This is a genomic window from Acinetobacter sp. PC34, from assembly GCF_051789135.1.
In the GTDB taxonomy this organism is placed as follows: Bacteria; Pseudomonadota; Gammaproteobacteria; order Pseudomonadales; family Moraxellaceae; genus Acinetobacter; species Acinetobacter johnsonii.
Genome location: NZ_CP196664.1, coordinates 2361089 through 2418759 on the forward strand (window position 1 = coordinate 2361089; position 57671 = coordinate 2418759).

57 protein-coding genes and 2 tRNA genes (2 of these 59 running past the window's edge) are annotated in these 57671 nt (G+C 40.5%); 24 read left to right on the forward strand and 35 right to left on the reverse strand.

From position 1 onward, the window contains the following. The 6 genes from ACSC9N_RS11530 to ACSC9N_RS11555 form a co-directional block, all read right to left on the reverse strand. Nucleotides 1-208 carry the 5' end (the start) of a DUF6088 family protein gene (locus tag ACSC9N_RS11530; protein WP_228260981.1) on the reverse strand. 443 nt of this gene lie to the left of the window's left edge, so the window shows 208 of its 651 coding nt (coding positions 1-208); the start codon lies at nucleotides 206-208; the stop codon falls past the left edge of the window. Between the two features lie 26 nt (nucleotides 209-234). After that, complete coding sequence (locus ACSC9N_RS11535; RefSeq protein WP_094149079.1) at nucleotides 235-516, reverse strand: hypothetical protein; 282 nt, start codon at nucleotides 514-516, stop codon at nucleotides 235-237. 32 nt (nucleotides 517-548) lie between these two features. Beyond that, entirely contained in the window at nucleotides 549-794 is a 246-nt protein-coding gene (locus ACSC9N_RS11540; RefSeq protein ID WP_094149077.1) for a type II toxin-antitoxin system HicB family antitoxin, read from the reverse strand. Between the two features lie 95 nt (nucleotides 795-889). Then, nucleotides 890-1273, reverse strand: a complete 384-nt coding sequence (locus ACSC9N_RS11545; RefSeq protein ID WP_094149075.1) for a hypothetical protein — start codon at nucleotides 1271-1273, stop codon at nucleotides 890-892. Between the two features lie 33 nt (nucleotides 1274-1306). Then, nucleotides 1307-2071, reverse strand: a complete 765-nt coding sequence (locus tag ACSC9N_RS11550; RefSeq protein WP_094149073.1) for a hypothetical protein — start codon at nucleotides 2069-2071, stop codon at nucleotides 1307-1309. Further along, nucleotides 2061-3059, reverse strand: coding sequence for a CAP domain-containing protein (locus tag ACSC9N_RS11555; protein WP_439036038.1), 999 nt, complete (start codon nucleotides 3057-3059; stop codon nucleotides 2061-2063). The genes ACSC9N_RS11550 and ACSC9N_RS11555 overlap by 11 nt, the downstream gene beginning before the upstream one ends. A 72-nt stretch (nucleotides 3060-3131) precedes the next feature. Between ACSC9N_RS11555 and ACSC9N_RS11560 the strand changes: the two genes are divergently transcribed. After that, nucleotides 3132-3833, forward strand: coding sequence for an IS1 family transposase (locus tag ACSC9N_RS11560; RefSeq protein ID WP_005005861.1), 702 nt, complete (start codon nucleotides 3132-3134; stop codon nucleotides 3831-3833). On the opposite strand, the gene ACSC9N_RS11565 is transcribed toward ACSC9N_RS11560, so the two are convergent. Then, the gene (locus ACSC9N_RS11565) at nucleotides 3826-4230 is read right to left on the reverse strand and encodes a hypothetical protein (protein ID WP_439036039.1); all 405 of its coding nucleotides are present in this window, start codon (nucleotides 4228-4230) and stop codon (nucleotides 3826-3828) included. The genes ACSC9N_RS11560 and ACSC9N_RS11565 overlap by 8 nt on opposite strands. 26 nt (nucleotides 4231-4256) lie before the next feature. Beyond that, nucleotides 4257-4865: a hypothetical protein gene (locus tag ACSC9N_RS11570; protein ID WP_094149083.1), complete on the reverse strand. Its 609-nt coding sequence runs from the start codon at nucleotides 4863-4865 to the stop codon at nucleotides 4257-4259. Nucleotides 4866-5965: 1100 nt separating this feature from the next. Between ACSC9N_RS11570 and ACSC9N_RS11575 the strand changes: the two genes are divergently transcribed. Together ACSC9N_RS11575 and ACSC9N_RS11580 are read left to right on the forward strand one after the other, a co-directional pair. Beyond that, nucleotides 5966-6307 (forward strand): hypothetical protein, encoded by a 342-nt coding sequence (locus ACSC9N_RS11575; protein ID WP_094148771.1) that lies wholly within the window; start codon nucleotides 5966-5968, stop codon nucleotides 6305-6307. Next, entirely contained in the window at nucleotides 6294-7142 is an 849-nt protein-coding gene (locus ACSC9N_RS11580; RefSeq protein ID WP_094148770.1) for a hypothetical protein, read from the forward strand. Before ACSC9N_RS11575 ends, ACSC9N_RS11580 begins: the two co-directional genes overlap by 14 nt. Before the next feature lie 59 nt (nucleotides 7143-7201). On the opposite strand, the gene ACSC9N_RS11585 is transcribed toward ACSC9N_RS11580, so the two are convergent. Further along, nucleotides 7202-8152 (reverse strand): MobA/MobL family protein, encoded by a 951-nt coding sequence (locus tag ACSC9N_RS11585; RefSeq protein WP_151836865.1) that lies wholly within the window; start codon nucleotides 8150-8152, stop codon nucleotides 7202-7204. A 629-nt stretch (nucleotides 8153-8781) separates the two neighbouring features. On the opposite strand from ACSC9N_RS11585, the gene ACSC9N_RS11590 reads away from it, so the two are divergent. Both ACSC9N_RS11590 and ACSC9N_RS11595 read left to right on the forward strand, forming a co-directional pair. After that, nucleotides 8782-9480, forward strand: coding sequence for a hypothetical protein (locus ACSC9N_RS11590; RefSeq protein ID WP_131230054.1), 699 nt, complete (start codon nucleotides 8782-8784; stop codon nucleotides 9478-9480). 323 nt (nucleotides 9481-9803) lie between these two features. Next, nucleotides 9804-10019: a hypothetical protein gene (locus tag ACSC9N_RS11595; RefSeq protein ID WP_094148767.1), complete on the forward strand. Its 216-nt coding sequence runs from the start codon at nucleotides 9804-9806 to the stop codon at nucleotides 10017-10019. Between the two features lie 253 nt (nucleotides 10020-10272). Here ACSC9N_RS11595 and groL read toward each other — a convergent pair whose 3' ends face one another. The 4 genes from groL to ACSC9N_RS11615 form a co-directional block, all read right to left on the reverse strand. After that, nucleotides 10273-11907 (reverse strand): chaperonin GroEL, encoded by a 1635-nt coding sequence (groL, locus tag ACSC9N_RS11600; protein ID WP_004694331.1) that lies wholly within the window; start codon nucleotides 11905-11907, stop codon nucleotides 10273-10275. A gap of 67 nt (nucleotides 11908-11974) precedes the next feature. Beyond that, nucleotides 11975-12265 carry a co-chaperone GroES gene (locus ACSC9N_RS11605; RefSeq protein WP_010326285.1) on the reverse strand — a complete coding sequence of 97 codons (291 nt, stop codon included), beginning with the start codon at nucleotides 12263-12265 and terminating at the stop codon, nucleotides 11975-11977. Between the two features lie 212 nt (nucleotides 12266-12477). Next, nucleotides 12478-13236 carry a metallophosphoesterase family protein gene (locus tag ACSC9N_RS11610; protein WP_010326284.1) on the reverse strand — a complete coding sequence of 253 codons (759 nt, stop codon included), beginning with the start codon at nucleotides 13234-13236 and terminating at the stop codon, nucleotides 12478-12480. After that, entirely contained in the window at nucleotides 13233-14156 is a 924-nt protein-coding gene (locus tag ACSC9N_RS11615) for a diacylglycerol/lipid kinase family protein (RefSeq protein ID WP_010326283.1), read from the reverse strand. The genes ACSC9N_RS11610 and ACSC9N_RS11615 overlap by 4 nt, the downstream gene beginning before the upstream one ends. A 415-nt stretch (nucleotides 14157-14571) precedes the next feature. On the opposite strand from ACSC9N_RS11615, the gene ACSC9N_RS11620 reads away from it, so the two are divergent. Beyond that, nucleotides 14572-16404 (forward strand): phosphoenolpyruvate carboxykinase (GTP), encoded by a 1833-nt coding sequence (locus ACSC9N_RS11620; protein ID WP_010326282.1) that lies wholly within the window; start codon nucleotides 14572-14574, stop codon nucleotides 16402-16404. Between the two features lie 468 nt (nucleotides 16405-16872). Here the strand turns inward: ACSC9N_RS11620 and glpD are convergent, their stop codons facing one another. Further along, nucleotides 16873-18390, reverse strand: a complete 1518-nt coding sequence (glpD, locus tag ACSC9N_RS11625) for a glycerol-3-phosphate dehydrogenase (protein ID WP_010326281.1) — start codon at nucleotides 18388-18390, stop codon at nucleotides 16873-16875. A gap of 537 nt (nucleotides 18391-18927) precedes the next feature. Between glpD and ACSC9N_RS11630 the strand changes: the two genes are divergently transcribed. Together ACSC9N_RS11630 and ACSC9N_RS11635 are read left to right on the forward strand one after the other, a co-directional pair. Continuing rightward, a complete protein-coding gene (locus tag ACSC9N_RS11630) occupies nucleotides 18928-20247 on the forward strand; it encodes an MFS transporter (RefSeq protein ID WP_058952087.1) in 1320 nt (439 codons plus the stop codon). A 172-nt stretch (nucleotides 20248-20419) separates the two neighbouring features. Beyond that, on the forward strand, nucleotides 20420-20848 hold the full coding sequence (locus ACSC9N_RS11635) for a hypothetical protein (RefSeq protein WP_058869220.1): 429 nt from the start codon (nucleotides 20420-20422) through the stop codon (nucleotides 20846-20848). A gap of 25 nt (nucleotides 20849-20873) precedes the next feature. Here ACSC9N_RS11635 and ACSC9N_RS11640 read toward each other — a convergent pair whose 3' ends face one another. Both ACSC9N_RS11640 and folD read right to left on the reverse strand, forming a co-directional pair. Continuing rightward, entirely contained in the window at nucleotides 20874-21560 is a 687-nt protein-coding gene (locus ACSC9N_RS11640; protein WP_058952088.1) for a class I SAM-dependent methyltransferase, read from the reverse strand. A gap of 272 nt (nucleotides 21561-21832) precedes the next feature. Further along, nucleotides 21833-22681: a bifunctional methylenetetrahydrofolate dehydrogenase/methenyltetrahydrofolate cyclohydrolase FolD gene (gene folD, locus ACSC9N_RS11645; RefSeq protein ID WP_058952089.1), complete on the reverse strand. Its 849-nt coding sequence runs from the start codon at nucleotides 22679-22681 to the stop codon at nucleotides 21833-21835. A 152-nt stretch (nucleotides 22682-22833) separates the two neighbouring features. Between folD and ACSC9N_RS11650 the strand changes: the two genes are divergently transcribed. Together ACSC9N_RS11650 and ACSC9N_RS11655 are read left to right on the forward strand one after the other, a co-directional pair. Continuing rightward, nucleotides 22834-22907, forward strand: a tRNA-Cys gene (locus ACSC9N_RS11650). A 10-nt stretch (nucleotides 22908-22917) separates the two neighbouring features. Continuing rightward, a tRNA-Leu gene (locus ACSC9N_RS11655) sits at nucleotides 22918-23003 on the forward strand. 138 nt (nucleotides 23004-23141) lie between these two features. On the opposite strand, the gene ACSC9N_RS11660 is transcribed toward ACSC9N_RS11655, so the two are convergent. From ACSC9N_RS11660 to ACSC9N_RS11685, 6 genes are all read right to left on the reverse strand, one after another. After that, complete coding sequence (locus ACSC9N_RS11660; RefSeq protein WP_058952090.1) at nucleotides 23142-24047, reverse strand: helix-turn-helix transcriptional regulator; 906 nt, start codon at nucleotides 24045-24047, stop codon at nucleotides 23142-23144. Nucleotides 24048-24193: 146 nt separating this feature from the next. After that, nucleotides 24194-24424, reverse strand: coding sequence for a hypothetical protein (locus ACSC9N_RS11665; protein WP_371746419.1), 231 nt, complete (start codon nucleotides 24422-24424; stop codon nucleotides 24194-24196). 202 nt (nucleotides 24425-24626) lie between these two features. Continuing rightward, nucleotides 24627-25619 (reverse strand): NAD(P)H-quinone oxidoreductase, encoded by a 993-nt coding sequence (locus ACSC9N_RS11670; RefSeq protein ID WP_058952091.1) that lies wholly within the window; start codon nucleotides 25617-25619, stop codon nucleotides 24627-24629. 220 nt (nucleotides 25620-25839) lie between these two features. Then, nucleotides 25840-26100 (reverse strand): DUF2798 domain-containing protein, encoded by a 261-nt coding sequence (locus ACSC9N_RS11675; RefSeq protein WP_004694355.1) that lies wholly within the window; start codon nucleotides 26098-26100, stop codon nucleotides 25840-25842. 22 nt (nucleotides 26101-26122) lie between these two features. Further along, nucleotides 26123-26431, reverse strand: coding sequence for a DUF3861 domain-containing protein (locus ACSC9N_RS11680; RefSeq protein WP_010326274.1), 309 nt, complete (start codon nucleotides 26429-26431; stop codon nucleotides 26123-26125). A 9-nt stretch (nucleotides 26432-26440) separates the two neighbouring features. After that, nucleotides 26441-26962, reverse strand: coding sequence for a PadR family transcriptional regulator (locus ACSC9N_RS11685; protein ID WP_010326273.1), 522 nt, complete (start codon nucleotides 26960-26962; stop codon nucleotides 26441-26443). A gap of 239 nt (nucleotides 26963-27201) precedes the next feature. Here ACSC9N_RS11685 and ACSC9N_RS11690 point away from each other — a divergent pair, with 239 nt between their 5' ends. Beyond that, a complete protein-coding gene (locus ACSC9N_RS11690; protein WP_010326272.1) occupies nucleotides 27202-28365 on the forward strand; it encodes a sterol desaturase family protein in 1164 nt (387 codons plus the stop codon). A 119-nt stretch (nucleotides 28366-28484) separates the two neighbouring features. On the opposite strand, the gene ACSC9N_RS11695 is transcribed toward ACSC9N_RS11690, so the two are convergent. The 3 genes from ACSC9N_RS11695 to cysD all read right to left on the reverse strand — a co-directional run bounded on the left by ACSC9N_RS11695 (nucleotide 28485) and on the right by cysD (nucleotide 31571). Continuing rightward, nucleotides 28485-28757: a hypothetical protein gene (locus tag ACSC9N_RS11695; protein ID WP_010326271.1), complete on the reverse strand. Its 273-nt coding sequence runs from the start codon at nucleotides 28755-28757 to the stop codon at nucleotides 28485-28487. Between the two features lie 142 nt (nucleotides 28758-28899). Continuing rightward, nucleotides 28900-30516: a sulfate adenylyltransferase subunit CysN gene (gene cysN, locus ACSC9N_RS11700; RefSeq protein WP_058952092.1), complete on the reverse strand. Its 1617-nt coding sequence runs from the start codon at nucleotides 30514-30516 to the stop codon at nucleotides 28900-28902. Between the two features lie 140 nt (nucleotides 30517-30656). After that, on the reverse strand, nucleotides 30657-31571 hold the full coding sequence (cysD, locus tag ACSC9N_RS11705) for a sulfate adenylyltransferase subunit CysD (protein ID WP_004694369.1): 915 nt from the start codon (nucleotides 31569-31571) through the stop codon (nucleotides 30657-30659). A gap of 335 nt (nucleotides 31572-31906) precedes the next feature. On the opposite strand from cysD, the gene ACSC9N_RS11710 reads away from it, so the two are divergent. After that, on the forward strand, nucleotides 31907-32839 hold the full coding sequence (locus ACSC9N_RS11710) for an IS5-like element ISAha1 family transposase (protein WP_004637176.1): 933 nt from the start codon (nucleotides 31907-31909) through the stop codon (nucleotides 32837-32839). A 264-nt stretch (nucleotides 32840-33103) separates the two neighbouring features. On the opposite strand, the gene ACSC9N_RS11715 is transcribed toward ACSC9N_RS11710, so the two are convergent. Both ACSC9N_RS11715 and lysS read right to left on the reverse strand, forming a co-directional pair. Then, nucleotides 33104-34549, reverse strand: a complete 1446-nt coding sequence (locus ACSC9N_RS11715; protein ID WP_010326268.1) for a capsule assembly Wzi family protein — start codon at nucleotides 34547-34549, stop codon at nucleotides 33104-33106. 139 nt (nucleotides 34550-34688) lie between these two features. Next, a complete protein-coding gene (gene lysS, locus ACSC9N_RS11720; RefSeq protein ID WP_010326267.1) occupies nucleotides 34689-36215 on the reverse strand; it encodes a lysine--tRNA ligase in 1527 nt (508 codons plus the stop codon). Nucleotides 36216-36492: 277 nt separating this feature from the next. Here lysS and ACSC9N_RS11725 point away from each other — a divergent pair, with 277 nt between their 5' ends. Then, nucleotides 36493-36999, forward strand: coding sequence for a YqiA/YcfP family alpha/beta fold hydrolase (locus ACSC9N_RS11725; RefSeq protein ID WP_010326266.1), 507 nt, complete (start codon nucleotides 36493-36495; stop codon nucleotides 36997-36999). Between the two features lie 36 nt (nucleotides 37000-37035). Here ACSC9N_RS11725 and ACSC9N_RS11730 read toward each other — a convergent pair whose 3' ends face one another. Further along, nucleotides 37036-37578 carry an adenine phosphoribosyltransferase gene (locus ACSC9N_RS11730; protein WP_010326265.1) on the reverse strand — a complete coding sequence of 181 codons (543 nt, stop codon included), beginning with the start codon at nucleotides 37576-37578 and terminating at the stop codon, nucleotides 37036-37038. A gap of 514 nt (nucleotides 37579-38092) precedes the next feature. Between ACSC9N_RS11730 and rubA the strand changes: the two genes are divergently transcribed. The 4 genes from rubA (at nucleotide 38093) to oxyR (ending at nucleotide 41416) form a co-directional block, all read left to right on the forward strand. After that, the gene (rubA, locus tag ACSC9N_RS11735) at nucleotides 38093-38257 is read left to right on the forward strand and encodes a rubredoxin RubA (protein ID WP_004694381.1); all 165 of its coding nucleotides are present in this window, start codon (nucleotides 38093-38095) and stop codon (nucleotides 38255-38257) included. A gap of 68 nt (nucleotides 38258-38325) precedes the next feature. Continuing rightward, on the forward strand, nucleotides 38326-39504 hold the full coding sequence (locus ACSC9N_RS11740; protein WP_010326264.1) for an NAD(P)/FAD-dependent oxidoreductase: 1179 nt from the start codon (nucleotides 38326-38328) through the stop codon (nucleotides 39502-39504). A gap of 57 nt (nucleotides 39505-39561) precedes the next feature. Then, nucleotides 39562-40500 carry an alpha/beta fold hydrolase gene (locus ACSC9N_RS11745; RefSeq protein WP_010326263.1) on the forward strand — a complete coding sequence of 313 codons (939 nt, stop codon included), beginning with the start codon at nucleotides 39562-39564 and terminating at the stop codon, nucleotides 40498-40500. Nucleotides 40501-40513: 13 nt separating this feature from the next. After that, nucleotides 40514-41416 (forward strand): LysR family transcriptional regulator OxyR, encoded by a 903-nt coding sequence (gene oxyR / locus ACSC9N_RS11750; protein WP_004981021.1) that lies wholly within the window; start codon nucleotides 40514-40516, stop codon nucleotides 41414-41416. Between the two features lie 86 nt (nucleotides 41417-41502). On the opposite strand, the gene ppk1 is transcribed toward oxyR, so the two are convergent. Both ppk1 and mtgA read right to left on the reverse strand, forming a co-directional pair. Beyond that, nucleotides 41503-43587 (reverse strand): polyphosphate kinase 1, encoded by a 2085-nt coding sequence (ppk1, locus tag ACSC9N_RS11755; protein ID WP_058952093.1) that lies wholly within the window; start codon nucleotides 43585-43587, stop codon nucleotides 41503-41505. A gap of 110 nt (nucleotides 43588-43697) precedes the next feature. Further along, nucleotides 43698-44372, reverse strand: coding sequence for a monofunctional biosynthetic peptidoglycan transglycosylase (gene mtgA, locus ACSC9N_RS11760; RefSeq protein ID WP_058952094.1), 675 nt, complete (start codon nucleotides 44370-44372; stop codon nucleotides 43698-43700). Between the two features lie 77 nt (nucleotides 44373-44449). On the opposite strand from mtgA, the gene ACSC9N_RS11765 reads away from it, so the two are divergent. Then, entirely contained in the window at nucleotides 44450-45265 is an 816-nt protein-coding gene (locus ACSC9N_RS11765) for a rhomboid family intramembrane serine protease (protein WP_058952095.1), read from the forward strand. 30 nt (nucleotides 45266-45295) lie between these two features. Here the strand turns inward: ACSC9N_RS11765 and ACSC9N_RS11770 are convergent, their stop codons facing one another. Continuing rightward, nucleotides 45296-47785: an ABC transporter permease gene (locus tag ACSC9N_RS11770; protein ID WP_439036040.1), complete on the reverse strand. Its 2490-nt coding sequence runs from the start codon at nucleotides 47783-47785 to the stop codon at nucleotides 45296-45298. A gap of 2 nt (nucleotides 47786-47787) precedes the next feature. Continuing rightward, nucleotides 47788-48516 (reverse strand): ABC transporter ATP-binding protein, encoded by a 729-nt coding sequence (locus ACSC9N_RS11775; RefSeq protein ID WP_058952097.1) that lies wholly within the window; start codon nucleotides 48514-48516, stop codon nucleotides 47788-47790. 11 nt (nucleotides 48517-48527) lie between these two features. Between ACSC9N_RS11775 and ACSC9N_RS11780 the strand changes: the two genes are divergently transcribed. Beyond that, complete coding sequence (locus ACSC9N_RS11780) at nucleotides 48528-49169, forward strand: arylesterase (protein ID WP_439036041.1); 642 nt, start codon at nucleotides 48528-48530, stop codon at nucleotides 49167-49169. Nucleotides 49170-49199: 30 nt separating this feature from the next. Here the strand turns inward: ACSC9N_RS11780 and ACSC9N_RS11785 are convergent, their stop codons facing one another. Next, entirely contained in the window at nucleotides 49200-49814 is a 615-nt protein-coding gene (locus tag ACSC9N_RS11785) for a carbonic anhydrase (RefSeq protein WP_004981036.1), read from the reverse strand. Nucleotides 49815-50124: 310 nt separating this feature from the next. Here ACSC9N_RS11785 and ACSC9N_RS11790 point away from each other — a divergent pair, with 310 nt between their 5' ends. Both ACSC9N_RS11790 and ACSC9N_RS11795 read left to right on the forward strand, forming a co-directional pair. Beyond that, the gene (locus tag ACSC9N_RS11790; RefSeq protein WP_058952099.1) at nucleotides 50125-51156 is read left to right on the forward strand and encodes an alpha/beta fold hydrolase; all 1032 of its coding nucleotides are present in this window, start codon (nucleotides 50125-50127) and stop codon (nucleotides 51154-51156) included. Nucleotides 51157-51171: 15 nt separating this feature from the next. Then, entirely contained in the window at nucleotides 51172-52173 is a 1002-nt protein-coding gene (locus ACSC9N_RS11795) for a hypothetical protein (protein ID WP_058952100.1), read from the forward strand. A gap of 49 nt (nucleotides 52174-52222) precedes the next feature. On the opposite strand, the gene ACSC9N_RS11800 is transcribed toward ACSC9N_RS11795, so the two are convergent. Together ACSC9N_RS11800 and nfuA are read right to left on the reverse strand one after the other, a co-directional pair. Further along, on the reverse strand, nucleotides 52223-54283 hold the full coding sequence (locus tag ACSC9N_RS11800; protein ID WP_058952101.1) for a TonB-dependent receptor domain-containing protein: 2061 nt from the start codon (nucleotides 54281-54283) through the stop codon (nucleotides 52223-52225). Nucleotides 54284-54456: 173 nt separating this feature from the next. Further along, nucleotides 54457-55095, reverse strand: coding sequence for a Fe-S biogenesis protein NfuA (gene nfuA, locus ACSC9N_RS11805; protein ID WP_004981041.1), 639 nt, complete (start codon nucleotides 55093-55095; stop codon nucleotides 54457-54459). Between the two features lie 160 nt (nucleotides 55096-55255). Between nfuA and ACSC9N_RS11810 the strand changes: the two genes are divergently transcribed. The 3 genes from ACSC9N_RS11810 to ACSC9N_RS11820 all read left to right on the forward strand — a co-directional run. Continuing rightward, nucleotides 55256-55873, forward strand: coding sequence for a rhomboid family intramembrane serine protease (locus tag ACSC9N_RS11810; protein WP_058952102.1), 618 nt, complete (start codon nucleotides 55256-55258; stop codon nucleotides 55871-55873). A gap of 129 nt (nucleotides 55874-56002) precedes the next feature. Continuing rightward, on the forward strand, nucleotides 56003-56170 hold the full coding sequence (locus ACSC9N_RS11815; protein WP_094148780.1) for a hypothetical protein: 168 nt from the start codon (nucleotides 56003-56005) through the stop codon (nucleotides 56168-56170). A gap of 144 nt (nucleotides 56171-56314) precedes the next feature. Next, a protein-coding gene (locus ACSC9N_RS11820) for a hypothetical protein (protein ID WP_058952103.1) crosses the window boundary here: on the forward strand, nucleotides 56315-57671 show its 5' portion. 191 nt of this gene lie beyond the right edge of the window; only the first 1357 of its 1548 coding nucleotides appear in the window; the start codon lies at nucleotides 56315-56317; its stop codon lies off the right edge, out of view.

Consider the following 57671-nt stretch of genomic DNA (forward strand, 5'->3'; position numbering starts at 1 on the left):
TCGGCGGATTCAACAGATGAGTGTATTTAACTTTATAGTAAATGTTAAACACAACCTGACTGACCTCCCCCTGATCCAAATAGGGTGATAAAAAGCTTAACAGCTGCTTCTTGGAAAGAGCAACACTGAAATCTTGAACAGAAAATACTGAGCCTGCTGCTAAATTTTTCAATTCAGTGGCCAATCGTCTTTTAATATTTTCATCCATAGGCACAATTCATCATCTTGATATACTTATCTCAGACCGAAATTTTCCAATGCAGCTTCATTAAAATCCTGATTAAACATCTGCTTCACCCGATGTTCTCTTTTTAACGTTGCGACTGTAGCGAAGAAACACGCCTCACATAAATACAGTTCATAGTATTCTCCAGCATGCTTGGAGCCATTGCCCCAATTGGCAGACAGGACAGCATGGTTCAGTTGAGTGGACTCCTTACAAACGTCACATAAAACATCTATCGTTTGCTCTAGGTTGTTGTATTCTTCTAAGTCTTCCTGTTCTTTGCTTTCCACATTAGTCTCCTCACTTTTGATGCTTGTGAGATTTATGTCAGTGTCTGAACCAAAGCAATCAGGATCTCACCCTTTTGGCATTCACTGGGTGGAGGTAAACTCCGACCCTCTTCAAGATAGAAGTCTACACTGGTAAACAGCGCATCTTTGGCCATCTGTAGCGCATCCTCGAAATTGTCACCACAAGTCATTGCCTCTGGAATATCCCGAAATGAAATGTTGTAAGCCTGCCCTTCTTGTTCAAATTTTGCTGGATAAAATATTGGACTACACACCATGATCGAATTCCTTTAATACTAATCAAACCATTCATTTCTTGCTTTTAAAGCCCCTGTCTCAGCAAGGGCCTGTCTTGATCATTGTTTTAAATGCTTTATCTAAAATAATAACCCAGCGTATCGTCTTTTGAGTCTCCCCACCCTGTCCAGATTTCTGTCAGCTGGACATAATCCTGATTGATGCTTTTGACTTTGTATAAAAAGCTACGGGGCGGCGAAGTCTCATTGAGGCGTACTTTTTCGATTAAAATAAAGGTCTTGTCATCCAACCATCTGACCCTAAGCGGCATAGGATCCTGACACTGTCCCAATTCTGCATACATCGCCGCATCTTTACCATTTTTGGAGAAGGACAAGCCGGCACATTGGACCTCAGGGATGTCCATCACCAGACGTTTTCCGATCAGGCTTTCTTTGGCGCCCGCACAGGCCAAGCTTGAAAGACTGAGACATAAACCCGCTAAAAATATTTTTTTCATGACGTTACTCTTTCTTTATTCAGTTGAAGCGGTTTAAGACATATTGTCAATAAAGCCACACTGTAAAATGTGCAGTGATGGATCTATTGGATGGTCATACAGACTGATATAAGCAATCATGCTGCTCAGATCAGAAACATCCCGTTTGTAATGTTGGGTATAGATGTAAATCTGTTTAGGGCTGTAACGCTTTCCATTTTGAAAGACCTCGCCGTTAAACACCTTTAAATGCGGATACTGTTGAAAGACCTGCTGGGTCTTAGTACGTTTCTCATTATCATGTGCTGAGGCTTGATCCCACTGCTGTTTAAAGCGTTTAAATTGCTGCCCGCTATAGGGACTGAACTGAATCTTTAACCCTTCCTCTAGCTTCTGCTTGGTTTGGGCCATATCATCATTGCGATAAATCGAAGTACTTGCCCCAGCCACACTGACCTGCATCAAAGCCTCAATCCGTTGGATCGGATTGCTTTTATCTTTGGGCAAATAGACTTCTATTTCAGGACAATCCTCACAGTAGTTTTCATCGTCTGGATCATCCACAACGCTTGATTTTTGCTGGGTGTAGTGCTGCTTAAATTGTTGTTGCAGAGTCGTTAGATTAGAGGCTGCGGTATGCGTCCAATCTCCTGTGGCCAATTGATTGCTAAAAGACTGTTCTTGCTTGGCCCAATCCAAACAATTTAAGCCCTGCTCTAAAGTCACTGCATTGGAAGTAGAAACCGGCTGTGCCACCACAGTCTGCAATGCCAATAATGAAGCGCTGGCGAGTAAAAATGATCTCAGCTTAAATCTCATTGGATGATTCTCCTGCTGAGCGTTGTTCTCCTGATAAGCGTTGTTCACCAGACTGATCATCAACTTTAAACCAGTAGGCATAATCCTCAGCTTTTCCATCCACCATCACATGCTGCACATTAACGTCATAGATCACGTTGTATTCCATTGCGCTAAAATGAAATTGCAGATTATTGGCCACTAAACCATAGCTGATATTGTCATACTGGATGTTGCTGATCGTTTGAACTTGCTGATTGTCTCGTCTAGTCACTGTAAGCTTCACCTGTGAAAAATCCACCGTATTGTTGGCATAGGCATTTTGTGGATTGACTAAAATCGACAGGGATAAGGGTTCGGTTTTTGCAAAGAATTTCTTCGGATACACATGATACGGATAGGCAATCACCCCTTTTGGCATCGTGGTACTTAGGGTTTGCGATGCATAGGGATAGACCACTTTCATGGCAGCGCCTAAGATGGTCGCTACGCTTTTAGCCTCGGTATTGGAGACTTCGCCATAGGCGGTTTTAGTCAGGAATGGACTCAAGATATGACGTCGATGTCCAATACTGGCCGAGTTTTTTTCAATCAGCCAGTTGATCACATGGGTATCTGCACCGTAGCTGGCTAAAGGCTGATAGGCTTGAACAAAGTTCAAGTTCGATGTTGAAGCCCCTTGATAGCCAATGTCACTAAAACAGCGCCAAGTACGATCCGGATAGTGTGAGGTCTTTTCATTCACCGCCAGTAACATAGAGGCTTGCATCATCTGATCTTCATAGGCTTGGTCATAGCGAACTTTCGGCAGATTATGTAAGGCACGAATCTCATTCAGGGTATTGATAAACAGCTGACGCTCCGCCTCACTGGGTCTCCCTGCCTGACAAGCATTCAAATCTTTATGCTCCTCTGCATCCGCCTCAATGACATCTACCACCATCGTGCTATTCACAGGCAGAAGCTGTGAGGTTCCCGCCTGTGTCAGTTTTAAAGTACATTTGCCCAAATCTAAGGCTTTTGGTGGTGTATCAAAAAGTATGCTAAAAAAAAGCAGGTTGAATTTTGATAAAATAGAGAAATGCAAATAACTCTAGAAATCAAATGTCCAACCTGCCTCAGTGACAGTATAAAGAAAAATGGCATCAAAGTAGATGGGAAACAAAACTACCAATGCAAAGACTGCAAACGTCAGTTTATTGGTGACCATGCTCTGAGCTATCTAGGATGTAATTCTGGCATTACTCGTAAAATATTACAGTTAATGGTCAGAGGCAGCGGTATACGAGATATCGCTGAAGTTGAGCGCATTAGTATCGGTAAAGTCTTACGGACTTTAACTGAATCGGCCTATCAAATTCAGCCTAAACAAAGTCATTATGAATCTCTCGAAGTAGATGAATTCTGGACTTTTGTTGGAAATAAAAATAATAAACAATGGCTTATTTACGCCTACCATCGAGAAACAGGTGAGATTGTTGCTTATGTTTGGGGTAAGAGAGATTTAGCTACAGTCCAAAGGTTGAAGACAAAGCTTAAACAATTAGGTATTCACTACACCCGAATTGCAAGTGATCATTGGGACAGTTTCATCACTGCTTTTAAAAACTGCAAGCAAAGTATTGGTAAGTTGTTTACTGTAGGAATTGAAGGTAATAATTGCAAAATAAGGCATCGAATAAGGCGTGGTTTTAGAAGAAGTTGCAATTTCTCCAAAAAGCTTGAAAACCATTTTAAAGCCTTCGACTTAACCTTCTTTTACATCAATAATGGCTTCATTTAATGTCAGCATACTTTTTAAAACACCACCAGGCTTTTAACTCGCCTTGTTCGAAGTCACAAATATTCGGACTTTCACTGCTAAAACTGAGGGCCAGATCTTGATCCGTCTTTAGGTTCAACTGATAGGCCTGACCTTTGAGAAAGCGCTGGAGCTGTAAGGGTTCAAAGCGTTGTGCTGTCTTGTTTTTACAGATCCCTTCTTGGAGATATTGCGTTTCAGAACACGTGACAGGCTGAGGTGAAGTACCACCATCGTTTGCTCCATCCGTTCCACCACTATTGGAACCAGTGCTTCCGCCTGAACCACCACCGCCACATCCGACCATGGCCATACTGATGGCCAGCATCAAGGTGCTGGTTCTAATCGATGCTATCCCCGTTTTTGAATGTTTCATCATTTTATTAGCCCTCTTATTCTTGGTTTTTATTGGTAATGATCAGCCGACAGCAGTTGACGAATTTCACTGGCCATTTTTGGGCTACGCCAAGGAAACAACACTTTGAGGCAGTAATGCGGTTTGAATTGATCTCGTGTTCCAATATTGACTTGGTATTCTCTTTTGACTGGGCTGCGATGTTCGTGATGGTGGATATGCGTTCCCGTCATCAGATTGCTGGTGACTGTGCTGGTATAAGAGACTTTGTCTTCAACTAAGTTGAAGTGGCCGACTGAGGTAATATAGTCAAATGGGTATTTCACTAAACGCTGTTCAGGTTCATCAAACAGAATGATGGTTTTATGCTGACTGTTAATCCAGACCCCACGATTGTGATAATTAAACTGTTCACCTTGGCGGGTCAGTTGCTCCGTCATACCTGCAAAGTAGGTATTGCCATATTCATAGAAGTAATAGGTGATCACAAACCACAACAGCCAGATGCCAAAGAATAGAGAGCCAAACCAGCCAAAGGAAAAGACTTTGGCCATAATTAAAAAAATGACGATCGGCACGACAATGCACTTTACAAAGACTTTAGATTTTGGTGGGCGATTTTCGATTGGAATGATTTTTGGTTGAGTGAATTCAGACATCATTGTTCCCCGCATGTTCAATGCAATTGACAATCACAAGGGGATATAAAAATAAGTATTTTTTATAGGCGTGATTGAGCCATCCACCTTAGAGATTGTTCGTGTAAAAATGTTTTTTAATACAGCTTAAAAATTAAAATCAGTGCTGTATGCCCTGTTGAAGGAAACAACAAGGTTGAACGGGTGCGGAGGCACAATAAAGAATAGATGGGTACAGCATGAGAAGCTCCTTGAATCTTAAGAAGCTCTGCCGATTACTGCTAAATAATGGTGGCAGAGCAAAAGAGGGTTAGCAGACTGGGATCCAAGGAACCAGCACGTCAAAGACGTCCCCCTCCTGCCCTACCATAGAAAAAAAGGGGGACGAGAAGGTCCACAAAAAATAGACAGGCTATTTTCTGTGCTGGATCAACGGTCTGCTAAAACCGACTGGCAATGTAGGCCAGCGAGCTCATATTAGATTTATCCAGCGCTTTAGTCAATTTTGCGATACGATAAAATTCACATGATCGGCTTGAATAAATTCAGTTAAGTTGTTGATTTCGACCATAAGCTCAAATTAAAACCATCGATGGGCTCATTTTGATGCTATGGATCGGTCTAAAATGAACTGCTCTTCTGTAATAAAATAAATGAATAAAATGATTGAATAGATCTTCGCCAAACATTCACTTTTTTAAGTGGATCTGAAGAAAAACTCTACTTCGTCAAACGATACCTTCCTGTTCATCATAGGTAGACCCAGCCGTCAGACTTCGAAAATAACTAAAGTTTAATCAATGAATTAATGAAATGTTGCGTTTTGTAAAAATAATCAAATACAGCGTTGACAGTGCAATGGATACGCAGATAAGCTTATAGGACACAGCAAAATCTGTGTTCAGGCGTAGGAAACCTGATATCATCAGAGAGCGGTAAATAAAAGTCGCTTAGCGGCTATTTTTTTGCCTACTGTTTTAGCAGTCGTTATGGCGGCTTGACAGGACAGCTTTGTGCTGGCCGTACTCTCTGAACGGTATTTCCTACTTCTGTCGAGCTGCCACCATCACCGTAGGAAAGTGATGTTGGTAAGTATTTAAAACTTATCAGAGAAAACGACTATGAACGCTAAATTTCATTGTGCATACACTTGCACATCTAAAAAACAAGCCTCTCAACTGATTGTTGAACTTGGCAAAAGCATTTCAAATCCCCAGCGTCAAAGCTTAACCCATCTTTATCAAGCACTCGATACTGCAGACTCCATGCTGACCGAGCTTGAACATGCGCACCAAATTATTCGTCAATGCATGCGCCAGATGAATGATGAACAAATCGCTGAAGTCGCAAAACTCAATCAAAATAATCATACCCCATCGCTCTGGGCATTCCGAACCCATCAACGTCAAAACCTGATTGAACGTGCTGAGCGTCTTTTGGGAGCACGTTATGTCCAAGCATAATCAGCATATTCTGCTGGCTCCCTCGGACTACCCTTTAATTGCTTCGCCTACGCTTGCAAAAGCGTATGGCGTCGCAGCCGCGACTTTTTTACAAAAGCTGCATTACTGCTTAGAAAAAAGTGATGCTCAAGTCCACAAAGGAAAAAAGTATTGGTTTCATAGCTATGAGCAATGGCAACAAACCCTCGGGATCTATAGTGTCTCAACCATTAAACGGATCGTCGCTAAATTAAAACAGGCAGAGATTTTAGTGATTAAAAAGCTCTCAAAAAATAAATGGCTCCAAACCAACTTTTATTCAATTAACTATAAAAAGTTAAAACAATTGATCCAGCCGAATACTGAAACTCAAGCTCAACCGCAATCGTTGATGCAAACTACAAATACAACTGTTACAAAGCCTGAAAGAAGTAGAAATGCAGTTAAAGACACTCAAGCTGATACACTAACGCTGTCAATTCAACAGGCGTTTCACACTCTCAAAGATCAGACGATTACACACGAGCAGTCATTAAAAAAAGAGAAATGTTCCGTACAGTCGAAGATTGTCATTTCTGAACATACGACGGCACAAGGATTGAGTCAGCCACTCTATCCTATTGCACCACATGAAGTTTTGAAAAATATGAACCCTGATCATCGTCATTTTTATCAAGCACTGTTGCAGCAGCGCGTTGATATTCATTATGCAGATCAGCGCATCCAAAATTTACTCAAACAGCAGAAACACGTGATTCGACATATTGCCTACATCAAACAATCCTTTTGTGGTCAGGAGCGATATCAATGGCATCTACTTGAGCAATTACAAATCGACAGGTATTTAATCAAGTGAGCAAGTTCAACTTATTCAGATTGAACTTACTTATGACTCAGCCAGACAATCAAAATAAATTAGAAGTCTAAATCATTGGATTTAGGCTTCCGAGCAATATCGTTATTTTCATATTGATACTGATTTCTTTTGCACAATTCAAACTGATACTCTGCTTGATGCAATTCATATAAATTCGCTTCTCGAATCTCTTTAACTATTTTTCTAACCATTTGAATTTTTTCTTGAATATCCGGATCTTTACTATGTAAATAATGTCGAGGTATTTGCGGAACATCTTTTAAATTTGTCCCATTTTTTTGGTTATAATCTTCATTCGATAAACATGAGACCTTATTTTCAACCTGTAGTTTCACACCGTAAATTTCAATTTCTTTAACTGGTGCATATTCTTTTAAAAATTTATTTATGACATTTTCTGTGATTTTTCGATAATGATTAATTTGATGACGACCGAGTCCAATTACATCTGCTGTTAGTTTCTTGGCACCACCTCTCTCAGGATTCTTTGGACAGTGTCTTTGAAAATACAGTTCTGGTGTTCGTTCAATACCATCATAAATACTTCGCTCTGAATATAATAAATGCAAATGCGGTTGTTCGTAACGCCCATCGAGGGTTGAAACATGATTATGAATGGCAAAGCTGTAGGGCATCTGATATTGACCGCAGAATTCATCTATAAGTTGATTCGACAATTCAATACGTTGCATACAATCAAGTTCTTTCGGCAGAGCAACGGTAATATGCGTAGATGTTCGACCATTCATACTTTCATATTGATCTGCTGCATTCCAAAATACTTCGGGGCTATCAGCTGCCCAGATTGGCATATTGACTGATGCTGTATATTCAAGCTCTTCAATATCTTGTTTATGCGTTGAAAAATATAATGTTCGCGTAATGTAGTGATAACCGAGTTCTGAAGAATGTCTAAATTTGTCTCTACGCAAATTTTTATGCTGAATTTTTAGTTCTTTCACATTATGACGTAAATCAAAATAATACATATACAAATCCAATTTCAAATAATGAAAATGGAGCATATAAAATTATTCAAAAATTTTATTCGTTTGATGTAGAAAATGAAAAATAATGCGATTTTTTTATAGAAAATATATCAGCATCATAAATATACGTACTTTTAACGTGTAACACCCCCCAGTTTTAACGTGTAACACCTCCCGTTTTAACGTGTAACACCTCCCGTTTTAACGTGTAACACCGAACAAACTTTAAGCAAAAAAACATGTAACAGCCCCAATTTTTAACGTGTAACAGACGTTTGTATATTTTTTAGCCATTTCAAGTGCTTTTTCCAATACACAATAAATAATATAATTTAAATACAATAGCTTAAGAAACTAAAAGTGCTCCGCAGGGCGAGACGTAGGGTTCATTTTGATTCGCTGAAAGCGAATTGAAATGAACACGGAGACGAGATAAAAATCTTTTTTTTGCATTCGCAAAAAATGATTTTTATCTCTCATCACTAACAGAAGAACTAACAGCCAAATTAACAGGACTAACAGAGAGCAGAAAAAAAGCAGAACTTTTTTTTGAATATTTAAACTTTTCTCAAGTTTTAAAATTGACATGTGATATACATTTTTTATTTTTTTAGTGAGAAAATATCAAGATGAGTCGTACAGCATTAACAACACAAGATCACATTTATTCAATAGAATATTTTGCAATGAATAATCCCGCTTTCGAAAAAACACATTATGATGTCATTCAATTAATCGAACAAAAAAAATTAGGAGAACTTATTGATAAAGAAAAATATTTGCTCAAGAAAACCTATCAATATATAAATAGAAGAATCAAATACAATGAAACACTTACGCTTATCTTAGAAAAAGATGATCATCATATTACAAAAATAGAACGGGATATTTTAGATTACAGCTATATCAAAGAAGTTGTTCCACCAGTGCTTAAACATTATTTTTTAGCTGAAAAAATGTTAGACAATTATATGTCAAAACTACCTGACAATATAAAAATAAAAATCCATCAAAACATCTTAGACACGGATGATGCTTTAGAAAAGCAGAAAAACACTAAAAAGAGAAATAGAGAGAATCATAAAAAGTTTTTTATAGGCGGAACATTACTATCACTACTTAAATTAAATAATATTGACGATGATCCACTTGAGATATTATTTGAGATCATGAAACTCCATTTAATACATGATTATTTTGATAGAAAATCATTTAACACTGAAGAGATAAATGAATTTAATATTTCAGAAACTGGAAGAGAATTTAACAATAAAAAGAACTCAATTTTACTCAAATTAAATAATCCGTTCAAAATTTACGATGAGTAAATTTTAAAAAATTAACAGAAAAAAAGCAGTAAACGTTAATAGCCGACCGACACCATCGGTCGGCTAAGTCGTGTGCGTTTCTATAAATTAAGCACTCTTATTTTATAATAATATTTTTTAATAAACCACTTTACAAAAAACCATTTCTAATTTAATCAATACCCACCTAAACAAACTTAAGATTATTTTACTGATATAATAAATTAAAAAATAAACCTTTTTTTTGTTTTTTTAAACTTTTCTCGTCTTTTTTTATATTGATTTGATAATCTTTATTTTAAGAGTGTATCTATTAAAACCAGATAATAAAGGAGATGATTTATATGGGTGTATGCATAGATCTTACAAACACAGAAAGGCGCGTATCTACAGCTGAATTTGCTTTGAGAATGAATATCTCTGAAAAAGAACTATATGATCGAATTAAAAGCGGTCGTGTGAAAAGACCAATAAAAGATGGGCGTAAAAATTACTGGCTTAATAGTTATGTGCTTGCCTGTATTCTTCATGAGGAAGATTCCATTCTTACGCCAGATTGACGTAAATGTTGTTCTATGACTAAAAGTGCCTGATTTTTTAACATATCCACTCATCTAGTAGTCAAATTCTTAATCCATACTATGACTTCTTGAAGAAAACTAAGCATAGGACTATAAAATTAAAAAAAGGCCACAAATAAAATTTGTGACCTTTTTTGTAACAAACTCAAATGTGAGTAACACTGTGAGTAAGTTTATTTAATAAAATTTTAATTATATTAAATTACAGTAGTTTAATCAAAATATAGGCAGCTTACATCATTCCGCCCATACCACCCATGCCGCCCATATCAGGCATTGCTGGCTTGTCTTCTGGAACGTCAGTAATCATACATTCAGTTGTCAACATTAAACCTGCTACAGATGCAGCATGCTCAAGTGCAGAACGCGTTACTTTCGCAGGGTCAAGAATACCCATTTCTAGCATATCGCCATACTCAGAAGTAGCAGCGTTATAACCGAAGTTACCTTCTCCATTTTTTACCGCGTTGATCACAACTGAAGGCTCATCACCCGCATTCGCAACGATTTGACGAAGTGGTGCTTCAATTGCACGACGTAAAATGTTGATACCTACGTTTTGATCGTCATTCGCACCGTTTACGCCGTCAAGTGCAGCTGCAGCACGTACCAGTGCAACACCACCACCAGCAACCACACCTTCTTCAACAGCAGCACGTGTTGCATGAAGCGCATCGTCCACGCGGTCTTTCTTCTCTTTCATTTCAACTTCTGTCGCTGCACCAATTTTGATCACAGCTACACCGCCTGCCAATTTAGCAACACGTTCTTGAAGTTTTTCTTTGTCGTATTCAGAAGACGATTCTTCAATTTGCGCACGAATTTGAGTGACACGTTCAGCAATTTGAGCTGCGTCACCAGCACCGTCAACAATCACAGTATTTTCTTTAGATACAGTGATTTTGTGCGCAGTACCTAAGTCTTGAAGAGAAGCTTGTTCTAAAGTCATGCCGACTTCTTCAGAAATCACAGTCGCGCCCGTCAAGATTGCGATATCTTGAAGCATTGCTTTACGACGGTCACCAAAACCTGGTGCTTTAACCGCACATACTTTGATAATTCCGCGCATGTTGTTCACAACAAGTGTCGCTAACGCTTCACCTTCAACATCTTCAGCGATGATTAAAAGTGGCTTGCCTGTTTTAGCAACAGCTTCAAGTACAGTAATCAATTCACGGATGTTGCTGATTTTTTTGTCAACAAGCAAAATGAATGGGTTTTCTAATTCAGCAGTTAACGTATCTTGTTTGTTTGCAAAGTATGGGCTGATATAACCACGGTCAAATTGCATACCTTCAACAACGTCCAAAGCATCTTCAAAGCCTGAACCTTCCTCAACGGTAATTACGCCTTCTTTACCCACGCGTTCCATTGCTTGTGCAATGAGTTTACCTACAGTTTCGTCAGAGTTTGCAGAGATTGAACCCACTTGTTCAATCGCTTTGGTATCAGACGCTGGTTTAGCCGTTGCTTTAATTTCAGCAACCAATGCTTTAACTGCAAGGTCAATACCACGTTTCAAGTCCATTGGGTTCATGCCCGCAGTTACAGACTTGATGCCTTCATTTAAAATTGCTTGAGCTAGTACAGTTGCTGTTGTTGTACCGTCACCAGCAATGTCATTGGTTTTAGAAGAAACTTCACGAACCAATTGAGCGCCCATGTTCTCAAATTTGTCTTTTAGAGAGATTTCTTTCGCAACCGTTACACCATCTTTAGTGATGTGCGGCGCACCGAAAGAACGGTCGATCACAACGTTACGGCCTTTAGGACCTAAAGTTACTTTTACAGCATCTGCAAGCACGTTTACGCCTGCAATCATTTTAGAACGAGCTGAATCACCAAATTTTACGTCTTTAGCTGACATACTAAACTCCAAATATTCTTAAATTTTAATCAATTGTATTGCTTAAACAGCAAATGAACGTTCTGAATTAACCTTCAAGAACCGCTAAAATATCAGACTCTTTCATCACAAGAAGTTCTTCGCCTTCAACTTTAACTTTAGTGCCTGCATATGCACCAAACAGTACATTGTCGCCCACTTTTACGTCTAAAGCACGAACGCCATTGTCTGTAATTTTGCCATTGCCTACTGCAATGATTTCACCTTGAGCTGGCTGTTCAGCAGCAGAAGTACTCAAAATTAAACCACCTGCAGTTTTAGTTTCCTTTTCTACGCGGCGAATCACAACGTTGTCATGTAAAGGACGAATTTTGCTCATTTCTTGCTCCATAGACATTTTTAAAATGCCGTTGTTTACGATGTGAAGATGACTTCTTATTCCTAGGTCATCAACAAAATTTTGATATGACACTTTTGTGGGGATGGAATAAAACGCTTCAAGGGCAAACACAAAATATTTTTATATTTTTGCGCTCTTTTTAAGCAAACCTCATCAAAGTTTAGACACTCAATTCAATCTGACGTATTTCGCTACATCAACTCGAAGCGATTGGTTGCAGCGTTAAAGCTCAAATGTTGTACATCAGCATTCGGCAAAATAATATTCAAGCTATTGGGCAAGCCCGCATGTAAACGATAAGACGTTGCCGTTCCCGCATGAATATCCAGCACAGGATGAGATACCCCAAGTTGATAAATCTGGTTCAAATCATAAACGGCAGCGTGGTGTAAATGCCCATGTAAGAGTCCATTTAAACCATGTTGGCTCCATTGCTCCAACGCAATACGACCAAGCATTGGACAGTCTTTCACACCATGACTATGGTCTGGCGGAGTATAAAAAGGCTGATGTGCGGCGATCAGTTTAATTTTGTGTGCAGGTGCTTGCTGCAACTTCAGGTCAATCTCTTGAATTTGGTTCAGTGAAATATGCCCTCGCGTGTGGTAACGCCGACGAATACTATTCACCCCAATGACATAAAAGTGTTCAGTTTCCAACGTGTTTTCCATCCCCCCAAAAAACAGTTGATAACGTGCAAAGGGGCTGAAAAAACGATTCCACACATGGTACAGCGGAATATCATGATTCCCTGGCACCACCAAATACGGCAGCTTTAAACTGTCTAAAAACTGCCGACAAGCATAAAACTGAATAAACCGTGCACGTTGGGTCAAGTCCCCACTGACCACCACTGCTTCAAAAGGGTGTTCCTCACATAACTGACGAATGGCCTGCAAACAGACTTCGCGTTCGGTCCCAAAATGTAAATCCGACAAATGTAAAATCATGCGGGAACCATGACATTCAGCGCATGCTTACGTACTGTAATTTTCAGCGGTGGTGTCATCGTGACAATTTCTCCATCTACCGCAACCGTGAGCTTATTGCGCTTTGAATGAACAATCACTTCATCTGCTGCAAAGCTATAGACATCGGAAGCCTGATCCAAATTGCCTTTAATCAGCTGCCATAAGGTCTTGAACAAAGTCCGCTTATCACTTTTTGCTACTACCACGCCCGCCACTTTGCCTGCTTCCGCCGCCTTGGCAATACGTAGTTTCATTTCAGCCAGTTGAAGTTGGTTATTGCCAAAGAAAATCAATGGCGTTTTCACTGGATAGCGCTGTCCATCAACTTCCACTTCAAGTTTTAACTCTTTTCGGTCGCGGATGAGAACATCCAATGCCGAAGTATACGCATGCAATGGAAAACGTCCAAAATGCTTATTAAACTGTTCTCTTTTTTGAATAAATAAAGGATAAAGCCCTAAACTGGCATTGTTCAGATATATATGTTGATTCAACTGTGCCACATGTACAGAACGTGGCTGCCCTTCACTAATGGCTTTGGCTGCATCTAATAAATCCAACGGAATATTCAGCACTCGCGCAACATAGTTAAAGGTACCTAGCGGCAAGATCCCCATGGGAATATCCGTTCCCATCAATTTAGATGCAACAGCATTTAAAGTGCCATCGCCACCTGCAGCAACCACGACCCCTACATTCTCCGCTTGACGATGACGTAGTAAAATATCTTGCATCATCTGATCAAAGTTGATGCACTCACTTAACTCAAATGACTGTATTTCAAAACCCGCAGTACTCAGATCTGCTACCAACTGTTCATACACTTCATCTTTATTTGCGGCATGAAAACCTGATTTTTTATTATAAATAAGTGATAAAGGTTTGAGTTGCTCTGACATTTTGCACCTAAACTTGAAGTAATTGCTCTATTTTTGTCCAAATATTCAACACTTAACAGTTTTGTTATGTAAAATTCAAATGACTACCATTTATTTAATCAATAATAAATCTCAATCACAAAATAAATGCAAGCATATGATTTTAATACTAATATCTTAAATGAATAATCCTCATAAATATAATAAATACACAAAATAAAAGCAAGAAATCTAACCAAACTATTGTTTTTTAATAATTAAAATGAAGCAACTCCATCGAGCTGTTCATAATTTAGATACGCCTTTGGTCTTATTTTTTTTATCAAATTATGCTTTAATACAGCCACTTTTTTTTCATCTTTTCATCTCTGCAGTAAATTTTATTGCTGAGATTGTACTTTGTACAAACGTGTACATATTTGAGATAGGCCTCACCATGACCCAAGTGAACGCACCAGAATTCGTTCGTCACCCTAAGCTTATTGCGTGGGTGGAAGAAATTGCAAAATTAACAAAACCAGCGAAAATTGAATGGTGTGACGGCAGCGAAGAAGAATATCAACGTTATATCAACTTGATGATCGCTAACGGCACAATGCAAGCGCTTAACCAAGAAACGCATCCTGGTTCTTATCTTGCTAATTCTGATCCTTCTGACGTTGCTCGTGTTGAAGGTCGTACTTACATCTGCTCTGAAAAACAAGAAGATGCTGGTGCAACAAACAACTGGGAAGAGCCTGCTGAAATGCGTGCCCGCCTAAATGGTTTGTTTGACGGTTCAATGGCAGGTCGTACTTTATATGTAGTACCGTTCTCTATGGGCCCATTGGGTTCTCATATTGCGCACATTGGTATCGAATTAACTGACTCTCCATATGTAGCAGTTAGCATGTCTAAAATGGCTCGCATGGGTAAAGCTGTTTATGACGTTCTTGGTACAGACGGTGAATTTATTCCTTGCGTACATACTGTTGGTGCGCCGCTTGCTAATGGCGAAAAAGATGTTGCATGGCCTTGCAACCCTGAAAAATACATCGTGCATTATCCAGAAACACGTGAAATCTGGTCTTACGGTTCTGGTTACGGCGGTAACGCATTACTAGGTAAAAAATGCTTAGCTTTACGTATTGCGTCTTCTATGGGTCGTCAACAAGGTTGGTTAGCAGAACACATGCTGATCCTTGGTGTGACTAATCCTCAAGGCGAAAAACACTACATCGCAGCGGCATTCCCTTCTGCTTGTGGTAAAACAAACTTCGCAATGTTGATTCCACCAGCAGGCTACGAAGGTTGGAAAATTGAAACTGTAGGTGACGATATTGCTTGGATCAAACCAGGTGAAGACGGTCGCTTATACGCAATCAACCCAGAAGCAGGTTTCTTCGGTGTAGCGCCTGGTACCAATACCAAGACCAACCCGAACTGTATGGCTACACTTCACAAAGACGTGATCTATACCAACGTTGCGGTAACTGACAATGGTGAAGTATGGTGGGAAGGTCTAACTAAAGAAGCACCTGCTAACCTGACCAACTGGAAAGGTCAACCTCACACTGGCGCAGAAAAAGCGGCTCATCCAAATGCGCGCTTCACTGTTTCAGCTGGTCAATGTCCTTCTATTGATGCTGACTGGGAAAATCCAGCCGGTGTTCCAATTTCAGCGTTCATCTTTGGTGGTCGCCGTGCGGACACAGTGCCTCTAATTTCAGAAGCATTTGACTGGGTAGATGGTGTTTACAAAGCTGCAACTATGGGCTCTGAAACAACTGCTGCGGCCGTAGGCCAACAAGGTATTGTTCGTCGTGACCCATTCGCAATGCTTCCATTTGCTGGTTACAACATGGCGGATTACTTCTCTCACTGGTTAGAGCTTGGTGAAGAAGTTGCAGCGAAAGCTAAAGCTGCGGGCAACAAACTTCCGGGCATCTACAATGTGAACTGGTTCCGTCGTGATGCTGAAGGCAACTTCGTATGGCCTGGTTTCGGTCAAAACATGCGTGTTCTTGAATGGATCATTGACCGTTGTGAAGGCCGTGCTGATGCAGTTGAAACACCAATTGGTTTAGTTCCAACGTATGAACAGTTGAACTGGACAGGTTCTGACTTCACTAAAGCCCAGTTTGACCTTGTGACTTCTCAAGACAAAGATCAATGGATCAAAGAGCTTGAAAGCCACACTGAACTATTCGACAAACTTGGTGAACGCCTACCAGCTGCACTTAAAGCTCGTCAAAACGAACTTTTAGATGCTGTTAAGCAATCTGCTTAATCTTTAAATTAAGCCAAAAAAAAGACCGCATAAGCGGTCTTTTTTTAATCTATTTATAATTTTAAAACTATATAAGTCAACAAAATTTATCCAGCCAATCGCGACTAAAATAAGTAGCAACAACTCAGCCAGCACTTCATGTTTACTCGATCAAAGCCCCCTCCGATTCAACTCAATTTTGAAATCAAAAGCTCAGCAAAGTCGCCAAGAGCACTTATGGCAGCGTAGTTGAACTCTATCCGCGTCTTGCTGAACGTGCACAATCAAGTCGGTGTTACGTCGTCATTGACTACAATGCCAGCCAACGCTTTGGCGTATTGTCCGTCCAGTCGTTTGGGGAACGGCTGTAAAATGGAAGACACCTGTAGACTGTAAACAGCTCGGCGGTATCAAAGTTTAAATCTAAAAAAGCCGCAATAGCGGCTTTTTTAATAGAACGGAATGAAATGTAACCTGACACAATCAATACTATGCAGCATCCTCTTGCAGACGACGCAGGTGTAAATCCTGCAAGTAGAGGTCTAAAGCTTGGGTTTCTAGTGCATCAAATTTTAAATACAGCTTAGTCCGGCGTTTTAAAATATCTTCACTGCTGATGGCCCACTCACGTTTCACCACATAATCCACTTCTTGCTGATACAAACCATGGCCAAAAGACTGCCCTAAAGTTTGTACATCTTTGTTCTCACTGAGCATATGCCACACTCGACTACCATAACTGTTTGCCCAACGATGCGCTGTTTGAAAATCCAGTCCTTTGATTTCATGCATCAACTCTGCACATAAAACCTCAACTGAACTAAAACCTTCCGCACCTGGGAGTTTTGCCTCAGCCGTCCATTCCGCCTTCATGTGTGGAAAATAACGTTTTAGCTGTAGCAAAGCCGCTTCCGCCAACTTTCGATAAGTCGTTAACTTTCCACCATAAACAGATAATAATGGTGCTTCATCCGCAACAGGTTTAGATATCGCCAGTACATAATCACGTGTCACTTTAGAGGCTTGTGTACTTGCATCATCATACAATGCCCTTACACCTGCAAAGCTTGAGATTACATCTTCTTGCTGTAATTGAAGCTTGAAATGGTCATTAATCACATCAATCAAATAAGCAGTTTCCTGCTCGGTGATATGGACATGATTTGCATCCCCCTCAAACTCTACGTCCGTGGTACCAATCAGGCTGTATTCATCTAAATAAGGAATTACAAACACAATGCGTTGATCATCATTTTGTAGAATAAACGCATGCGGTTCCGGGTATAAACGCTTCACAATAATATGACTGCCCTGAACCAATCGAATGCCTGCCTTTGGGGTTTTGGACAGTTGCTGTTGAATAAAATCCGTGACCCATGCACCCGTTGCATTAACCAAAGTTCGAGCTTTAATTTGGTAATGTTGTTTTTGATGCTCTAAGGTTAGACACCACACACCCTCCTGCTGAACCGCAGAAACACATCGTGTTTGTGTCCGAATTTGAGCTCCCAGCTCATGCGCTTGAATTGCATTAACTACCACCAAACGAGCATCATCCACAGTACAGTCCGAATATTCAAAACCACGCTTAATGGTGTCTTTTAACGGGCTATCGACATTAAAATGAACAAGCTCCGAGCCCTCTAATGTTTCTCGTTTTGCCAAATAGTCATAGATAAACAAGCCTGAACGAATCAACCACGCAGGACGCAAATAAGGTAAATGCGGCATAATAAAACGCATAGGATGGATCAAATGTGGGGCTTTTTTTAACAGTACTTCACGCTCTAATAGCGCTTCACGCACCAAACGAAATTCTTTTTGTTCGAGATAACGCAATCCACCATGAATGAGCTTGCTACTGGCTGAAGACGTATGACTAGCTAAGTCATCTTTTTCGCAGACGAAAACACTTAAACCGCGCCCTACAGCGTCATTTGCAATGCCCACCCCATTGATGCCCGCGCCCACAACGGCAATATCATAAATGGCATCTGTGTCTTGCATATTCACCTCTCTCATTGAGTTATTGTGTTATTTTTGTTCTTCACGCTAAACTTAACATCAAAATCCAACCTTGTCATACTCCAAAGCCATTCAGATCAGAGGAAATTCGTTATTCTAAATAAATTAATAACTGCATCTATTTTTACAATTTAATTTTTAATTTTGACTATTCAGTGAAAAATCGACTAATTTCCAAGCTAAAAAACACTTTCTTTTCTAAAAATCAACATTCACCATAAAATAAAAAAGCCCTATAACCCCTTGTATTTTAATTGACTATTCACACATTAAAAAATCACAAGAGTTTGTTTTGAATAAGTAAAATGATAATTTCCCATTAAAATAAAGATATTCATTAGAAAAACTTAACAGCATATAAATCATACCAACATTTAGACTAAAGTCGAATGAAGTCCAAGGATAAGGGGCGTATAACGAAACAGAATTTTTTGTTTAATCTTAAAATATATTGTTTTAACTTTTTCTACTTAAAAAGTTAAAAGATGTATTTTCCGAACTTCTCTTTGGGAAATTTTTGTGACTGATCTATCTCCCCAAACTGCTCCAGTAAGCATCGATAAAAAGACCCGCTTAAAATCGATTCTCGGTGGTTCAGCTGGCAACTTAGTTGAATGGTATGACTGGTATGTCTATGCCGCATTTACCTTATATTTCGCGCCACAGTTTTTCCCTGAAGGGGATGACACGGTAAAACTGTTACAAGCTGCTGCCGTCTTTGCACTGGGCTTCCTGATGCGTCCTATTGGCGCGTGGATCATGGGCATTTATGCAGATCGTAAAGGACGTAAATCAGGTCTTACCCTCTCTGTATCTTTAATGTGTGTAGGATCTTTGATTATTGCCTGTGCACCCACCTATGCCAGTGTGGGTATGCTCGCACCTGCCTTATTGCTCTTTGCCCGTTTATTGCAAGGTTTAAGTGTTGGTGGAGAGTACGGTTCAAGCGCAACCTATTTAACGGAAATGGCTGGGAAAAACCATCGTGGTTTCTTCTCTAGTTTTCAGTATGTGACTCTCATTTCAGGTCAGCTCTTGGCGCTGTGTGTGTTGATCATTTTACAACGCACCATGAGCGAAGCACAGTTATCTGAATGGGGATGGCGTATTCCCTTCTTCATTGGTGCTGTACTTGCCATTGTGGTGTTCTGGATTCGTCGTGGTTTGGTTGAAACCCAATCCTCAAAAGATGCACAGGAACAAGCTAAAAATGGTGGCCCAAAATCTAGCGCACTTGCTTTATTTACCAAATATCCAAAGCAAGCGTTCACCGTAATTATGCTGACTGCAGGTGGAACACTGGCATTCAATACCTTTACCACGTATTTACAAAAATACTTAGTCAACACCTCAGGTTTTGAGAAAACCACAGCAACAGAGATCACCACAGCTGCAATCTTTGTCTTCATGCTATTGCAACCTGTGGTGGGTGCACTGTCTGATAAAATTGGTCGTAAACCAATTATGATCACTTTTGGTGTATTGGGTGTACTGTTCACGATTCCAATTTTCAACGGTCTTGGTTCAACCAACAGTCCAACAACCGCATTCATGCTATGTATGAGCGGTATGGTAATTGTAACGGGTTATACCGCAATTAATGCCGTAGTCAAAGCAGAGCTCTTTCCAGCACATATTCGTGCACTAGGGGTTGCCCTGCCTTATGCGATTGCCAATACTATCTTTGGTGGTACAGCAGAACTTGTGGCGTTGAGCTTTAAAAATGCAGGACATGAAAACTACTTCTTTTACTACATCACCTTCATGATTGGCTTATCTCTACTGACTTACATCTTTATGAAAGACACCAAAAAGCACAGCATGATTACCGATCATTGATGCTTAAATTGACTGTGTAAGTTAATAAGCTAAACATAAAAAATGCCTTCTCGAATAAAGGCATTTTTTATGTTTGATCAATTTTTTTGCCGAAACTTGATCGATTGAAATATCGTGAATTACACCTGTGTATGGCATACTAAGAACAAGAATAATGTTAGGAACTTTTTATATGAAAAATACGTATAAACTTTTAGGCTTAAGCTGTATCGTTTTAGCAGTATCTGCATGTCAAAGCACACCTCGCCAGTACAATGGCAATGTTGGCTATCAAATTGAACATCAATCAGCGTCGAGTGCTACCCTTGCTTATACGCTTGCTGCTCGTAAAAATCAGCAACTCGATGAAAATAAATTACAACGTGCTTGCCAAAAAGTTTTAGGTTCACAAAAGAATTATAAATTGGCGATTTTAAGTATTAATGAAATTCCTAATACTGCAGCAGATGTTCCCGAATATGGACGCCAAATTGGTCAAACTCGTGCCACTTTTGGCTTAAGCAATACACCTGACTTACACCAAGGTGAAAACTTTGCAACACGCGAGTCACTTGAAGCACGACCAAGCACACTACATGTTGTACGCTATACGTGCTCTTAAGACCTTCTGATATATAAAAAAGGGCTTAGTGCCCTTTTTGAACATTCAACGTTCGATAAAAACTCACATTGCGAAACTCTAGTGACTCATCTAGATCTGGCCAAGTTGTGGCACTACGCTCATCAAGCTTTATGTATTGCGGATGACTAAAATTTTTAACACGACTATCTGCCACCCAAACCTCAGGTGCAAACTTTAAAAACTCATCTAAAAAGAAACGATTACATTGGTCATATAAAACATCGGCAGCCAATAGAATATCGACCTGTTCAGATTGATATAAGTCATCCAAATACTCTAGCTCTACGTTATTGAGTTCCGCATTGGCACGGCAAGCATCTAAACTAACTGCATCAATATCGCAACAAATCACACGTTTTGCGCCCGCCATTTTGGCTGCAATCGCCACCACACCTGAACCTGCACCAAAATCCAACACCACCTTATCTTTGACATGATGAGGCTCTGCCAGTAACCACTGCGCCATGGCTAGACCTGAAGCCCAACAAAAGATCCAATATGGCGTTTCATTCCAAATACGACGAATGATTTCATCATCCAGTTTATCGGTTGGAAATACTGGAGGAATGAGCCACAGTGAAATGGATGTCTCAGGAAGTTGCTGAGCTAAAAGCTCACAATTTGGAATCACCTCATGCAAGGCTTTTAGTAAATGTTTAGGTGCTTGAGGAAATTGGAAAGTACAGCTCATGGACATTTTATATTTGTAGAATTTTTTAATAAACGCACGACGGAGTCTTACACATTAAGACGCATGATATGCATAACCTTCGGTTCGACCTACTTTTGTTTCGACAAAAGTAGGCAAAACCATTGCCATTTGCTGAACTCGACTGAAATCATCATTTATTTAATGCTTCGCAGAAACATTTTTATCGAATTTGGTCCGGCCTCGAACAGCAGCAAATGACGATGTCACGACTCCAACACCAACATAAAACTGATTTTAGAGTCTTATAAAAATTAACCTAAAGCTTTTTCAGCAGCTTCAACTGTTTGACGAATTAGTGTCGTAATCGTCATTGGGCCAACACCACCTGGAACAGGTGTGTACGCAGAAGCCACTTCTTCAATACCGACCAATTGAATGTCGCCTACACCACCACCATCACGTGGATGGAAACCAGCATCAACAACCACTGCACCTTGTTTGATCCAATCTTTTTGAATCAATTCCGCCTTACCAACCGCGCCCACGATAATATCGGCTTGTTTCACAAAGTCAGCTAAGTTCTGAGTACGTGAGTGGCAGATCGTTACGGTCGCATTGGCTTGAAGTAACATCGCAGCCATTGGCTTACCCAAAATTGCAGAACGTCCTACAACAACAGCATGCTTTCCAGCAATTTCGATATTGTTTTCTTGCAAAATAGTCATAATACCTGCAGGTGTCGCAGAACCATATGCTGCTTCACCCATGGCCATACGACCAAAACCAAGACACGTTACGCCATCCACATCTTTTGCAAGAGAAATTGCATCAAAACATGCACGCTCATCAATTTGTTCAGGCACTGGATGTTGAAGCAAAATACCGTGAACATCAGGATTTGCATTCAGTTTTTCAATTTCTGCCAACAATTGTTCAGTGGTGGTCTCTTTTGGAAGTTCAACTTTAAGTGAGTCCATACCAACACGACGGCAGGCATTTCCTTTCATACGTACATAAGTTGCAGATGCACCATCGTCACCCACCAAAATAGTCGCAAGAATTGGGGTACGACCTGATTTTGCTTTGAGCGCTTCAACGCGAGTTAACAAGTCAGCTTCAATTTTTTTTGCCAATGCACGACCATCTAAAACTAATGCCACGGCACATCTCCAAGTGTTGATATGAATCAATTTTGCACATAATACATGATAATTTTAAATATTTTTCGCTATATGCTGTTTTTATGCGCATACGAATGAAAGCGCTATTGTTTTTTTTTCAGAGCTTGCTAATATACGCATCAACAAGACGCGGCGGGGTGGCAGAGTGGTCATGCAGCGGACTGCAACTCCGTGGACGCCGGTTCGATTCCGACCTCCGCCTCCATCTTGTTAAAGCCCGAGTGGTGAAATCGGTAGACACAGGGGATTTAAAATCCCCCGCCCACAAAGCGTGCCAGTTCGAGTCTGGCCTCGGGCACCATTCTTATACTTCTAAGTATGGTGCATATAAAGAACCCAGCGTTAAGCTGGTTTTTTTATGCCTACAGAAAAAGCATAATGCAATGCACAAAAAAAGAGAGCACATTGACTCTCTTAAAAATAATATCTCATTCGTTTATCACGATAAGGGTGGTAATAAGTAATGTTGCAGATCTTGTTCTAATTTTTCTTGAAAATGAGCTGGCTCAATAATTTTAATGTATGGAATCCAATAACGTACCAAAGGTAAAAGTTGCATTTCATGGCAAATTTGACAATCAATTAATAAACCACCCGATGCATCTTCTAGTACAATTTGTTGCTCTGGCAATAACAGACGTTGCTTAAAATATAAAGCAACTTCAGGTCGCACCGATATTTTGACCGTTTGCTTATGCTTTGCAAACCAAATCCCCTCACTAAGCTCTAATTGGGTCAAAACTTCTAAATGGTGCTCGAAAAGCTCCGACTCATGTACAACCACTTGATCTATTTTACTTAAACGATAAGCACGTAATTCATCAACTACAGCTGCAGCCAAATACCAACTTCCCTGATGATGAATTAAACGATACGGGTCAACATGGCGCAAACGATCATTATAAATAAAACTGATTTTTTGACGCTTATGAATCGCGCCCGCAAAAACCTGAAAATGTTCAGCAAATTGCTGTGCATTTTCATAATAATAACCTTTGGCAGAGAACACTTGATTCGCACGCTCATCAAGCAGGCCACGTAGAAAAGACATATCTAGAGATGGATAGAGCTCACTGATCCCAGAAAGCTGCGCAAAGTTCTGAATGTCTTGTAGCTTAAAGCGCCCAAGATAAACAGGATCTAAAAAGTACTTCTTGGTATATTCATCTTGAAGTAAAGGTAAATACGTATTGAGACGATCAAAATCTCGCTCTATTGTCCGAGTACTCACCTGAAATTCATGTGCTAGTTCTGCAACCCCCAATTGATACCCAGTATTTAATTTAGTCAAAATATTTGCTAAACGCTCCGCAAGGCGTTCATGTGTTGAAGCTTTACGCTTCATATTGCCCTCGCTGCACAATCAATGTTGTGTCTTTATTTATAGTTAAATGCCTAAGCATTATATTCAATATAAATCACTGAATAATATTAAGTAAAAGACAAACAGTCAACTTTCAAGCTATGTCATGTTTTTATCAAAAAAAGCGCTCAATGTTTGTTAGATTTCCTCTTCTTTACAGCGGTTTTCTGATGCGCTAATCGCTCTATATAGCGTTCAAAATGAATTAAGGCTTTATACAACTTATGTAACTCATCAGGTAAAACACTATTATAGATAACCGCCTTATGCAAGCGCTTGAGCGCACGGAAACCATGTGCATGTGTATATGATGTCGATAAAATTTTCATGACAACCCTCTTTTCTGTTTTATTTTTCATTTAAAACCACGTAAATTTGTCAGGTTTAAATTTAGTTGCAAATTTACACCACAGTTTTGACAGGTTGTGTCGAACAGTTATCTTTTTTTAATCTTTGTTAAATTATTTTCTATTTTCAGTACATTATTTTTATTTTTTGGAAAAATTTTAGGCAAAAAAAAGCTGACACTAGGTCAGCTCTATTTTTTATACTATAGAAATATTACAAAATTTTTACCACAATTTTACCCACGTGCTCACCCGTATCCATGCACGCATGTGCTGCTTGAATCTGATCGAAATCAAAAGTTTGATAAATCATTGGCAAGCACTCACCTTTGGCCCATAGCGGTGCTACATGATTTTGTAAACCTTGTGCAATCTCAGCCTTCTCAGCCGTATTTCGTGCACGCATGGTCGAACCTGTGATGGTTAAGCGCTTCATCATAATTTGCCCCAACTTAACCTCTTTGGCTTTTGCCCCACCCAAAAAGGCAATATAAACCAAACGTCCATCGCGGCGAAGCAAGTTCAAATTCTTTTCCAAATACGGTGCACCCACCATATCTAAAATCAAATCAACACCAGCATTTTCCGTTCTCTCATTGATCTCGTGTTCAAAGTCTTGGGTTTTATAATTGATGGCATCTGTTAAATTTGCAATGGCTTGTACTTTTTCATCGCTGCCAACGGTTGCAAAGGTTTTAATGCCCAATGCTTTACATAGCATGAGTGCCGTGGTGCCAATACCACTGGTTCCGCCATGCACCAACACCACTTCCCCTGCTTTGGCTTTACCCATTTGGAACACATTTGCCCAAACCGTGAAAAAAGTTTCAGGAATAGCCGCCGCTTCCACAAAGCTTACATTTTCTGGAATATGTAAAGTTTGACTTTGTGGAACCACGCAATACTCTGCATAACCACCACCATTGGTCAAACCACAAACTTTATCGCCTAATTTAAACTGTGTAACTTCAGCTCCAATTGCAACGACCTCACCTGCAACCTCAAGTCCTGGCACTTGCGTTACCCCAGCCGGCATTGGATATAAACCCTGACGCTGTAAAATATCTGGACGGTTAATACCAAACGCATGAACCTTAACCAAGACCTCGTCTGCTTTTGCTTCAGGGATAGTCACTGTTTCATATGCCAGCTTATCCACACCACCCGGCTCTGTAATAATGACCTGTTGCATCGTTGTTTGTGACATGATTTATTCCTAACTCTTGCGATATTTTTCAAGTTTCATAGACCTATTTGATCATAGAAATAAATTGAAATGAAGAACACCGTACTTATGTATAGTGTGAAGACTATTTTGCTGCGTGATAGCGCTGATCATTGATAAAAAAAGCAAGCTGGGACCGCTCTCGACATCCCTCTCAAACATTACTTAGAACGATTCGGGCCAAATGAAAAGCACAGGTATGTCAGTTGCGTGGCTGATCAGGCAAAGATACAAACTGCATTAGAAATTTACGAACCAAAGGTAAAAATACCATAATCAGAGGAAATGCAATCAACCAAGATAAGCTCCAGCTTTTGAGCCAAAGATGGAAGAAATTATGCACTAGGCCTTTATTTAGCAGTAAGTTAAAACCAGAAATAGAACCACTCATCAGGCCGGAAAGCAATAAAGGCATTAACCAATTTAAATGTTTGATATGAATTTTGGGGAGCGTGTTGAACATAATCGACCTGAGTAAATAAAAATTAGCTTTGGCTTTGCGTTTTAACGGTTTGTTTTAAAGCTTTCATAAACTGCCCTAAATGTGGCATAAAGTCTTTAAAGAGTGGAAGGTTTTTATGCTCCAGTATCACCTCACTAAAAAGCTTTAAACCAACAGCAAATGATTTCGCTGCTTCATCATCCAGCATTTGACTGTTTTGAATCACCTGTAACACTTTAAAAATATCGTCGTGGTTATAGCTGTTAAAACTCAAAGTATCGGTATAGGTCGACGGGTTGCCTTGAGCATCTGCAATGTGTTTGAGGGTGACTTCATAAGCATGTTGTTTCATTCTGTTTTCCTAGAGACGTGCAATATTCACCGCTGCTTGATCAATTTGTTCTGCAATAACACGAATTTGTTCAGCGCTCAGCTCACTGTGTTGTATCTTGAGCTTTAAGGAAGCTTTGAGGTTTTCCATCGCACGTTTAATGTCAAGATATTGTTCATTATTTTGAATTTGTTTACGCGTATCAAAACGAGATAAGATCTTTTCCACACTTGCTTGCTCAACCTCAAGATGCTTCAAACCCAAGGCCGTTATACGGTATTGCTTGCGCTCAGCATCATCTAACGCGACCTGAACAAACTGCTGCTCTTCCAAATAATTCAAGGTTGGATAGATCGTTCCTGCACTTGGGCAATAGCCCCCTCCCACAATTTCACCCACTTCTTTAATAAGGTCATAGCCATATTTAGGCGCGAATGAAATGAGATGTAAGGCTAAAAGTTTCATCTGACCCGCTTCAAATAGGCGCTGTTTACGTAACACTGGTGCTGTCTCTAAATCAGCAAAGGGTTCAACTTTTTGTGCTTTAGACATAAAAAGATACATCTTTAAATTATTAAGATATATCTTAAATAATTTTTTAATGATTGCAACCTCAAGCCCTGAAATAGAACATCAAAATTTAAGATCGAATGGATAAACGTGAAGGATTACTTGATATTTTTAGATAAGATTGCTGAACAGTTGCAATACCGCTAAAATTTAACCTATGTTTTCACATTCCCCCTCAAGTGAACTCTGACAAAACTCCTAAAATTCAGAATTAAATTAAAATGACAGATCAACTCAGAAAAAAATTTGAAAACCTACAACTCAATGCTGGGCAAGGCAAGATCAGTGCATTTCTTTCTGTTTCCTTAGGCTTTTTGGGTATTTTTGCTGCTTTATGCTTTTTATTTCCCACTGTGCTCACCACACCAGAGCTACGCCCGCTATATAGCAAACACTATGATGTTTTCTACTATACCTTACTGTTTGGCATTGTAATCAGTGCTGGCTTTGGTACCTATAGTGCGATCATTAAACAGAATAAATATGGTTTTTATGGTTTGTGTATCACCATTTTAGCAGCTATTTTAGGCTGTGGACTGATCAAAGCACCGACATTGCCAGCCCTACCCTTTTATGCAGGTTTTGATTATTTCGTTATTACCTTAATCATCCTTGCTTTGGTTTTTATCCCACTTGAAGGATTCTTTGCAAAGAACACTGAACAGAAAATTCTGCGCGTTGGCTGGGTCACAGACATGAAATATTTCATGTTTAGCCATATTGGCATTCAGCTTTTTTCGTTTTTAACGGTCATGCCTATTCAGTATTGGATCACGCACATTCCCGACAACCCGATTGTGCCTTATGTGCAGGCACAGCCAATTTGGTTACAGTTTATTGAGCTATTGATCGTGGTGGACTTCACCACCTATTGGTTACACCGTGCGATGCATGAAGTGAATTTTTTATGGCGCTTTCATGCCATTCACCATTCAACGGAACAAATGGACTGGCTAGCCTCTTCACGCTTACACATCGTTGAAGTGTTAATGACCCGTTTTATCGCAACCTTACCAATTTTCTTGTTAGGTTTTCATACGTCTGCGGTCTTTGCTTATTTAGTCTTTATTTCTTTCCATGCCATTTTTATTCACTCCAACGTGCGTTTTCGCTTTCCCTATCTGCGCTGGCTGATCGCAACACCTGAGTTTCACCACTGGCATCATTCTTCCGAAAAGCCTGCGATTGATAAAAATTATGCAGCCTTTATTCCACTTTATGACGTGATTTTTAAATCGATTTATATGCCTAATCATTTGGCCAGTGTATATGGCACAGTCGGCTATAAAATTCCAAACAGTTTTGTGAAGCAGTTTACGTGGCCATTTAAACGTTATGTGAATAAACTGAAAAAGCGCTTAAATAAAGATAATGAGACTTCCTAACAAAACCAATCGATTAACAATCTCAATAATTAAAGCTTGTCTAATCCCTCACCAAAATCGAAAACCTGTATCTCCGCAGGTTTTCTTTCATTTTCCAAGCCTTGTAAATCGAACTTAAATTACGCTCGCCCTTTAAATTCTTTTACCATACGATCACTCACGTCCTCTGGATAACACAGTGGCGCAGCACCACCGACTCGATTGTAAGCACTACGTTTACCACACCGACTTCCATTTCTTGCAGTATTGTAAGTACAAGGACAATTTCCCGAATACGCTTGTATCGATTGTTGAATAATTTCCTTCTTAATCGCTTCATCACTTTGCGTGGGCTGTTTAGCATCAGCAGCAAAAGTTAAAGTTAAACCAATAAATAATAATATTTTTTTCATAATACCCCTCTACAAAAGAGGCATTCTATAGCACTGAATTTTTATTGAAATATCATATTATTTATTTGAATAATATTTATCCATCTAAAATAGAAATAAAAAACCCACCTTACGGTGGGTTCCTTCAAATCAGCTCAATCTCTTATAGACGAACCAATTCAACAATTTTATCAGCTAGCTCTTCAACCGCATCTTGAGTGAATGCGACATCTGTGCCGTCGACAAGGTCAGTCACCACAACCACACCTGTTTCACGTACTAGTGCAACCTGATCAGCAGTTAGACCCGCTTTCGCAATCGCAACTACACCTTGTTGAATCAACAAGTTTTCAAGTGCTTGTGCATTTTCTAGAGCTTTCGCAGAGACAGTTACCGCAGCAGGTTTTTGACCTAAACGTGCAGCACGGTCTTCCGCTGTGACAGGGTTGCTATGCGCAGACCATTCCACAGACTCTTCCACCATACCCGCACCAATCGTCACGTTGTTTAAACGGTCGATGAAGATAAACGAACCTGTATAACGACTGTCTTGGTAGCGATCAAATACGACAGGCGCATCAAACTCAACGGTGACATTAGCAATGGCATTCAGCTCAAGGCTATCGACTTGTACCTTTTCCAATGTATTGACATTGGTACGGTAGTTAATTGCAGTGACTTTTGCAGGAACAGTTTGCGTACCCACTTTTAAGTTATACAACTTACCAATCACCAGCGGTTGATCTGCCATCCAAACCACAGTGGCATTGACCGAACGTGAAATTTCTGGCGCAGCTTGATCCGCACGTACAAGCACGTTACCACGCGAAATATCAATTTCGTCATTCAGCGTCAACGTTACTGCTTGACCTGCAACGGCACGCTCTAAGTTCCCATCATAAGTAACGATTTCTTTAACCGTCGACGACTTGCCTGATGGTAAAGCCACGATTTTATCACCTACCGATACATCACCTAGCGCAACTGTACCGCAGAAACCACGGAAGTTGAGGTTTGGACGGTTCACATATTGCACAGGGAAACGAAAATCGTTGGTCACTGAACTGCGGTTAATTTCCACAGACTCAAGCGTACCCATTAACGTTTCGCCTGTATACCATGGCGTATTTGGTGATTTATTGACAACGTTATCACCATTCAATGCTGAAATAGGCGTAAAGATAATGTTGTTTGGCTTACGGTCACCCAATTGCGCCACAAAACCTGCATACTCCGTCTGAATTTCATTGAAGCGCGCTTCAGAAAATTCAACCAAGTCCATTTTGTTAATCGCAACAATAATGTTCTTAATGCCCAGTAAGCTTGCAATATACGTATGGCGACGCGTCTGAGTTTGTACACCATAGCGCGCATCAATCAAGATAATCGCAAGATCACAGGTTGACGCACCCGTTGCCATATTACGCGTATATTGCTCATGTCCCGGTGTGTCAGCAATGATGAACTTACGTTTTTCAGTTGAGAAATAACGATAAGCAACATCAATGGTAATACCCTGCTCACGTTCAGCTTGTAGACCATCTACAAGGAGTGCTAAGTCAGGTGCATCGCCTGTCGTACCGACTTTTTTAGAGTCACGAGTCACCGCTTGCAATTGATCTTCATAAATCAATTTTGAATCGTAAAGCAAACGACCAATTAAAGTTGACTTACCATCATCGACGTTCCCGCAAGTCAGAAAACGCAATAAGTCTTTATTTTCATGTTGTTTTAGATAGCCCAAGATATCTTGGCTAATCAGTTCTGATTGATGAGACATTGCTCAAAACTCCACATATTCTTTAGAAATCGGTTTTAATCTCTTTAATCCCTCTAAATCTCCCTTTGATAAAGGAGGACTTTCCTCCATTTATTTCGGGAGTTCCCCCCTCTTTTTTAAAGAGGGGCTAGAGGGAGATTTTAGAAATAACCTTCTTGCTTTTTCTTCTCCATCGAGCCCGCTTCATCATGGTCAATCATACGACCTTGACGTTCAGAGCTGGTTGCAAGCAACATTTCTTGGATAATTTCAGGTAAGGTATTTGCCGTTGACTCTACTGCACCCGTAAGTGGGTAACAACCAAGTGTACGGAAGCGTACCGATTTCATTTGTGGAACTTCGCCTTCTTTTAAAGGCATACGTTCATCATCAACCATAATCAGGGTGCCACTACGCTCAACCACAGGACGTTCTGCAGCTAAGTAAAGTGGAACCAATGGAATGCTTTCCAAGTAGATATATTGCCAAATATCAAGCTCAGTCCAGTTTGATAGTGGGAACACACGAATACTTTCACCTTTGTTCACTTTACCGTTGTAAAGATTCCAAAGTTCAGGACGTTGGTTTTTTGGGTCCCAACGGTGTTTCGAGTCACGGAATGAATAGACACGTTCTTTCGCACGTGATTTTTCTTCATCACGACGTGCACCACCAAATGCCGCATCAAAACCGTATTTATCAAGTGCTTGTTTTAAGCCTTGAGTTTTCATGATGTCGGTATATTTTGAGCTACCATGGTCAAATGGGTTAATGCCCGCATCTTTCCCTTCTTTGTTTTGATGTACGATCAAATCAAAACCATGGGTTTTTGCCATGTTGTCGCGGAAAGCAATCATGTCTTTAAATTTCCAACCCGTATCGACATGTAGAAGCGGAAATGGAAGCTTGGCAGGATAGAACGCTTTGAGCGCCAGATGCAGCATCACTGCTGAATCCTTACCAATAGAATAAAGCATTACTGGGTTTTCAAACTCAGCAGCTACTTCGCGGATAATATGAATACTCTCAGCTTCAAGCTGTTTAAGATGAGTAAGTCTTTCCTCATTTAATGACATTGACAGCACCAACTCACAAAAATCGTGTACTTATTACACTTTTAAAAATATATATTCATTATAAAGATTTAGTTATACACACTATTGCTTGTTTTATTATATTTATATGCAAAAACCTCATATAAAACAAAATTGATAAGCCCTATAAGTTTTATTCAATAATTAGATATCACTAAATAAACTCAAATATTACATCAACTTCATTCAAAGTATTCAGCCTATTTACCAATTCACTCTTCGATTTTCCTCTAATTTTCTGCTAGGTAATACATCTACAAATAGGCTTTGTTGCACAAACCTATCTCTAAAGGCTTATTCCACAATATAATTCTCAAATGAATAAGCCCACACCTAAAATCTATCGTACAACCAATTGGTCTTCTTATAACAGTGCATTAATAAATCGAGGAAATCTCTCAATTTGGTTTGATCCCAAGACTCAATGGTACGCTCAACCCAAAGGTAAACATGGTCGAAATCAAACTTATTCAGATACAGCCATCCAATGCTGTTTAATGATCAAATCCTTATTTCGTCTTTCTTTACGCATGGTCACTGGCTTTGTGCAAAGTCTCATTCATCTTTGTAGATTAGATTGGACAGCACCAGACTATTCCACCATCTGCAGAAGACAAAAGCATATTGATATTGCAATTAACTATCAAAAAAGCAGTAATGGTCTCCAGCTACTCGTCGATTCTACTGGCTTAAAGTTTCTAGGCGAAGGTGAATGGAAGCGTAAGAAACACCAACCTGAATATCGTCGCCAATGGCGTAAACTTCATATTGGTATAGATGCTGAAACTCTTCAAATACGCGCTATTCAACTCACTACAAATAATGTGAGTGATTCACAAGTGCTTGGTGATTTACTCGATCAGATTCCACAAGATGAGCAGATTGACTCTGTCTATACTGATGGGGCTTATGACACCAAGCAATGCCGTCAAGTAATTGCAGACCGACAAGCACATGCGGTGATTCCGCCAAGAAAAAATGCGAAACCTTGGAAAGATACAAAGACCAGCTCGCTAGAGCGAAATGAATTACTTCGAACAGTTAAACGTTTAGGAAGAACAATATGGAAAAATTGGTCAGGCTATCATCGCAGAAGTCTGATAGAAACCAAGATGCATTGCATCAAATTATTAGGCGATAAACTCCGTGCGAGAAACTTTCAAAGCCAAGTCAATGAGATTCATGCACGTGTGGCCGTATTAAATAAATTTACAGATTTAGGCCGACCTCACACCCAAGTTGCCACTTAAATTTAGATAACTTGGAAGAAGTTTAGCTTTTGAATGTTTGTGCAACAAAGCCCTACAAATACCTAAAGTCTGTTTCATTGAGGTTCTATGTATATGACTTACCAAACTCGTAGCTTAGAGTATTAAAAAGCACACTCAATACAGACCAGCTTGTTGATTTTATATATCAACATGATAACCAAAAATTTGGATTCCAATTACTTCGAGATTAATCCGTAAAACATAAAAACCCGCAATAAATGCGGGTTCTATCACTCTCAAATATTAATAATGAAAAACGCGTTTATCCAAAGGTATTTCTATACCAATCGATGCACCAGCATCATTACCATGTAAATCAGAATCGCTGAACCAACCATTAATTTTGATTGGTACAAATGGACTTAAGTAATGTGACCAAGTTAAATCGATAGCTTTAATATCATCTGTTTCAGGAAAGGCTGCATTGGTAATACGGCCAGATTGATTAACCTTTGCAAATAATAATCGACCATTTAGACGGTTCATTGCATCGAATCGAATATCACCACCCAAAGATACCATTTCACCATCACCACCCATAGCATGCCCCAATGGGAAACCATGTTGGTAATAACCATCGGTATAAGTTGAATGATTATATGAAACCCCTAACGCGTCACGGTTGGTACGAGTATCAGCCCATTCTGTATAAAGTTGATATGGCATGTTTTTAAAAGATGACGAATAATCTACGCCAGCAAGATACATTTTTTTAGAAGGTAATCCACCAGCCTCATCCTCACCTACATATTGTCCATACAGACTCATAGGTACACTCAACAACTGCTGAAAATTCAATCGAGCATCAAATCCTGCAACCTGATTAGACGGATCAGGTTCTCCTGTACCACCGTTATCCTTGTTTCCAATCATAGCATCCCAGAATGAGCTAAAACTTTCTGGTCGTCCCTCGCCCCCCCACTGAAAAGCACGTGAAGCGCCTAATTCTAAATAAGGTAAAGGTTGTGCCGTAAGACGTAGACCCACTAATTTAGCATCAGGTACAGCAGAATAGTCATCTAATTGACCTGCAAATGCTTGATATTGCCACGGACCAATCCATGACAACCATTTTGTTTCAAAAGCTGATTGATCTGCGCGCTGAGCGGTAAAGCCATAGACTGGGCGGCTCGCATCACCTCGTAAAAGACTCCCATCATGACCTGGCCCCCAATATGTTGGTATCTGACCAGCAATCAACCATTGATTCCACAATTTTCCAGCTATGTAAGATCCTTCAACATTAACTTCTTGATCGTTGTCAATTTGTGGGTCTTTTTCTCCATTCACTCTAAGGCGAATATCCCAATTTTCACCACCAGCATTAAATTCCAAACCTGCTTGGTACTGTGCTTTTTCTTGATCACCAAAAGCTTGAGGAATTTCCTTTTGATCACTCTCTGCAAATAAGCGTGCTTTAAACATCGCGTTCTCACGATCGAGATGAGCTCGCACTGACTCAATAACTTTTTGCTGAGCAGGAGTCGCAACTTTAGCCTGAGACAATACTCTTTGAATTTCATCACCGCTCATTGGCCATGTAGATGTGCTAATTTGAATCACACCCTGCTGATTTAACCAGTTTAGATCTGTTCTTAAATTTTGATCATTTAAAACGAGACCTTGAGCAAAGATACTCGTTGTTGCACCCATTAGCACAGCGATTGCAAGTGTTTTTTTTAGAAACATTCCGTTTTATTCTCAGGACTTAAAGCTAAGTGTTACCTTATTTTTTTTATCTCTTTTTTACAAGCTTTTCTATTTAGTAATGTTGTAAAGATCAAAAAAAACCCGCAATGAATGCGGGCTTTTTATGTTCAGATCAAACTTAGTTTTTATGACGCATGTGTGGGAACAGAATCACATCACGAATACTTGCTGCATTAGCGAATAACATAACTAAACGGTCAATACCAATACCCTCACCCGCTGTCGGCGGTAAGCCGTACTCAAGTGCTTCAACAAAGTCTGCATCGTAGTGCATTGCTTCATCATCACCTGCGTCTTTTTCTGAAACCTGAGCTTGGAAACGTTCGGCTTGGTCAATCGGGTCATTCAACTCTGAGAAACCATTCGCAAGTTCACGGCCACCAATAAAGAACTCAAAACGGTCCGTAATGTGTGGGTTATGATCATTACGACGTGCCAATGGCGATGTTTCAGCAGGATATTCTGTAATGAAAGTCGGTTGACGTAGCTGAGTTTCAACAGTTTCTTCAAATACGATGGTTTGAAGTTTACCCAGACCAAAACCTGGTTTTACCTGTTCTTTCAGCTCTTCTTGCACAAATTTTGCCAAGAATTCACGGTCATTGACATTTTCAGGCGTGAACTGTGGGTTGTGTGCAAGAATGGCATCAAACATTGAAATTTTCTTGAATGGGCCTTTGAAGCTATACACTTCTTCACCATAAGGCACATCGGTTGAACCCAAAATGTCCAGCGCTAAACGCTCAAGCATATTTTCGGTAAGTTCCATCAAGTCTTTATAGTCTGCATAAGCTTGATAGAATTCAATCATGGTGAATTCTGGGTTATGACGCGTCGAAACACCTTCGTTACGGAAGTTACGGTTAATTTCAAACACACGCTCAAAACCACCAACAACCAAACGCTTTAAGTAAAGCTCAGGCGCGATACGTAAGAAAAGTGGCATATCCAAAGCATTATGATGCGTTTCAAATGGACGCGCTGATGCTCCACCTGGAATCACATGCATCATCGGTGTTTCTACTTCCATGAAGCGCTTTTCAGTTAAAAATGCACGAATGCCTGAAACCACTTTGGCACGGATTTCAAAAGTCTTACGTGTTTCTTCGTTCACAATCAGGTCAAGATAACGCTTACGATATTTAACTTCAGTATCGTTTAAACCGTGGAATTTATCTGGAAGTGGGCGAAGCGACTTGGTTAAAAGCTCAAAATGTTCGATATGCACATAAAGGTCACCTTTACCAGAACGACCAATATAACCTTTCACCGCGATAATATCGCCAAGATCTAAGCTCTTAATGGTTTCTAAGGTTTCTGGTGCTAACTCTTTACGCGCTACATATAACTGGATACGACCCGTCATATCTTGGATCACGATGAATGAACCGCGGTTCAACATCACACGACCCGCTACAGACACATAAACATGCTCTGCTGCTTCAATTTCTTCTTTGCTTTTGTCTGCAAATTGATCTTGTAAGTCTTGAGCATAATGTTCACGTTTAAAGGTGTTTGGCCATGGGCTAGTGCCCGTTTGTTTGGCTTGATCTTCAATCTGCTTTAACTTGGCATGACGCTGTGCAATTAAATCGTTTTCGGAAATGGCTTGTTCAGAAGTCGATTGAGCGTTTTGTTGCGTCATCTCTGCCTCGTATATGTATTAAAAAACGGAAGTTGCATAGCATAGCAGAATTCCAGACGAATGAGCATCATCAAAAACCACGCGATATATAAAAAAGTATACATCCTGTTTATTTCAGAGCTAAGACGCCCTCTGTATAAAAGTTCTGTCTATTTCTTAGACCAAAAGCTAACTTCATTTCACGATCAATCCCTCTACAATGGACATTATAAATCGTGGAAAAGTAAACTTTTCTCCACTCATAAAATAATTTAGTTTTTTAATTGAATGATAAATCATGAGCAGATGCGAATCTAAAATTTTGTTTTTGCATGGATTAGACTCCTCACGCGAGTCCACTAAGTTCCATGCCATTGATGCAAAGCAGAAATTTTGTATCGATATCGATTATCGCTATCTCAATTTTTCTACCGTAGCCAGTTTCTACGACGATATTATTGAAAAAATAAAACCTGAAATTATTGTTGGACATTGTATTGGTGCGTATTGGGCATTGAAAATGTCGCTGCTGCATCAAATTCCATGTGTGATTGCCAACCCACGTTTAGCCCCTGACTTTCGCGATGATTACCCGAGCATTAATGATACTGACTTAGATCACAATGTGCCGCAAGTGGCCTACTTGGAGCTGGGAGATGAATTAATCGATATGTACGCGGCACAGGAAATTTTAGAAAATTACATGTTGATTCAAGCGGTTGAAGGCGGACATCACCGACTACTTAAACCTGAAAATATTAATCAACTGATTGAACATTTAGAACAACAATATTTATATAAATAAAAAAAGCCTTGGATGTCCCAAGGCTTTTTTATCTGCTTATGCCGCAACAGATTCTGGTTTTGATTTGTCATCTAATACTGACCAAATCTTTAAACCTAAGTCAGTATGCAAATCAGGCAAATCAAGAAAAATACTGGCACCGAGCACTTCATGATTACATTTTGCCACCAGCTGATTAACGGCTTTTAATGTCCCACCTGTCGCTAAAACGTCATCTACAATAATCACTTTTTGCGATGGAGTATTGGCTGACATTTCTAAGCGGTCTAATCCATATTCCAAACTATAACCGACACCCACCACCGGTGGTGGCAGCTTGCCTGCTTTACGTACCAACAATAAACCTTTACCTAAACGTTGTGCCAATAAGCTCGCAAGCACAAAACCACGCGCTTCTACAGCAACAAAACTATCTACTTCCGCCAACTGCTCAGCAGGAATACTTGCAATTAACGCGTCGGTTAAAGGCTCAATATTGCTCATAAACAATGGGGTTAAATCGAAGAAGCAAATCCCAGGTTTTGGAAAATCTTGGACCGTACGAATGTGCGACCACAACGTTGTAGACAAGTTGTTCATAGGAGATCAATAAAATTTGAAAAGGAATAGATGAATTTTACAGCTTTATCTGTTAAAAAAACAGTCAAGCACTGGCTATGCAGCCGACTGAACAACCAAAATATTTATGTAAGTTATTGTTTTCAATTAAATCATTTATTTAATAAATATTAGGTATAGATACACTCAATATTAAAATAGCAATTTAACTTTGAGTTTACAGCACGACCTTAGTCTATACATCAATAATTTTATAAGGCTAGCTGACTGAAAAAACGCATCTTTTTTAGATGTAATTATCTATAACCTTCACACATTCGCAAAACGCGATCTGGTTTTAAATGATACGTTTTGTCCTGATCATCGCTTTTAGCCGATAGATTCAATCATTAAACTCCGATATTTACTTTACATTCGTATTAGAACTGCGTAAAAATTTAGATTAGCGAAGTATGCTAACCACTCAGATGAGTAGCAGCTTGCGTAATGGATTATTTTACTGAACCCTTTCTTGTTCAGCGTTTTGGAGAGTCAAATGAAGAAGTATCAATGCATCGTTTGTGGATGGATTTATGACGAAGCAGAAGGTTGGCCACAAGATGGCATCGTGGCGGGAACGAAATGGGACGATATCCCTGACGATTGGACTTGCCCAGATTGTGGCGTGTCAAAAATCGATTTTGAAATGGTTGAAATCTAATTCATAGTGTTAAAGACCATGCAGCATGGTCTTTTTTTACGTCTTTAAAATAATCTCTGGAGAACCTTATGCATCCCATCGTCATCATTGGCTCAGGTATGGCAGGCTATGCTGTAGCACGTGAATTTCGCAAGCTGAACCCTGAACAAGAGCTGCTTATGCTATGTGCAGATGATGCGACTAATTATGCCAAACCAACATTGTCCAATGCCTTTGTTGCCAACAAAGCGCCTGAACAGATTGCTTTGGGTGATACAGAGAAAATGGCAACACAACTGAAAATGCAAATTGCCACGCATACTTGGGTGAAAGAGATTCATACTGAACAACAGCAGTTAACCGTTATTAAAGATGGCGCTGAATCTACACAGCCCTACTCTCAATTGGTTTTAGCGGTAGGAGCAAACCCAATTCGCTTAGCCATTGCGGGCGATGGAAGTACTGACATTCAAGTTGTAAACAATCTAGACGACTATAAAACCTTCCGCGCAAAACTTGAAAAGCGTGCAGACAAACGTGTAGTCATTTTAGGTGCAGGTCTTATCGGTTGCGAATTTGCCAATGATTTACAACATACAGGTCATCAAGCTACCGTTATCGACTTGGCAAACCAGCCTTTGGGCCGTTTATTGCCAGCGCATGTTTCAAGTGCCTTTAAAGAAAACCTTGAGGCAACGGGTATTCATTTTGTCCTTGGCACCACAGTTGAAAAAGTGTCTAAAATTGAAAATGGTGACTATGTTGTGACCTTAGCCAATGGTCAGTCTTTAGTCGCAGATGTAGTCTTATCTGCGATTGGTCTACAACCAAACATTTCCCTTGCAAAAGAAGCAGGTATTCAAACCAGTCGTGGCATTTTGACCAATGCACAACTTGAGACGAATCAACCGCATATCTACGCCGTAGGAGATTGTGCTGAAGTCAATGGACTCTTGCTACCTTATGTGATGCCAATCATGCAACAAGCACGCGCTTTAGCCAAAACATTAAATGGCGAGACCACTGCGGTGCATTACCCTGCTATGCCTGTAGCAGTTAAAACACCCGCTGCGCCGCTCACTGTTTTGCCTGCGCCAATCGATGCAGAGGTGAACTGGGAAACTGAGGAATTAGACGATGGCATGATTGCCAAAGCCCTAGACAGTCAAGGTACACTTCGCGGCTTCGTACTGCTCGGTGCAACCGCAGCGAAACAACGTTTAGCATTAACAAAACTGGTTCCAGACTTGATTCCAGCACAGGTTTAGAGTTTAAATAAAAGGACATTTATAACAATAGATGTCCTTTATGTGAGGATTACAATAATGAATAGCGCACTCCAATATAATCTTTCACCCTATACCTCTTTCATGCGCGAAACCAAAGTCGACTTAGGCAATGGTATTGAACTCCATGTCGAAATCGGTGGCGAAGACCATCATCCGACCATTGTTTTGATCATGGGCTTAGGAGCACAGCTGTTATTTTGGCCTGATTTCTTCTGTAAATCTCTGATTGATCAAGGGTTCCGTATCATTCGCTTTGATAACAGAGATATTGGTTTATCTTCAAAAATTAAACATCAAGGTCCACGCTTAAACACCCTCAAACTGATGGGGCGTTTTGCTTTAGGTTTAGATAACCGTGGTGCACCTTATGACTTATACGACATGGCTGACGATGTGGCACTACTTTTAGACCGTTTAGGTTTAGATGAAAGCTATGTGATTGGCGCATCCATGGGCGGTATGATTGGGCAAATTCTAGCAGCGCGTCATCCACAGAAGGTCAAAAAGCTCGGCTTAATGTTCACCAGTAACAACCAACCTTTACTGCCACCGCCTTTTCCAAAGCAACTCTTTAGTCTAATTGGTCGACCTGAATCGACCGATGAAGAAGGGATTGTAAGCCATTCTTTGAAAGTGTTTAAGCTTATTGGCTCACCTGATTATCACAATCCAATCGAGTCAATTCAGACTTCTCGCAAATTATATCGCCGAAGTTATTACCCTGCGGGTGTACTTCAACAGTTTTTAGCAATATTATGTACAGGTTCTTTATTGCAACTGGACAAACAGATTCAACAACCGACCCTTGTGGTGCACGGTTCGCGAGACCGTTTACTCCCGCCTAGTCACGGAAAGGCCGTTGCAAAGGCAATTATGGGTGCTAAATTTGAATTAATTGATGGAATGGGGCATGATATCCCACCTCACTTCATTCCAAATCTTAGCGAATTATTTGCACAACACTTTAAATTATAATCATTAGGACACTATGGCTGCATTACCATCCTTAAGACAGCTGTCATATCTCGTTACACTGTCAGAAACGCTGCATTTTACTGAAGCTGCACGCCGTTCATTTGTAACCCAATCGACTTTGTCGGGCGGGATTATGGAGCTTGAACGCCTACTCGGTGGCGTACTTGTAGAGCGTGATCGCCAAAATGTGCGCTTAACTCCTCTAGGCGAGCAAGTCGTTGCTCGTGCTCGTGTTCTACTGGCAGATGCTCAAGACCTGATGCGTTTAAGCCGAGAAATGAGCGAGCCTTTAACTGGTGATTTACATCTAGGTGTTATTCCAACCATTGCGCCATTTATTCTGGCGCAATTGTTAGATGAAGTGCATAAGCAACTCCCTAAAATTCAACTACATTTACACGAAGCGCAAAGTGAGAAAATTGTAGAAAAACTCGAACATGGCAATTTAGACATGGTCGTTTTGGCTCTACCTTTTGATACACGTGGCTTAAAAGTTGCTGAAGTCGCAAAAGAAAGTTTGTTTTTGGTCTGCAATAAATCAGATATCGCAAGCCAAGCCAAATCGCTAGACGACTTAGACCTTTCGCGTTTAATGTTGCTTGAAGAAGGCCACTGCTTACGTGACCACACTCTAAGTGCCTGCCCTATTGGTGAGCGTAAAAACGATCATCGTTTAAAAGCGAGTTCTTTACCGACCCTTGTGGAAATGGTATCGGCTGATCTTGGTTTTACTTTATTACCTGAAATCGCAATTCATACCAATATGATTAAAGCGAATCCAGATTTAATGGTCAAACAAATTGAAGCTGCTCCAAGTCGTATCTTGGCTTTGGTGACACGTAAAAGCACTCCGCTACAAAGCGAATTTGATGTGCTATTACAAATCCTGCAAAAAATTACTCAAGATCTACACTAAGCTTATTTTAGTGCATAAAAAAGGAGTCAAACATGACTCCTTTTTTTGTGCCTGAATCTTTTTTAGATCCAAGCCTCCCCCCAAAATTATTTAATCACATCTAGCAAATAACGCTGTGCATTATGCTCGGTTTCGCCTTCAGCTGGCGTCGCACGAAGCCAAGTTCCATCACCTTGTAGTAACCAAGCTTGTTGATTATCCTGCAAATAGGTCAACAAACCTTGCTGATAAATACGTTTTTTCAAAGCTGGATCTTCAATTGGGAAACAGGCCTCAACACGATTAAATAGGTTCCGATCCATCCAGTCGGCGCTCGAACCATAAATGCGTGCATCGCCATTATTACTAAAATAGAAAACACGCGTATGTTCTAAGAAACGCCCCACGATCGAACGTACACGAATGTTTTCCGAAAGCCCTGGCAAGCCCGGGCGTAGACAACAAATTGAACGAATAATGAGATCAATTTGTACACCCGCCTGCGATGCCTCATACAGCTTGTTGATCAGTTGCACTTCAGTTAGTGCATTCACTTTCACAATAATCTGCGCTTTCTTACCCGCTTTCGCATTGGCAATTTCATCATCAATAAAGTTGATCAGTTGTGCATGGAGCGTAAACGGCGCATGAAGTAGCTTTTTCAGCTTCGCCATTTTCCCCATACCTGTCAATTCTTGGAAAATACGGTGTACATCTTCACACAACTCTTTATCGGTCGTGAGCAAACCATAGTCGGTATAAATACGTGCATTACCCGCATGGTAGTTACCCGTTCCCAAGTGCACATAACGAACGAGTTTATTATTTTCACGGCGTACCACAAGAATCATTTTGGCATGAGTTTTATAGCCCACAATGCCGTAAACAACCACTGCACCCGCTTCTTGTAGTACATTCGCCACTTCGATATTTGACTCTTCATCAAAACGCGCACGCAGCTCAATCACCGCGGTAACTTCTTTCCCATTACGCGCCGCTTCGGCTAGGACTTGTACAATTTCAGAGTCTGCACCACTGCGATAGAGGGTTTGCTTAATCGCCAACACTTGTGGGTCACGTGCCGCTTCACGCAACAAGTTAATCACAGGTGCGAAAGACTCAAACGGATGATGTAGTAAAATATCCTGTTTCTGCATCGCAGAGAACATGCTTTCCGACTTTTTCAACACTTTAGGAATAACAGGAATATGCGCGTCATAACGTAGATGTGGACGTTTAAAATTGGACAATAAACGTGCCAAGTTCACAGGCCCTTCGACTTTATACAACTGCTCTTGATGCAGATCAAATTCATCTAGCAAGTAGTTATAGATATGTTCTGGACAGTTTTGTGTAACTTCCAAACGTACTGCACGTCCGAAACGACGAGAACTTAACTCACCTTTCAGTGCTTTGGCTAAGTCTTCCACATCTTCATTGAGCGCTAAATCAGCATTCCGTGTGACACGGAACTGATAACAGCCAGTTGCTGTCATCCCTGGGAACAAGTCAGAAACATGCTCATGGATAATGGCTGAAAGCATCACATGATGCTCTTTTCCACCTGTGAGCTCATCCGGTAGACGAACCACACGTGGCAATGAACGTGGTGCAGGAACAACGGCCAAATCAATCTGACGACCAAATGCGTCTTTCCCTTCCAATGTCACGATAAAGTTGAGACTTTTATTCACTAAACGCGGAAATGGATGCGCAGGGTCAAGGCTAATCGGTGTTAAGACAGGTGCGACCTGTTCTTGGAAATATTTCTTCACCCATGAAGACTGTGCAGGCGTCAGTTCCCCACGGCGTAAAAAGCAAATATCTTCCTCACGCAATTTCGGTAGAATTTCATCATTGAGAATACGATACTGACGTTCAATTGCAGCATGTGCAGTTTGCGAAATTTGGTCGAGGACTTGGCGTGGGGTTAAGCCATCGGGGCTACGGCTTTCATTACCCAGATCCAACTGTTCCATGACGCCCGCAACACGAATTTCAAAGAACTCATCTAAGTTACGTGAAAAAATCAGTAAGAAATTCATCCGTTCTAACAGCGGATGTAAAGGATCTACGGCTTGTTCCAATACACGTAAATGGAAATCTAATATCGATAACTCACGGTTAATATAGCGATCGTTATACGCGTATTCAGGTTGTGGTATCGGAGATGTGCTTGCTGCCGTATTCATAGCTAACCTTTGATTATTTGAATGCGTTTTATCATGATAAGTATGCTTCAATTTTGTGACAATTTCATAAAAAAAAGCCCATAAATTTGGGCTTTTTCAGATCAATCAAATTAAGGGATATCGCTATAGCGCATATACTTTCGAATCATGCGCTCGCGGTTTTGTAACTTACGGTCATTTTGATGGTCTTGGTAGTATTTCGGATTAGGCAAAATGGCCGCTAAAAAGACCGCCTGCTCTCGGCTTAAGCTACGTGAACTTTTACCAAAATAGTGTTGGGTTGCAGCTTCCACGCCATAGATATTATCGCCAAATTCCACCGAGTTCAGATATACCTCTAAGATGCGTTCTTTGCTCCACATCCGTTCCATCATCCAAGTTGCAACAGCTTCTTGACCTTTACGAATGAATGAACGCTTGTTATATAAAAATAAGTTTTTGGCCAATTGCTGAGAAATTGTTGAACCACCCGCAACCACTTTACCCGTGTCATTATTACGCTCAAGCGCGGCTTGAATGCCATCCCAGTCAAAACCATGATGTTGCATAAATTTGCCATCTTCAGCCGCAACAATGGCTTTTTTCATGTACTCACTGATCTCATCATAATCACGCCATTCGTGTTGAATCGGTTTAGATGGCTCAGACCAATAATCAATCCGCATAAACATGGTGGTTTCCACTGGCTTGTAACGCCACCACGCTAGACTTGCAAAAATCCACAACTGTACCAAAAGCACGAAGCTGACAGCGACTAACAAACTACGAAAAATAAAAGCTTTCATGCCAGTGGCTTACTCCAAAAATCATTTTTATTCATGCTAAGCTTGGGCAAATATAGCAAAATTTTAGCAAGAATGGCATGACCGAGCTTACACCTCCGCAAATCAAAACAAAATTTGACGTACATTTATGGTGGATTACCGCCGTCATTATTGCCGTGAATGTTGGGTTGTTTTTTTGGCAAATCCTGCATGGCATGGATGTCAGCAATCCAAGTACAGCTGATGCCATACGCTGGGGAGCAGACTATGCACCACTTACCTTCTTGGCTGAACCAATGCGTTTATTAAGCAGTATGTTCTTTCATTTTGGCTTGGTTCACCTCATGTTGAACATGTGGGCGCTGTATATTTTTGGCAGTGTGTTGGAGCAAATGTTTGGACGTGTCTATTTTCTTGCGCTATATGTTCTTGCTGGTCTCATGGGTAGCTTGCTCAGTGGTTATATCGCCATTCAAGACAGTTATGAACTAATTCGTGTGGGTTTAGCAAACCCTGAACTCTTGCCGCGTGTCGGTGCAGGGGCTTCAGGTGCGGTCATGGGACTGGGGGCAGCACTGACGGTTCTATCGCTACTGCCGATGCTCCCACAGCAACGTTTTATTTTAGATAAAAAGACTTTGCTCATCGTGATGGGAATCAACTTAGCCATGGGCTTTATGATTTCAGGTATTAACAATGCTGCACATATTGGCGGCATGTTGATGGGTGCTGTCTTGGCGGCACTTTGGTATCTCTCCCAAAAAATGCAGCAGCGTTGGATTATGCCGCTGAGCCTTGTTTTAGCGGCCTGCGGATCATATTGGTTTTACTTACACTGCCAAAACCTTGTGGTCTACATTCAACCCTTATGGTCAGAAGTATTAATGATGATGCGTCAACAGCTCAATTTCTAAGATTCAACGCTTAACGTATTAAGAGATCAATCACGATTGATTGATCTCTCTCAAACTTTGTAAAGGCGGAATATCACTGAGATAACTTAAGCGATAACGCCCAATCAGCGCGCAGAGTAAGGTCATGAACAGTGGTAAAATGAGCCAGATTTCCCAGTGTGGCTGAATGGCTAATCCCATGCGATAACATGCGACCGCACTTATCGCTTCAGCAAATAAACAAGAAACCACACCTGCCATAAAACCAATAAAGCCAATTTCTAGACTGAGCATGGTTCTGAGTTTTTGCTTGGAACCACCAAATGAACGTAATAGCGCCACTTCACGTTTACGCTCATCCATAAGTAAGTTCAGGCAAGCAATTAAAACCAGAATACCTGAAATACTCACTAAAGCTGCAAGGATCGTGACAATCTGCACCAGCACCGTAACAATGCGCTTAATTTCATCTAAAATTAAACTGACATCAATAAAGACAGTGTTGGAAAATTGCTGAATAATGCTGACCAATTTCGCTTTGTCAGACTCTGGTACATAAAAACTGCCCAAATAACTGCCCGCATTTTCATCCATGGTCTGTGGCGCAAAAATAAAGAAGAAGTTTGGGCTAAAACTTTCCCATTCTACAGTTCGTAAGTTTGCCACTTTGGCGTGAATGACACCCTCTGGTAAGCTAAAGGTCAGTTGATCCCCCACTTTTATCCCAAGCTCTGTTGCGGTATTGGCTTCTACCGAAACTTGTCCTTTTGCTGTGAGTTTTGATGCGCCAGAGACAATCACATTATCTTTAGGATAACGGTCTGCTTGGATCAGATTTAACTCGCGGCGTAAGGAATTATTTTGCTTCACCAAATCCGCAGCAAAAGGTTGTCCATTTTTGGCAATCAGTCTACCTCGAATATTCGGATAGAGCGGCGTACTGTTCCAGTGATTCTGCTCAATTTGTGCTTTTAACTCAGGCATGTCAAAAGGCGGTAAACCATATACAAACTGATTCGGCGTTCCCGCAGGAATTTGCTGTTGCCAGCGCTCTAATAAATCAGTGCGTAGCACGGCTAAGACCGTAATTAAACTGAGCCCCAAAGCCAATGCGGTAATCTGAAATGCAGTCTGGTAAGGCGTACGGACATAAGCAGAAATCGCATTTTTTAAGCCACGGATAAACTTCAAACTCAGCCAGACCACACTGCATAGCACTACACACAGAATGATAATTGCACCAATCACCATAGCTGTTAGTACCATATTTTCAGTCAGAACGATACTAAACAGTGCCAGACTAGCTGTTCCTGCGAGCAACATCCAAAACATAGACGAAACCGATTTTTCTTGACTGCGAATGACTCGGATCGGTGGGGTATTCAAAAGTTCCCAAAAACTCGGTAAGACAAAACCCAGAAGTACTACAGCACTGGTCAACATGGCAATCGGAATCGGTCCGAGCAGCATATCCCACGCTGAAAACGCAATACTTAAGTGTGGAATCAGTTGTAACATCAAATGTAACAAGCCATAACCCAACCCTACACCCACTGCACTCCCGACCAGCATGGCGAGCAAGAACACCACACCCAACAAGCTGAGATAAGCCCAGAGAATTTGTGACTTCGCAGCCCCCATACAACGTAATAGCGCAATGTGGTCTTGGTTTTGTTGTACAAAGCGCTGACTGGTCAAAGCAATCGCAATTCCACACAGCAAAATCGTTAAGATATTCGCCAACTGCAAAAAAGTGTCCAAATTTGCAATTGGTTTCATTAAACGGGTATTGCCCTCACTGGCATTGCGTAGGCGTAAGCTGTTTTGTGGTTCTTCCGCATTAGCACTTTGAGCTGCCGCATCGACATCCATAAATGCTGCATTTTGCTTCTTAAAATTTGCTTCAAACTGCTGGGTATTTTGTGTGGTACCTGCCATCAGTAGACGATAGTCAATACGACTACCGACTTGGATGGCATTGGTCTTGGCAATATCCGCTTTTGAGATAATCACCGTCGGCGAGAACCCAGAAAAACCTAACTCTTGATTGGAGTCATGCTCAATCAAGCCTGTCACCTTGAAAGTACCATCTGCAATATTCAGCTGATCGCCCAGTTTAACCCGTAGCAAATCCATAGCACGTTGACTCAACCACACTTCACCTGAAGCAATATGCTTCGCCGCAGGCTGAATACGTAACTCTCCGCGCAGAGGGAAGGCTTGATCGATGGCTTTGACATTGACCATAACAAACTGATCATCGGTATATGCCATCGAACTAAAGACAGTGACTTCTGATTGTTTTAAATCGAGAGCTGTCGCTTGCGCTTTCCATTTCGGATCGAGCTTTTGACTGTCCGTTAAAACCAAATCCCCTGCTAGCATCTCGGCGGCTTGCAGCGCTACGGCATTTTGAACTTGCTCATTACTAAACTTCAGCGCGGTCGTCGCACTGATCGCGAGAATCAATGCAATAATCAATAAATACACACCGCTACTTTTAAAACTTTGCTTCAGTAAGGGCTGAAATAGAGAATTCATTTTCATCCTCCCGTTCGAGGATGTTCGATCAACTGACCATCGAGTAATTCAAAATGGCGCTGGCACTGTTCTGCAAGCGTATGGTCATGCGTCACTAAAATGAGGGTCGTACCCAACTCACGGTTCAACTGAAACAATAATTGCTCAATTTCTCGCGCAGTTTGACTGTCTAAGTTTCCTGTTGGTTCATCGGCAAAGATAATTTTTGGCTCAGCAATCAGCGCACGGGCAATTGCAACGCGCTGCTGCTCCCCACCCGAAAGTACCTTCGGTGTTTGAGTGGCCTGTCGCTCTAATCCAACCTTTTGCAACAAACTCAAAGCACGTTGCTCCACTTCAGCGAAGTTAAATGATGCATGAAGCCGTAACGGCAGCATCACATTTTCAACAGCAGTCAGGTGTGGCAGCAGTTGAAAGGACTGAAACACAAAGCCAATATGCTTCAAACGCACATTCGCACGCTGTTCTTCATTGAGCTTGGAAATACTTTCACCACAAACGATTAGCTCACCACCGCTAGCCTGGTCTAAGGTCGCCAAAATACCCAGTAAGGTAGACTTTCCTGAACCTGAACGTCCTGTAATTGCGACTTGTTCACCTGCTGATATGCTGAGACTCAAATCTGAGAAAATGGTCAGTTCTTTTTGCGGAAGTTTAATCTTTTGTGTCAGTTGCTGGGCAGAAATAATCACTTGTGGCATGATGCTTACATCACTATGAACTTGGGTCATAACATCCCTATATGCAAATATTCGTGCAAAATCGCAAATTTAAAAAACGTATCAGTTCATACTTGGTTTTGCTTGCACTGTGCCTAAGCCCCACTTGGGTTTTTGCAAAAACCGTGATGGTTTTAGGAGATAGCATTAGTGCAGGTTATGGCATAGAACCACAGCAAGCATGGGTAAATTTACTGCAAAAACGGTTAAACCAACAGTATCCGAAACAGCATAAAGTGGTCAATGCCAGTGTGAGTGGTGAAACCACCAGTGGCGCTTTGGCTCGTTTACCCAAACTGTTGCAAACGCATAAGCCAAATGTGGTGGTGATTGAGCTTGGCGGGAATGATGGACTGCGGGGTCAACCACCTCAGATGATTCAAAAAAATTTAGCGCAACTGATTCAACAAAGTCAAAAAGCCAATGCCACTGTGGTTGTGTTGGGAATGAAAATACCACCAAACTATGGCACAGCCTATAGCAAGGCATTTGAAAGTAATTACAAAATGGTCAGTCAACAATACAAAGTTAAATTGCTGCCCTTCTTTTTGGAAGGTGTAGCAGGAAATAAAAGCTTGATGCAAAAAGATTTAGTTCATCCAAATGGCAAAGCACAGCCTATTTTATTAAATTTAGCTTATCCCTATATAAAAGGCGCTTTATAAAGCGCCTTTTACTCTGATCAGCACATAGGATCAGAAGTCAAAAAAAACCACTTCACCACTTTCAAGTGAGTACTCAGCGCCAACCACTTGTAACTTGCCTTTGGCAATTAAACTTTCAAGCACAGCTGAGCCATGACGTAACTGATTTACAGAAGCAAATACATTTGAACGCACCGCGTGTTTAGACAGTTTGCATAAATCATGTTTCAGTTCAGTTTGCATCAAGGTTTCAACCGAAGGACGGACACGGTTTACAATCGACATCAGGTTTGCAGACGGTGGGCTATCTGGGTTCATCAGGGTGTCAATAGTGGCTTGAATCGCACCACAGTGGCTATGACCAAGTACCACAACGACCGCACAGTCATAACGCTCAGCCGCAAATTCAACACTGCCAACTTGCGAAGGTGCAACCACATTTCCTGCAACACGAATAACAAACAGATCACCCAAACCTTGGTCAAAGACCATTTCTGCAGGCACACGAGAATCGGAACATCCGAGTACAATGGCAAATGGATTTTGGTCTTCCGCCATCTCTGCTCGTGCTTGGTGAGACAATTGCTTATGGTGGGTTGTCTCACCCGCTACAAAACGTTGGTTACCTTGTTTTAGACGGCTTAAAGCTTCTTGAGCTGTTAGCATTCCCTTTCCCACTCGGTTGTTATTAAGTTGGACTAGTTTAATCCCAGCGAAATTGATTGTCACTTGCAAAAAACATAGCCGCTTCTTTTTTTGCTTGATTTTGAAGTTGCATTTTATATCAATAAAACCATTACACAGTTCACACTTTATCAAAATGCCGCATATCCTTTCAAATAAATAATTAATGACATTTGCATGAAAGCGATTAGAATCAAACAGACCTGTAAATAAACATAAAAACTATTCAAAATCAGAGCATTTTTATCTTATTCGGTCAGTTTTTTCATTCATCTCCGTTTAAGGATGAACCATGATGATGCGCTTAAAATCCGTCTTGAAACAAAGTCTAAAGGCCAGTCTATTCGCTTTAGCTTTGTCATTTTCTTTCGCCAGCCATGCGGTAGAAAATACCATCATCAAAGACAAACTCAGTTTACAAAGCTACCTTCTACAAGAACGCGTCAGCGCTGGCTTAAAAACCAAAACGCTTAAAGTGGATGATATCGTTTGGAGTTATAACGAAGGTGGTGCAGTTGATAAACCGACTATTTTGCTGATTCATGGTTTTGCTGGAAATCGGGACAATTGGAACCGTGTAGCACAGTTTCTAACGCCGTATTACCACGTGGTTATCCCCGACCTTCCGACCAATGGCGATACCAAAGTCCCTGATGATTTTGATATCTCTATGCCAAATGTCACAGAGCGACTCCGTCGTTTTGTTGAAGCCATTCATATACAAGATAAGCTGAATGTTGCAGGACATTCTATCGGTGGTTCTATTGCAACCCTATATGCCGCGCAATACCCTTTTGACACGCAAAGTTTGTTTTTATTAAACAGTGCGGGCATTTATAAAAACGCTAACACCAACTATGCCAAAGACCCACAATATTTAAAGCACTTGATTGTGAGCAAGCCGGGCGATTTGGATGATGTAATGCAACGTGTCATGCAAACCCCAATCAAAATGCCCTATTATTTAAAACGCGCCCAAGAAAAACAGTTAATTACTCAGGCTGAAAAAAACAGCAAAGTCATTGATCAATTGGTGACCTTGAACCGAATTTATACCACTGACTCCTTTGCTCGAGTGACCCGGAATATTGAAGCTCCCACCCTCATTTTATGGGGTAAGCAGGACAAAATTATTAATGTCGAAGTGGCGAATGAGCTCAAATCTTTATTGAAACGTGCTGAAGCTCCTGTCATCCTTAACAATGTTGGTCATATGCCACTTTTGGAGGCAGAACAAGCAGTTGCACAGCACTACCTGCCTTTTCTTGCAAAAACACAAAAGTTAAAAAACCCATTGGCTGATAAACTGATTCCACTAAATTAATTTTGTTGAGTACGTATGCAGAAACACCCGATGATTGAGCAGCTCATTGAAGCTCATCTTAGTTTTTTAGATCATGAGTTTTCGCAAGCAAGTACCGTACAAAATGAATTCACCCTATTTTATCAATGGTTTAGAAAACAAACTTTGCAGCAACTGTGGAGCTTTGAAGACATCAATGCGCTGTTGCAAAAACAAATCCTAGCCACACCTGCGACCGAGCATCTAATTTCACAAATTGCAGAGCACATCAAATTTGCTTTGATTCACCCCATCAATGAATCAACAAAAATTGCCGATGTGATTCCAGTACTCACCATCGACAAAATTGCGCAGTATGTCGCGAGTAAAAGTGGGCATCGTCAACGCCTGATTAAAACTGTGGTAAATAACCCAGCTTTTTCAGCCATGATTACTCAGCTCATTCAGCACTCGATTCAAGACTATTTGAACAACTCCGTCATGACCAAACGTGTGCCGGGTGTCTCTAGTTTTATGAAAATGGGCAAGTCGGTACTGGAAACCGTCACAGATTCTAATCTGAATGACACCATCGGACATTATTTGCAAAAGAACATCTTAAAACTCAGTCAAATGAGTGAACAAGTGTTAAATCAAAACTTTAATGATGAAAAGCTATATCATTTTCAAGCCAACCTCTGGCACAAAATCAAAGATATGCATTTATCAGTTTTGAAAAATTATATTGAAGTGCAGGACTTGCCTCAAACTGTCACTATGGGGCACGAAATTTGGGAGCATATGCGTCAAACAGACTATCTGCAGCAACAGGTGCATGATGGTGTTTACGCTTGGTACATTCGCAACCAAGAACGGCCTTTTGATTTACTACTACGCGACTTAAATATCGACGAAGCCTTAGTCCAAAATCAACTTCAAGATTTGTTGAACCCTATTATTCAAGAACTCATTCGTTCTGATTACTTACGTGATCGAGCGCGCTATTATTTAGAACAGTTTTATTATTCTGACCAAGCACAGAGTATTTTAATCCCCTAAATAAAAAGACCCGTTGAAGAAACGGGTCTCTAATTCTAATTTCTATGTATTAGAAATTAGCAACAAAACTTACACCATAGCGACGACCATCTAAAGTTTGCTCACCATCAGCATTCTCTGCAGTTTCATCTAACACATTATAAACACCAAATTTACCTTTCAAGTTTGGTGCAAATTTATAGTTAAAACCAACATCGAGGAAGTTATATCCAGGAATTGGGTCAGACATACTTGAGCGACCTAAATACGGTGTAGTTTCTCCGCGCACATGTAATCGGCTCCAAATATTCAAAGCATCGGTTAAGTCATGATCTACTGTTACATTAAATACATGTTCAGGCATGCCATTTAAAGGCTGCCCTTTAAATTGACCTGATTTAATTTCTGTATCTGTGAACGTATAATTTGCAGTTAAGGTTGTATATTCAGCTAATTTGGCATCAAATGTCACCTCTACACCACGTAACTCAGCTTTACCAATGTTTTCACGTGTGCTGATAAATGCAAATGGAATACCGTTTTCAGAACATTTCCACGTTGAAACATCATTACGGTTGTAGTCAGCATTACCCGTTGAATCACATTCACGAATTTCTTCAATTCGATCTTTAAACTGAGTTACATAACCTGTAATAGAGGTATTAACGTGATCATTGTTCCAGTAAAAACCTAACTCTGAAGTAACAGTTGATTCTGGTTCTAGGTCTGGATTTGCTTTAATAATTCCTCGACCCGTTGTTGTTGGAGAACCACTTCCTCCTGTCACACTATAGAAGCCGTCCGTCACAGAACGAATATCTGGTTGTTTATAACCTGTAGAAACCCCACCCTTCACGGTAAATTGGTCAGTAAAGTTATAAACACCATAAATTCGCGGAGAAATATTTCCTTGATATAGTTCATCATGGTCATAACGGGCCCCAAGCGTTAAATTAAAACGATCGGTTAAACTCCATGTGTCTTCTAAGAATGCAGCAGCTGACCAGCGTGTCAATTCATCAAACTCTGGAACCAACGGATTTCGGTTTGTTGCTCGATCTAACAAACTTTCATCTTTATAATACCCACCAAAAGCCAGTGTATGATTACCTAACAACCAATTCCACTGTGTATTTGCAGTCCATGTTTCTAAATCAATTCCCTTCGTTCCCACGAACGTATTTTCACGATCTGGGTTTTTAGAATTTTCATATTGAATATAAGATTTACTATCCAAATTATCGGTATATCGCCCATTATGCGTTAAGGCATAAACACTACGTATATTTCGACTTGCAGAGTCAGTACCTGTTGCTGCAACCGTTTTACCTGCCGTAGCCTCAGACTCTTGTGTGAAGAAATTTGCCTCTACAGCTAAGTCGTGTTGATCATTAAGCACATAAGTTAAACGTGAATTTAAACTTTCCGTTGTATGGCCTGTAAAACCACCTAAATAAGAGTCTTCTTTTCTCTCTAAATGATTTAGACCTAACTGCAAGCCAACTTTATCTTGAATAATCGGCCCTGCTAAATAAACAGAACCATTACGAATGTCTCCAGAATTATTTTTATCTTGAATAGTTGTGCCTAACTCAACATTCCCAGTCCAAACATCCGTCACTTTTTTAGTAATAATATTAATCACGCCACCCATAGCATCAGAACCATACAATGTAGATGCTGGACCACGGATAATTTCAATTCGCTCAATGGATGCAACTGGAGGAAGAATATTTTTCTCCATACCGTAGTCATCGCCATTTGGGTTAACGTCTTTAGAATATTGACGCTTTCCATCGACTAAGAACAAGGTGTAATTCGAAGACATTCCTCGAATACTAACTGTTTGACTTGCATTTTCACCCGTAATAACAACACCCGGAACACTTCTCAAAACATCTGTAATATCGTTATATTCACGTTTATCTAATTCTTCACGGCTAATCACAGTAATTGATGCTGGTGCTTTTGAAACATCCTGCTCATAACCCGTTGCCGATACAACAATCGTCTGTAATTGTGTTGCTTCTTTCTCATTTGTGGTTTCCACAACGTCATTTGCCATCGCAAATGAACTCATTGCCCCTACAACAGCCAAAGCTAAAGTTGATCTCGTCAGATTTTTACCCATAACGCATACACCTAAATACAAAAAAGGAGAGATTGTGTAAATTTCATAGGGCATTTTAACAAACGATAAACATATTGCAATAAATATTGATAATTATTCTCAATTACATTTTAGCTTTAGATAAAATATAACCCCCTAATTTAAGGAGGTTATTTGGTAAAGTCGATTCAAATTTATTTGAAGTACGCGCCTTCAGCCTGCGTATGATCCGTCTGGTCAATAACACGACGTAACTCAGGAATGTGTTGTTGCAGAGTCGTTTCAACACCCTGTTTCAACGTGACATCAATTGCTGAACAGCCTTGGCAACCACCACCGAATTTCAGTACAGCCGTTAAACCATGTTCTTCATCTTCAACAACTTCAACCAATGCACAGTTACCACCATGCCCTGCTAGGCCTGGGTTAATTTCAGACTGAAGAATATATGTAATACGCTCTTCAATCGATGCATCAGGTCCTACGCGTGGTACTTTCGAGTTTGGTGCACGGAATGTCAACTGCCCACCAAAACGGTCTTTATTGTAATCAATCACCGCATCTAATAAATATGGAATAGACGGTGTGTCGATATACGCAGGAAAGTCTGGATAATCTTGACGGTAATCGGTTGGGATCACTTCTTCAGGCGCACTATATGCCATACAACATTCAGCACGTGGTGTACCCGGATTTTCAACAAATACACGTACAGCAATGCCCGGTGTATTTTGTTTTTCTAATAAATCACGTAAATACTCTTGTGCAGTCGGAGTAATCAATAAGTTTGGAATTTCCTCTGCAACTGCAGTGCTGCTATTCTCAGTCGACATAACAATCATTTCCTCAAGCTGAAGTTGCTATTTTAACTGAAGATGCGGGGTAATTAAAAAAAATCAACCAAAATTGTCGGATTTATTGTGAAAGTTCATCTTTTCGCTCAATTTAATGGCATTATGACCACAAGATAGTTATATGTAGAACATCTCAGAAATGTTGGATTTACCTTTTAATCATACAGTTACGATCATTATTATTACTGTCATAATTTCTATGGTGGCATTTTCAAATCAGAACGTGATGAACCGTCTGATTTTCTGGCCTCCTGCGATGCAACGTGGGCAATACGATCGTTTTATTACACATGGCTTTATTCATGCCGATGGTATGCATCTCCTGTTCAATATGTTCACCCTATTTTTCTTTGGTAGCATTATTGAAAGTTTTTACCGCCAATACTTCTATGAGTTAGGTTTTATTTTGTTTTATCTGGGTGGCTTAATTTTTGCCATTTTACCAAGTTATTTAAAACATAAGAATGATGTGCGCTGGGCGAGCCTTGGTGCTTCTGGTGCGGTCTCTGCGGTCTTGTTCGCTTATGTGTTGTTTGAACCTTGGAAGCTCATTTTTGTGTTTTTTATTCCAGTACCTGCGATTATTTTTGCAGTGTTGTACGTGGCATATAGCATCTGGTCAGGTAAAAAAGGCAACTCCAACATCAATCATAGCGCCCATCTTTGGGGAGCTGCTTATGGGGTCATCATGACCCTAGTTTTAGAGCCGCGTCTTATTCCACACTTTCTGAGCAAATTAACCCAGTTACCTATTTAAAGCCGAACCCCTAGATTGCAAATGGATTGCATCCATACGCATATAGGCTTAGTAACATTTTTTCACAGCAACGGGTGGTCCTGATTTTTACAATAAACATCAGGACAACTATAAACCAAGGAAATTGCTATGAAAATAATGTCTATATTTGCAGCCTTGATGATCAGCCTCAGTTTTACAGCCTGTGCGGTAAATACCCCTGAAGGGAGTATCATCGTCGATCCTGATCGTTCTTATTATCCTCATGGCCAAGGCGATTTCTGTCCACCCGGACAGGCCAAAAAAGGTCGCTGCTAAACTCAAAAGCCTTCTGTTCAGAAGGCTTTTTTATTACATATATTTTTACATAAATTTGGCATGAAATGCCAAGCAGGAATTTGATTTGGCATAGATAATGTTTACAACTGTATATAAATAGCAAATGCCAGTGAGATTTCTTGCATGTCCAATCCCTTAGATGGTCTTCAATTTCCAATTTACTCGAAAACACAAAAAGTTAGTACCTCACGTACAGGGAAAGAGATTATTGCAGAGGCCTTAGCCAATGTTGATCCCCAAAGCTCTGTTACTGCACTTACAGAAAAGAACTGGCGTAAACAATATCCACGCTATTTTAAATCCTTAGTTGAATTTGGGATTCGTAATCAAATTGCACCGATTCAAATGGCACAAGATGGGCTCAACAAAGCACATAATGTGTTTGAGTTTTATCGAGATGGGCAAAAGCATCTCCTCAAAGATGTAATGTCACTTGAAAGCGCACCACTGCATACTATTAAACTCAAAGGTGAAAATGATGCTGCGCCTGAGTGGTCAGTGCCTTATAAAGGCCAACAACTCAGTGGCGATGCCTTACTCGCACAAATCCAAACATGGTTAGATGCTGGGGTGATTGAACCCAGTCACGCTGAAGCACTGATTGCCTGTGTGGAACATCCTGAATGGTTTGATTTATCTGATCGCACGATGGTTTTGTTCGGTGCAGCATCTGAAGCTGGCCCGCTCACATGGTTAGCCCAATGGAAAGCCAATATTGTGGCGGTTGATTTACCCAATAGTCGTGTATGGGGCAAAATTTTAGACACCATTCAACACGGCAATGCCACGCTATATGCCCCATCGGTTGAAGCGCTGAGTGCAGAAACACCTGTCGCTGTTTTAAAAGAAAAACTCGGTGCAAACCTACTGACACAAGTACCTGAAATTGCACAATGGTTGGTACAAAACCCACATCAGTTAGATTTGGCCGCGATTGCGTATTTGGATGGTGAAAAGCATGTCCGCGTTTCCGTTGCGATGGATGCAATTATGCAACATGTCAGCGCGCACAAAGTAGATACCAGCTTGATGTATATGTGTACACCTACCGATGTCTATGCCGTACCTGAAGAAGTCATTACAGCATCTGAGCAAAAGTTCAGTGGTCGTTCTAAAACGCAACAGATGATCAGTAAAAGTATTTCAACCCTCAGTGGACAACTGTTCTTCAAGAAAAACCTACATGACCTCGTCGAGTCGGATAATAACAAGTCTTACGGCATCACCGACTGTTTAGTGATTGAGCAAGGGCCAAACTATGCATTGGCTAAACGGATTCAACAGTGGCGTGCAACGCTTGCTCGCTCGGAAGGTCAGCGCGTCAGCATCAATATTGCACCATCAACCACCACGCATTCTGTCACCAAAAATCCACTGCTCAAAGCCGCATTTAATGGGGCGAGCTTGTTTGATGTTGAAGCCTTTAAGCCTGAAACAACCAATGCCATCATGGCGGCTTTATGGATCCATGATCTCCGTA

Bases quoted from the DNA above. Each gene is read 5' to 3' on its own strand.
- ACSC9N_RS11540 (WP_094149077.1), bottom strand. From the start codon at position 794: ATGGTGTGTAGTCCAATATTTTATCCAGCAAAATTTGAACAAGAAGGG.
- ACSC9N_RS11545 (WP_094149075.1), bottom strand. From the start codon at position 1,273: ATGAAAAAAATATTTTTAGCGGGTTTATGTCTCAGTCTTTCAAGCTTG.
- ACSC9N_RS11550 (WP_094149073.1), bottom strand. From the start codon at position 2,071: ATGAGATTTAAGCTGAGATCATTTTTACTCGCCAGCGCTTCATTATTG.
- ACSC9N_RS11560 (WP_005005861.1), top strand. From the start codon at position 3,132: ATGCAAATAACTCTAGAAATCAAATGTCCAACCTGCCTCAGTGACAGT.
- ACSC9N_RS11565 (WP_439036039.1), bottom strand. From the start codon at position 4,230: ATGATGAAACATTCAAAAACGGGGATAGCATCGATTAGAACCAGCACC.
- ACSC9N_RS11570 (WP_094149083.1), bottom strand. From the start codon at position 4,865: ATGTCTGAATTCACTCAACCAAAAATCATTCCAATCGAAAATCGCCCA.
- ACSC9N_RS11575 (WP_094148771.1), top strand. From the start codon at position 5,966: ATGAACGCTAAATTTCATTGTGCATACACTTGCACATCTAAAAAACAA.
- ACSC9N_RS11580 (WP_094148770.1), top strand. From the start codon at position 6,294: ATGTCCAAGCATAATCAGCATATTCTGCTGGCTCCCTCGGACTACCCT.
- ACSC9N_RS11585 (WP_151836865.1), bottom strand. From the start codon at position 8,152: ATGTATTATTTTGATTTACGTCATAATGTGAAAGAACTAAAAATTCAG.
- ACSC9N_RS11590 (WP_131230054.1), top strand. From the start codon at position 8,782: ATGAGTCGTACAGCATTAACAACACAAGATCACATTTATTCAATAGAA.
- ACSC9N_RS11595 (WP_094148767.1), top strand. From the start codon at position 9,804: ATGGGTGTATGCATAGATCTTACAAACACAGAAAGGCGCGTATCTACA.
- groL (WP_004694331.1), bottom strand. From the start codon at position 11,907: ATGTCAGCTAAAGACGTAAAATTTGGTGATTCAGCTCGTTCTAAAATG.
- ACSC9N_RS11605 (WP_010326285.1), bottom strand. From the start codon at position 12,265: ATGAGCAAAATTCGTCCTTTACATGACAACGTTGTGATTCGCCGCGTA.
- ACSC9N_RS11610 (WP_010326284.1), bottom strand. From the start codon at position 13,236: ATGATTTTACATTTGTCGGATTTACATTTTGGGACCGAACGCGAAGTC.
- ACSC9N_RS11615 (WP_010326283.1), bottom strand. From the start codon at position 14,156: ATGTCAGAGCAACTCAAACCTTTATCACTTATTTATAATAAAAAATCA.
- ACSC9N_RS11620 (WP_010326282.1), top strand. From the start codon at position 14,572: ATGACCCAAGTGAACGCACCAGAATTCGTTCGTCACCCTAAGCTTATT.
- glpD (WP_010326281.1), bottom strand. From the start codon at position 18,390: ATGCAAGACACAGATGCCATTTATGATATTGCCGTTGTGGGCGCGGGC.
- ACSC9N_RS11635 (WP_058869220.1), top strand. From the start codon at position 20,420: ATGAAAAATACGTATAAACTTTTAGGCTTAAGCTGTATCGTTTTAGCA.
- ACSC9N_RS11640 (WP_058952088.1), bottom strand. From the start codon at position 21,560: ATGAGCTGTACTTTCCAATTTCCTCAAGCACCTAAACATTTACTAAAA.
- ACSC9N_RS11660 (WP_058952090.1), bottom strand. From the start codon at position 24,047: ATGAAGCGTAAAGCTTCAACACATGAACGCCTTGCGGAGCGTTTAGCA.
- ACSC9N_RS11665 (WP_371746419.1), bottom strand. From the start codon at position 24,424: ATGAAAAATAAAACAGAAAAGAGGGTTGTCATGAAAATTTTATCGACA.
- ACSC9N_RS11670 (WP_058952091.1), bottom strand. From the start codon at position 25,619: ATGTCACAAACAACGATGCAACAGGTCATTATTACAGAGCCGGGTGGT.
- ACSC9N_RS11675 (WP_004694355.1), bottom strand. From the start codon at position 26,100: ATGTTCAACACGCTCCCCAAAATTCATATCAAACATTTAAATTGGTTA.
- ACSC9N_RS11680 (WP_010326274.1), bottom strand. From the start codon at position 26,431: ATGAAACAACATGCTTATGAAGTCACCCTCAAACACATTGCAGATGCT.
- ACSC9N_RS11685 (WP_010326273.1), bottom strand. From the start codon at position 26,962: ATGTCTAAAGCACAAAAAGTTGAACCCTTTGCTGATTTAGAGACAGCA.
- ACSC9N_RS11690 (WP_010326272.1), top strand. From the start codon at position 27,202: ATGACAGATCAACTCAGAAAAAAATTTGAAAACCTACAACTCAATGCT.
- ACSC9N_RS11695 (WP_010326271.1), bottom strand. From the start codon at position 28,757: ATGAAAAAAATATTATTATTTATTGGTTTAACTTTAACTTTTGCTGCT.
- cysN (WP_058952092.1), bottom strand. From the start codon at position 30,516: ATGTCTCATCAATCAGAACTGATTAGCCAAGATATCTTGGGCTATCTA.
- cysD (WP_004694369.1), bottom strand. From the start codon at position 31,571: ATGTCATTAAATGAGGAAAGACTTACTCATCTTAAACAGCTTGAAGCT.
- ACSC9N_RS11710 (WP_004637176.1), top strand. From the start codon at position 31,907: ATGAATAAGCCCACACCTAAAATCTATCGTACAACCAATTGGTCTTCT.
- ACSC9N_RS11715 (WP_010326268.1), bottom strand. From the start codon at position 34,549: ATGTTTCTAAAAAAAACACTTGCAATCGCTGTGCTAATGGGTGCAACA.
- lysS (WP_010326267.1), bottom strand. From the start codon at position 36,215: ATGACGCAACAAAACGCTCAATCGACTTCTGAACAAGCCATTTCCGAA.
- ACSC9N_RS11725 (WP_010326266.1), top strand. From the start codon at position 36,493: ATGAGCAGATGCGAATCTAAAATTTTGTTTTTGCATGGATTAGACTCC.
- ACSC9N_RS11730 (WP_010326265.1), bottom strand. From the start codon at position 37,578: ATGAACAACTTGTCTACAACGTTGTGGTCGCACATTCGTACGGTCCAA.
- rubA (WP_004694381.1), top strand. From the start codon at position 38,093: ATGAAGAAGTATCAATGCATCGTTTGTGGATGGATTTATGACGAAGCA.
- ACSC9N_RS11740 (WP_010326264.1), top strand. From the start codon at position 38,326: ATGCATCCCATCGTCATCATTGGCTCAGGTATGGCAGGCTATGCTGTA.
- ACSC9N_RS11745 (WP_010326263.1), top strand. From the start codon at position 39,562: ATGAATAGCGCACTCCAATATAATCTTTCACCCTATACCTCTTTCATG.
- oxyR (WP_004981021.1), top strand. From the start codon at position 40,514: ATGGCTGCATTACCATCCTTAAGACAGCTGTCATATCTCGTTACACTG.
- ppk1 (WP_058952093.1), bottom strand. From the start codon at position 43,587: ATGAATACGGCAGCAAGCACATCTCCGATACCACAACCTGAATACGCG.
- mtgA (WP_058952094.1), bottom strand. From the start codon at position 44,372: ATGAAAGCTTTTATTTTTCGTAGTTTGTTAGTCGCTGTCAGCTTCGTG.
- ACSC9N_RS11765 (WP_058952095.1), top strand. From the start codon at position 44,450: ATGACCGAGCTTACACCTCCGCAAATCAAAACAAAATTTGACGTACAT.
- ACSC9N_RS11770 (WP_439036040.1), bottom strand. From the start codon at position 47,785: ATGAATTCTCTATTTCAGCCCTTACTGAAGCAAAGTTTTAAAAGTAGC.
- ACSC9N_RS11775 (WP_058952097.1), bottom strand. From the start codon at position 48,516: ATGACCCAAGTTCATAGTGATGTAAGCATCATGCCACAAGTGATTATT.
- ACSC9N_RS11780 (WP_439036041.1), top strand. From the start codon at position 48,528: ATGCAAATATTCGTGCAAAATCGCAAATTTAAAAAACGTATCAGTTCA.
- ACSC9N_RS11785 (WP_004981036.1), bottom strand. From the start codon at position 49,814: ATGCTAACAGCTCAAGAAGCTTTAAGCCGTCTAAAACAAGGTAACCAA.
- ACSC9N_RS11790 (WP_058952099.1), top strand. From the start codon at position 50,125: ATGATGATGCGCTTAAAATCCGTCTTGAAACAAAGTCTAAAGGCCAGT.
- ACSC9N_RS11795 (WP_058952100.1), top strand. From the start codon at position 51,172: ATGCAGAAACACCCGATGATTGAGCAGCTCATTGAAGCTCATCTTAGT.
- ACSC9N_RS11800 (WP_058952101.1), bottom strand. From the start codon at position 54,283: ATGGGTAAAAATCTGACGAGATCAACTTTAGCTTTGGCTGTTGTAGGG.
- nfuA (WP_004981041.1), bottom strand. From the start codon at position 55,095: ATGTCGACTGAGAATAGCAGCACTGCAGTTGCAGAGGAAATTCCAAAC.
- ACSC9N_RS11810 (WP_058952102.1), top strand. From the start codon at position 55,256: ATGTTGGATTTACCTTTTAATCATACAGTTACGATCATTATTATTACT.
- ACSC9N_RS11815 (WP_094148780.1), top strand. From the start codon at position 56,003: ATGAAAATAATGTCTATATTTGCAGCCTTGATGATCAGCCTCAGTTTT.